The sequence below is a fragment of the Desulfogranum japonicum DSM 18378 genome, from assembly GCF_000429945.1.
GTDB classification, from domain to species: domain Bacteria; phylum Desulfobacterota; class Desulfobulbia; order Desulfobulbales; family Desulfobulbaceae; genus Desulfogranum; species Desulfogranum japonicum.
This window is the reverse complement of the sequence record NZ_AUCV01000004.1, coordinates 113,961-171,631: the sequence shown is the minus strand read 5'-3', so window position 1 is coordinate 171,631 and position 57,671 is coordinate 113,961. Positions and strand designations below refer to the sequence as shown.

At 47.7% G+C, this 57,671-nt stretch carries 46 protein-coding genes (2 of these 46 cut by a window edge); 11 read left to right on the top strand and 35 right to left on the bottom strand.

The genetic code is table 11. The features are described from left to right. On the top strand, positions 1-15 hold the final stretch of the coding sequence (locus G493_RS27900; RefSeq protein ID WP_051309027.1) for an SAM hydrolase/SAM-dependent halogenase family protein. 777 nt of this gene lie to the left of the window's left edge; 15 of the gene's 792 nt are visible here — the last part of the coding sequence; the start codon falls outside the window, past its left edge; it ends in the stop codon at positions 13-15. Between the two features lie 248 nt (positions 16-263). Here the strand turns inward: G493_RS27900 and aroA are convergent, their stop codons facing one another. The 5 genes from aroA to G493_RS0105235 are packed head-to-tail and all read right to left on the bottom strand — an operon-like array spanning position 264 to position 4,780. Then, positions 264-1,541, bottom strand: a complete 1,278-nt coding sequence (gene aroA, locus G493_RS0105255) for a 3-phosphoshikimate 1-carboxyvinyltransferase (protein WP_028579536.1) — start codon at positions 1,539-1,541, stop codon at positions 264-266. 26 nt (positions 1,542-1,567) lie between these two features. Further along, entirely contained in the window at positions 1,568-2,401 is an 834-nt protein-coding gene (locus G493_RS0105250; RefSeq protein WP_028579535.1) for a shikimate dehydrogenase, read from the bottom strand. Next, the gene (aroD, locus tag G493_RS27895; RefSeq protein ID WP_035273670.1) at positions 2,398-3,090 is read right to left on the bottom strand and encodes a type I 3-dehydroquinate dehydratase; all 693 of its coding nucleotides are present in this window, start codon (positions 3,088-3,090) and stop codon (positions 2,398-2,400) included. Before aroD ends, G493_RS0105250 begins: the two co-directional genes overlap by 4 nt. Beyond that, positions 3,087-4,016 carry a dihydroorotate dehydrogenase gene (locus G493_RS0105240; RefSeq protein WP_028579534.1) on the bottom strand — a complete coding sequence of 310 codons (930 nt, stop codon included), beginning with the start codon at positions 4,014-4,016 and terminating at the stop codon, positions 3,087-3,089. The genes aroD and G493_RS0105240 overlap by 4 nt, the downstream gene beginning before the upstream one ends. 5 nt (positions 4,017-4,021) lie before the next feature. Next, positions 4,022-4,780 (bottom strand): dihydroorotate dehydrogenase electron transfer subunit, encoded by a 759-nt coding sequence (locus G493_RS0105235; protein ID WP_205623638.1) that lies wholly within the window; start codon positions 4,778-4,780, stop codon positions 4,022-4,024. Between the two features lie 271 nt (positions 4,781-5,051). Here G493_RS0105235 and G493_RS0105230 point away from each other — a divergent pair, with 271 nt between their 5' ends. Continuing rightward, positions 5,052-5,840 carry a prepilin peptidase gene (locus G493_RS0105230; protein WP_028579532.1) on the top strand — a complete coding sequence of 263 codons (789 nt, stop codon included), beginning with the start codon at positions 5,052-5,054 and terminating at the stop codon, positions 5,838-5,840. A gap of 379 nt (positions 5,841-6,219) precedes the next feature. Here G493_RS0105230 and dsrP read toward each other — a convergent pair whose 3' ends face one another. The 26 genes from dsrP to G493_RS0105100 all read right to left on the bottom strand — a co-directional run bounded on the left by dsrP (position 6,220) and on the right by G493_RS0105100 (position 33,728). Beyond that, positions 6,220-7,392, bottom strand: a complete 1,173-nt coding sequence (gene dsrP, locus G493_RS0105225; RefSeq protein ID WP_028579531.1) for a sulfate reduction electron transfer complex DsrMKJOP subunit DsrP — start codon at positions 7,390-7,392, stop codon at positions 6,220-6,222. Positions 7,393-7,399: 7 nt separating this feature from the next. Continuing rightward, positions 7,400-8,236, bottom strand: coding sequence for a sulfate reduction electron transfer complex DsrMKJOP subunit DsrO (gene dsrO / locus G493_RS0105220; RefSeq protein ID WP_028579530.1), 837 nt, complete (start codon positions 8,234-8,236; stop codon positions 7,400-7,402). Positions 8,237-8,258: 22 nt separating this feature from the next. Then, on the bottom strand, positions 8,259-8,630 hold the full coding sequence (gene dsrJ, locus G493_RS0105215) for a sulfate reduction electron transfer complex DsrMKJOP subunit DsrJ (RefSeq protein ID WP_028579529.1): 372 nt from the start codon (positions 8,628-8,630) through the stop codon (positions 8,259-8,261). 28 nt (positions 8,631-8,658) lie between these two features. Beyond that, positions 8,659-10,290 (bottom strand): sulfate reduction electron transfer complex DsrMKJOP subunit DsrK, encoded by a 1,632-nt coding sequence (gene dsrK, locus G493_RS0105210; protein ID WP_028579528.1) that lies wholly within the window; start codon positions 10,288-10,290, stop codon positions 8,659-8,661. A gap of 32 nt (positions 10,291-10,322) precedes the next feature. Further along, on the bottom strand, positions 10,323-11,342 hold the full coding sequence (dsrM, locus tag G493_RS0105205; protein ID WP_028579527.1) for a sulfate reduction electron transfer complex DsrMKJOP subunit DsrM: 1,020 nt from the start codon (positions 11,340-11,342) through the stop codon (positions 10,323-10,325). Positions 11,343-11,611: 269 nt separating this feature from the next. Next, positions 11,612-12,148, bottom strand: a complete 537-nt coding sequence (locus tag G493_RS0105200; protein ID WP_028579526.1) for an RsbRD N-terminal domain-containing protein — start codon at positions 12,146-12,148, stop codon at positions 11,612-11,614. 196 nt (positions 12,149-12,344) lie between these two features. Then, a complete protein-coding gene (locus G493_RS0105195) occupies positions 12,345-14,465 on the bottom strand; it encodes a carboxy terminal-processing peptidase (RefSeq protein ID WP_051309026.1) in 2,121 nt (706 codons plus the stop codon). A gap of 182 nt (positions 14,466-14,647) precedes the next feature. Beyond that, a complete protein-coding gene (gene yedF / locus G493_RS0105190) occupies positions 14,648-15,385 on the bottom strand; it encodes a sulfurtransferase-like selenium metabolism protein YedF (RefSeq protein ID WP_051309025.1) in 738 nt (245 codons plus the stop codon). An 8-nt stretch (positions 15,386-15,393) separates the two neighbouring features. Continuing rightward, positions 15,394-16,320, bottom strand: coding sequence for an MBL fold metallo-hydrolase (locus tag G493_RS0105185; protein WP_028579523.1), 927 nt, complete (start codon positions 16,318-16,320; stop codon positions 15,394-15,396). Positions 16,321-16,344: 24 nt separating this feature from the next. Continuing rightward, the gene (locus G493_RS0105180) at positions 16,345-17,202 is read right to left on the bottom strand and encodes an HDOD domain-containing protein (RefSeq protein ID WP_028579522.1); all 858 of its coding nucleotides are present in this window, start codon (positions 17,200-17,202) and stop codon (positions 16,345-16,347) included. A 423-nt stretch (positions 17,203-17,625) separates the two neighbouring features. Beyond that, on the bottom strand, positions 17,626-17,817 hold the full coding sequence (locus G493_RS32910; RefSeq protein ID WP_084813430.1) for a hypothetical protein: 192 nt from the start codon (positions 17,815-17,817) through the stop codon (positions 17,626-17,628). Next, positions 17,810-18,571: a phosphoribosylformimino-5-aminoimidazole carboxamide ribotide isomerase gene (gene hisA / locus G493_RS0105170; protein WP_028579520.1), complete on the bottom strand. Its 762-nt coding sequence runs from the start codon at positions 18,569-18,571 to the stop codon at positions 17,810-17,812. Before hisA ends, G493_RS32910 begins: the two co-directional genes overlap by 8 nt. 93 nt (positions 18,572-18,664) lie before the next feature. Next, positions 18,665-19,360, bottom strand: a complete 696-nt coding sequence (locus tag G493_RS0105165; RefSeq protein ID WP_028579519.1) for a hypothetical protein — start codon at positions 19,358-19,360, stop codon at positions 18,665-18,667. Between the two features lie 67 nt (positions 19,361-19,427). Continuing rightward, positions 19,428-21,512, bottom strand: coding sequence for an elongation factor G (gene fusA / locus G493_RS0105160; RefSeq protein WP_028579518.1), 2,085 nt, complete (start codon positions 21,510-21,512; stop codon positions 19,428-19,430). Positions 21,513-21,868: 356 nt separating this feature from the next. Further along, positions 21,869-23,056 carry an MFS transporter gene (locus G493_RS0105155; protein WP_028579517.1) on the bottom strand — a complete coding sequence of 396 codons (1,188 nt, stop codon included), beginning with the start codon at positions 23,054-23,056 and terminating at the stop codon, positions 21,869-21,871. Between the two features lie 97 nt (positions 23,057-23,153). Next, positions 23,154-24,044: a lipoyl synthase gene (lipA, locus tag G493_RS0105150; protein ID WP_028579516.1), complete on the bottom strand. Its 891-nt coding sequence runs from the start codon at positions 24,042-24,044 to the stop codon at positions 23,154-23,156. Then, positions 24,041-24,730 carry a lipoyl(octanoyl) transferase LipB gene (gene lipB, locus G493_RS27890; RefSeq protein ID WP_035273663.1) on the bottom strand — a complete coding sequence of 230 codons (690 nt, stop codon included), beginning with the start codon at positions 24,728-24,730 and terminating at the stop codon, positions 24,041-24,043. Before lipB ends, lipA begins: the two co-directional genes overlap by 4 nt. Next, positions 24,730-26,205 (bottom strand): aminomethyl-transferring glycine dehydrogenase subunit GcvPB, encoded by a 1,476-nt coding sequence (gene gcvPB, locus G493_RS0105140; protein ID WP_028579515.1) that lies wholly within the window; start codon positions 26,203-26,205, stop codon positions 24,730-24,732. The genes lipB and gcvPB overlap by 1 nt, the downstream gene beginning before the upstream one ends. Continuing rightward, on the bottom strand, positions 26,202-27,536 hold the full coding sequence (gcvPA, locus tag G493_RS0105135; RefSeq protein WP_028579514.1) for an aminomethyl-transferring glycine dehydrogenase subunit GcvPA: 1,335 nt from the start codon (positions 27,534-27,536) through the stop codon (positions 26,202-26,204). The genes gcvPB and gcvPA overlap by 4 nt, the downstream gene beginning before the upstream one ends. Positions 27,537-27,541: 5 nt before the next feature. After that, positions 27,542-27,937, bottom strand: a complete 396-nt coding sequence (gcvH, locus tag G493_RS0105130) for a glycine cleavage system protein GcvH (protein WP_028579513.1) — start codon at positions 27,935-27,937, stop codon at positions 27,542-27,544. 129 nt (positions 27,938-28,066) lie between these two features. Next, a complete protein-coding gene (locus G493_RS0105125) occupies positions 28,067-29,341 on the bottom strand; it encodes an aminomethyltransferase family protein (RefSeq protein WP_028579512.1) in 1,275 nt (424 codons plus the stop codon). A gap of 24 nt (positions 29,342-29,365) precedes the next feature. Next, a complete protein-coding gene (locus G493_RS0105120; RefSeq protein ID WP_028579511.1) occupies positions 29,366-29,851 on the bottom strand; it encodes an Lrp/AsnC family transcriptional regulator in 486 nt (161 codons plus the stop codon). A gap of 270 nt (positions 29,852-30,121) precedes the next feature. After that, positions 30,122-30,622, bottom strand: a complete 501-nt coding sequence (tpx, locus tag G493_RS0105115) for a thiol peroxidase (RefSeq protein ID WP_028579510.1) — start codon at positions 30,620-30,622, stop codon at positions 30,122-30,124. Positions 30,623-30,904: 282 nt separating this feature from the next. After that, positions 30,905-31,480: a rubrerythrin gene (rbr, locus tag G493_RS0105110; RefSeq protein WP_028579509.1), complete on the bottom strand. Its 576-nt coding sequence runs from the start codon at positions 31,478-31,480 to the stop codon at positions 30,905-30,907. A gap of 636 nt (positions 31,481-32,116) precedes the next feature. Further along, a complete protein-coding gene (locus G493_RS0105105; RefSeq protein ID WP_028579508.1) occupies positions 32,117-32,566 on the bottom strand; it encodes a Fur family transcriptional regulator in 450 nt (149 codons plus the stop codon). A 262-nt stretch (positions 32,567-32,828) separates the two neighbouring features. After that, a complete protein-coding gene (locus G493_RS0105100) occupies positions 32,829-33,728 on the bottom strand; it encodes an ADP-ribosylglycohydrolase family protein (RefSeq protein WP_028579507.1) in 900 nt (299 codons plus the stop codon). 218 nt (positions 33,729-33,946) lie between these two features. Here G493_RS0105100 and G493_RS31825 point away from each other — a divergent pair, with 218 nt between their 5' ends. The 9 genes from G493_RS31825 (at position 33,947) to G493_RS0105040 (ending at position 49,984) form a co-directional block, all read left to right on the top strand. Next, positions 33,947-35,236 (top strand): hypothetical protein, encoded by a 1,290-nt coding sequence (locus tag G493_RS31825; RefSeq protein ID WP_051309024.1) that lies wholly within the window; start codon positions 33,947-33,949, stop codon positions 35,234-35,236. Positions 35,237-35,461: 225 nt separating this feature from the next. Next, positions 35,462-36,583 carry an ABC transporter substrate-binding protein gene (locus tag G493_RS0105085; protein ID WP_051309023.1) on the top strand — a complete coding sequence of 374 codons (1,122 nt, stop codon included), beginning with the start codon at positions 35,462-35,464 and terminating at the stop codon, positions 36,581-36,583. 3 nt (positions 36,584-36,586) lie between these two features. Then, positions 36,587-40,309 (top strand): PAS domain S-box protein, encoded by a 3,723-nt coding sequence (locus tag G493_RS31820; RefSeq protein ID WP_051309022.1) that lies wholly within the window; start codon positions 36,587-36,589, stop codon positions 40,307-40,309. Positions 40,310-40,609: 300 nt separating this feature from the next. Beyond that, on the top strand, positions 40,610-43,120 hold the full coding sequence (locus G493_RS31815; protein ID WP_051309021.1) for a response regulator: 2,511 nt from the start codon (positions 40,610-40,612) through the stop codon (positions 43,118-43,120). A gap of 249 nt (positions 43,121-43,369) precedes the next feature. Then, a complete protein-coding gene (locus G493_RS0105070; RefSeq protein WP_028579505.1) occupies positions 43,370-44,776 on the top strand; it encodes a sigma-54-dependent transcriptional regulator in 1,407 nt (468 codons plus the stop codon). 281 nt (positions 44,777-45,057) lie between these two features. Continuing rightward, the gene (locus tag G493_RS0105060) at positions 45,058-45,444 is read left to right on the top strand and encodes a hypothetical protein (protein WP_028579503.1); all 387 of its coding nucleotides are present in this window, start codon (positions 45,058-45,060) and stop codon (positions 45,442-45,444) included. Positions 45,445-46,033: 589 nt separating this feature from the next. Next, positions 46,034-47,200, top strand: a complete 1,167-nt coding sequence (locus G493_RS0105055; protein WP_161629792.1) for a sigma-70 family RNA polymerase sigma factor — start codon at positions 46,034-46,036, stop codon at positions 47,198-47,200. Between the two features lie 469 nt (positions 47,201-47,669). Then, the gene (locus G493_RS27870; protein ID WP_153306433.1) at positions 47,670-49,160 is read left to right on the top strand and encodes a polysaccharide-degrading enzyme; all 1,491 of its coding nucleotides are present in this window, start codon (positions 47,670-47,672) and stop codon (positions 49,158-49,160) included. A gap of 338 nt (positions 49,161-49,498) precedes the next feature. Continuing rightward, positions 49,499-49,984: a hypothetical protein gene (locus G493_RS0105040; protein ID WP_028579501.1), complete on the top strand. Its 486-nt coding sequence runs from the start codon at positions 49,499-49,501 to the stop codon at positions 49,982-49,984. 7 nt (positions 49,985-49,991) lie between these two features. Here G493_RS0105040 and G493_RS27865 read toward each other — a convergent pair whose 3' ends face one another. The 4 genes from G493_RS27865 to recC form a co-directional block, all read right to left on the bottom strand. Then, positions 49,992-50,909 carry a selenium metabolism-associated LysR family transcriptional regulator gene (locus tag G493_RS27865; protein ID WP_035273658.1) on the bottom strand — a complete coding sequence of 306 codons (918 nt, stop codon included), beginning with the start codon at positions 50,907-50,909 and terminating at the stop codon, positions 49,992-49,994. 140 nt (positions 50,910-51,049) lie between these two features. Further along, complete coding sequence (gene recD, locus G493_RS27860; RefSeq protein WP_051309020.1) at positions 51,050-52,819, bottom strand: exodeoxyribonuclease V subunit alpha; 1,770 nt, start codon at positions 52,817-52,819, stop codon at positions 51,050-51,052. A gap of 66 nt (positions 52,820-52,885) precedes the next feature. Then, positions 52,886-56,476: an exodeoxyribonuclease V subunit beta gene (recB, locus tag G493_RS27855; RefSeq protein WP_205623637.1), complete on the bottom strand. Its 3,591-nt coding sequence runs from the start codon at positions 56,474-56,476 to the stop codon at positions 52,886-52,888. After that, positions 56,400-57,671 carry the 3' portion of an exodeoxyribonuclease V subunit gamma gene (gene recC, locus G493_RS0105020; RefSeq protein WP_028579500.1) on the bottom strand. Its footprint extends 1,923 nt past the window's final position, so 1,272 of the gene's 3,195 nt are visible here — the last part of the coding sequence; its start codon lies beyond the right edge, outside the window; the stop codon is at positions 56,400-56,402. The genes recB and recC overlap by 77 nt, the downstream gene beginning before the upstream one ends.

Genomic DNA, 57,671 nt, shown 5'->3' with positions numbered 1-57,671 from the left:
TTGCGTGCGCTCTAACCGTTCAATAGGAGCCTGTCCATAAATAGTCTTTTTAGAGTCTCGTTCCTTGCTTACCTGTCCTTCAATTTGTGCGCTGTGCTTAAAATTGTATTCTCGAAGGTAAGCGAAGACGCCGATATCAACTCTATGCCTGCGATACAATGTATCGCAGGCATAGAGTCTTCGCTTACCTGAACTTGAGCAAAAAACGTATATATGGGAAGACCCGGACAGGTATTATCTGGATGCAACCATTGTCGTGCAATCTATTTTCCAAGCTGAGCGAATACTTCCCAGAAACGGGGGAAAGATTTTACCACACAATCTTCGCCAGTGATCGTAACCCCAGGGATTCTCAGGCCAGCTACGGCAAAACACATGGCCATACGGTGATCTTCATATGTGTTTATTGAGGCACCATGGAGATTGGAACCGCCAGCCTTTCCGTGGATAATCATTCGATCTTGTTCTTCCTCCACCTCGGCACCCATTTTTCGCAGCTCTGTTACTACAGCAGAGAGACGGTCGCATTCTTTGATTCGCAAGTGGGCAATATTGTTAATGGTGGTGGTTCCCTCAGCAAAGGCCGCAACCACCGCAAGGGTTGGTGCCACATCGGGCATGTCTCCCATATCCACTTCAATTCCCTCCAGGCGCTCAGGCCCTTGAACCGTCACGCCAGTACCCGTCTGTGTCACTTCACAGCCCATTCTGGCAAGTAGAGGTACCAGATTTGCGTCACCTTGCAGAGATGGAACCGGAACATTGGCAACGGTTACCTTGCCACCGGTGACTGCTGCAGCTCCCCAGAAATACGATGCACCGGAGGCGTCACCTTCTACATGATATTCTCTGGCCTGATATTGGCCCTGGGGAATACGGAAATAGGTCAGAGTTGGAGCCGCCTCGACCCTGATGCCAAAGTCAGCCATAACAGCCAGCGTCATGTGCACGTAGGGCTGAGATAGAACGTCTCCTTCTACCTTGAGTTCTGCCGCTGATGCAGCATAAGGAGCAACCAGCAACAGGGAGGAGAGATATTGGCTGGATTTCCCTTCTGGAAGGGTGGTGAAGTTTCCGGTTATACCCTTGGCTTTGATAGTCAAAGGAGGGCAGCCGGTACCAGCATCGCTGTTGATGTCTACATTCCAGCCTTTCAAAGCTTCCATCAGGGGTAAAATGGGACGCTCTGCCATACGTTCGCTCCCCGTAATATGCATTGTACCATGACCAAGGGAGGCCACAGAGGTCAGAAAACGGGTTGCTGTGCCATTATTGCCAAGGAAAATAGGAGAATCAGGAGTGGCAATGGATCCGCCTTGTCCATGGACAAGCCATTGTTCAGGATTATTGTCATCAACCTCTATACCCATCTGATGTAAAGCTTTGATGGTATAGGCCGTATCTTCACTGGCAAGAGGGCCATAGAGGGTTGAAGTACCTTGGGCAAGGGCTGCTGCTATCAAGGCTCTCTGGGTAAGACTTTTTGACCCGGGGACAGTTATGGTATTGTCGATGGTGGTAACGGGTTGAATGCTAATCATGATATGTAAAATCTCTGTGATCTGAATTAAGCGGGTAATGCATCAATAAGAGCCTGTCGCATGAGTTGAACAGGAGGTTTTTGGCCGGTCCACAAGGAAAATTGTTCAACTCCCTGGAACAGGAGCATGGCAAGCCCGTCAATGGTTTTGCATCCTTGCTCCCGTGCATCCTTTAAAAGTTGTGTTTCCAATGGTGCATACACAATGTCCATTACAACTTGAAAATAGCGGAGTTGAGTTGCAGGAAAGGGTGACCGATCAACATTGGGAGTCATGCCCACAGTAGTTGTATTGATAAGGATATCCCCTGTACAGGCAGCCAACGCTTCCTGGGGGATCCATTGGCACTGCAGGGCCTGAGCCAGCTCTTCAGCTTTGGACTGGGTTCGGTTGCAGAGAGTGACTTTGGCGCCGGCACGCAGCAAGCCATAAGCAACAGCCTTGGCAGCACCTCCTGCGCCGAGCACCAGGGCAGAACTTCCCTGAAGGGAAATGTGTTGTTCCAGTGCATGATTGGAGCCGAGCCAGTCTGTGTTGTATGCTTTCACCTTGCCGATACCAGGGATATCTGACGGGGTGAAAACCAGGGTGTTGGCAGCCCCGATTTCTTTAGCTATTTCGTCAACTTCATCTACCAATGGCAGCACAGTCTCTTTGTGTGGAACAGTAATGGAAGCCCCCTTGAATCCGAGATGTCGCATGCCCTGTAAACCGGCCTGGATATCGAGGATATGGAGAGGAACGTAGACCCCATTATAGTTCAGAGCCTGAAAGGCTGTGTTATGCATCACCGGGCTGAGCGAGTGATGTACCGGATTGCCGACAATGGCAAACAAGCGTGTTGAGCCGTTAATGGTCATTGTTTTGTGTTAAATAGGGTGAGGAGAGAGTGAAAATGTTTCAGGCTGAATTGTCCGGGAGCTGTCGACTGTGCTTCATCAAGTGCAAGATACGTCATAAACCCTCCCATGTATATAGTGGCAAAACGACTGATTCTGCCAGCCTCTCCCATGCAGAAAGTGATCAGCGGAAAGTCTAATTCCTGTGCATTATGAATTAAACTGAGTACCCGGGAAACATCGGTTGAGTTATTTGCGGTTGTGATAATCTTACCTATATCAGCACCGCTATTCTGCATTCTGCGTAGTATGTTGACCAGTTCATTCTGACCAGGGGTGCCGGAAAAATTGTGGTGGGAAACAATGGATTTGGTTTTTCCTGCCCGAGCTTTGTTGAGAATTTTTGAACGGAGCACTGCCTCGGTTTCAAGTTCGATATCTATGTAGGCCGCCTCGACGTCTATTGCCTGTTCGAGAAGGGCAAGACGATCCTGTTCTGATCCTCTGTAGGTACCGCCTTCCCACAGTGGGCGGTGGGTGAAAAGAAGTGGTCCTGTAATTTTTTGCTGGCAGGCCTGTATATCTGGATGGGTCATACCATCCAGACGTATTTCAACTACATCATAGTGATCTGTAACCGGTGTAATTTGCTTGGCAATGGCTTCTGCATCGTAACCGGTGAGTGCTACGCAGAGCTTTCCTGGAATCATGTGCTACTCCCCAGTCGAATAGTGCCGATGATACTCCGTACACAGATTTCCTTCTGCTCATAGAGGTATTGATGGAGGCCGGTGATAATTTTTTCCGTGGCCTGTGGATCGTAGAAATTGGCTGTTCCGACTTGAATGGCGGTTGCTCCGGCCAGGAGAAATTCAATGGCATCCTCTGCGGTTTCAATCCCGCCTATACCAACAATGGGAATGGAGACAGCCTGGGCAACCTGCCAGACCATTCGCAGGGCAACAGGTTTGATGGCTGGCCCAGATAATCCTCCGATAACATTGGCCAATTTTGGCCTTCGGCTGGAGGTGTCTATGCCCATACCAATGAGGGTGTTGATTAAGGAAACACTGTCTGCGCCACCTTGTTCAACGGCCTGCGCCATGGATGCGATATCTGTGACATTGGGTGAAAGTTTAATCATGACAGGCAGATCAGTAGCGGTTTTAACCGCAGCAGTAACAGCCTTGGCCATTTCCGGATCAACCCCGAAGGCAACACCTCCTTTTTTGACATTGGGGCAGGAAATGTTCACCTCAAGAGCATGGATACCTTCGTGACCACTGAGTTTTTCTGCCAGATAGGCATATTCGTCCAGAGAGTCACCAAGGATATTGACCACCACTTTGGTTCGCAATGTCTTCAAATATGGGACTTTTTCTGTTAAAAATCGTTCTATACCCACATTTTCAAGGCCAATGGCATTGAGCATCCCGCTGGATGTCTCAACAATGCGTGGGGGAGGATTTCCCGGTCGAGGTTGTATGGAAATACCCTTAACGACAATACCTCCAAGACGATGGAGATTGACCAGGTTTTCAAATTCACGTCCATAGCCAAAAGTTCCTGACGCTGTCATGACAGGGTTGCGAAGGGGGAGTCCACCAATGTTGACTTGCAGATCGGCTTTTGGAATAGTTTTTACAGCGTCCATAACACCTCGTTTGCATCAAATACCGGACCATGCTTGCAAACATGGCGATAACTTTTATCAGGAGCATAGATGGTACAGCCAAGACATGCTCCAAGACCACAGGCCATATGTGTTTCAAGGGATACCTGGCACGGCACATCAGCAGCCTGGCATTGTCTGGCAATTGCAGCCATCAACGGGTGTGGGCCGCAGACATACACTGTACGCACACTGGGCAGAACTTCTTCGAGTAGTTCGCTGACAAAACCGTGGTGTCCCAGGCTGCCATCGTCGGTGGCAGCCTGTACTGTATAACCAAGTTGCTGAAAATCATCTACAAGGGGTGCGAGCTCTACAGAGGTTCTTGCTCCCAGAAGAATCTGGTGATCCTGTCTTGGAGAGCTGACATTCTGCAGTGATTTGGCAAGATAGAGGAGAGGCGCAATGCCCATGCCTCCTCCAAGCAGACAGGCGGGTTCCTGGACAGAAAACTGAAAACCATGTCCCAGAGGACCAATCAGGTCGGTTTGCTCTCCGGGAGAAAGGTTTTGCAGACAACGTGTCCCTTTACCTATCACTTTATAGAGGAGATGGAGCATTCCTCCTGAGGTAACATCATGGATAGAAAATGGACGTCTCAGCAGAGGGTCACTGGTATTCGAACTTTTAATCATGACAAACTGACCTGGTGCGGAAGCCTGGGCAATCTGCGGAGAATGGACAGTTAATCTAAAAATATCGGGTGCAAGCTGTTCATGTGCCTGCACAAGAGCTTTTTCCTGGAAGTTGGGCATGTAACACGCTACAAATAAAAGTAATGGTGGTAATTGTGTCTTGCCAGAAATGAAAAGTCTGCTGCAATTTACGGCATATGAGACGCATAGTCATCTCTTTCGTGTTGAATGATCAACGTGTTACGCATATTGTAAATTGTGGCTGACAAAACAGTTTCGGATGAACACTCGTTAACCTGAAATATGTAATGATAACTCAAGAAAAGGCTGTGTTTCCTGAACACTGGCCTTGTGGTATACGTGAATGGAACTTTTTATTGCAGGTATTGTCGCTGTTTTCGGAGCCGTTATTGGCTCGTTTTTAAATGTAGTAATCCTTCGCCTACCGGAAGAGGGAGCTTCTATTGTTTATCCTGCGTCCCATTGTCCACAGTGTAAAACACCGATACAATGGTACGATAATATTCCCATATTGAGTTACTGCATGCTGCTGGGCAAGTGCAGGAACTGCAGTGAGCGGATATCCATTCAGTATCCACTGGTGGAAGCATGTATGGCACTTTTAGCCGCAGCGACCTTCCTGCAGTTTGGTCTCGGCTTTGACTTTTTCTACTACCTGTTTTTTGTGGCCTGCTTATTGGTTATCATATTTATTGATATCCATCATCAAATAATTCCTGACGTAATCAGCCTGCCTGGCATTGCGATAGGAGTTGCCGGTTCCTTTTTTAGTCAAAATATCACCTGGCAGCAATCTGTTTTTGGGGTTTTATTTGGGGGAGGCATACTCTTTTTAGTCAGCTTTGTGTATTTCAAAATAGCCCGCCAGGATGGCATGGGAGGTGGTGATGTCAAATTGCTTGGTATGCTGGGTGCCTTTTTAGGCTGGCCGAGTCTGTTGTTTATCATTTTTTTCAGTTCACTGACCGGCTCCATTGTCGGGATTGCTGCCATGGTTAAACAAAAAAAAGGAGGAAAAACGCGTATACCATATGGCCCCTTCCTGGCTGTGGCAGGTTATCTCTTTCTTTTCTATCAGGACCGTATTTATCAGATCTGGCAGATGTATCTTCAGGCTTTAGGGAAATATTAGCCTCTGTAAGGCTGCAGTTCTGAGGTGAGTGACTTTTGATGGTATTTCCACAGGCAATTCCCATAGAGGATATTTCGACTATGGGTGACAACTCAACTGTATGCGTAATCGGTTACATGGCGCACGGATGGGGACGCTTACCTCAGCTGAAAAATGACTGTTTGTGATAATTGTCTGCCTGTCTATTGTCTTGATGTTAAGGAGTTGTACGGCTCTTTCCGTGACCCTTAACATGTATTCAAAAAAGTCATGAGAAATGCGGGGTAGCTATGACTTGATGGCTGCAGCCAATGCCATTTGCCACAAATTCAGGGAACAATAAAAAAGGCCCGTGGCTTTCTGCCACGGGCCTTTTACTCTCAAGGGGTGCTATGAAGTTTTACGCTTCTACTTCGTGCTCAACCCCAATTGCTATCTTGTAGAGTATGGTCAGGATAAAGAATCCGGCAGCCCAGATACCGATGGTTATGAACAGCTCATTGGCAGTGGGGTAATACTCAGTAATCTCTTCAAGAGGTGTTGGTACAAAGCCACCCAATACGAAACCAATACCCTTATCCAACCAGAAGGATAAGAAGATAGAGGCGCAACCAATACCGAGCCAGAGGTCGTTGTTGCGTCGTGTCTGTGGGTTACAAATCAGGAAGAACCCGATCACAAAAAGAATCAGGAAGCCCCACATGAAGGGTACCAGGTTGTTATAAACGTGGCCGTGATGCTCCAGCCCGAAGAACAGGTACTGCAGGGTGTGGTAATGACCTGGGATGTTGGAGTAGTAGCCAACAAAAAACTCAAGGCCAACAAAGAACATATTGGCAATTGCAGCATAGATAATAATGGTGACCATTTTATCTATTGCCTGTTTGCCTGCGTCGAAGTTGGCGACACGTTTCAGAATCAGTGCCATGATAACAATCAGAGCAGGTCCGGCAGCAAAAGCAGATGCCAGGAATCGAGGCGCGATGATTGCTGAAAGCCAGAAGTGACGGCCAGGCAGACCACAGTACAGCATGGCTGTTACTGTATGAATAGAAAACGCAAACGGAATGGAAATATACACAAAGAAATAAATCCATTTTGGTGGCGCAACCTGCTTACGTTCAGCTGTAAGGATTACCCAGCCACAGAGAGCATTGAGTAACAGATATCCCCACAGAACGCACATATCCCAGAACAGCATGGAATTTGGTGTTGGGTGTAACAGAACATTCAGGCCACGCAAGGGTTGTCCAAGATCGGCCATGATGAACATCAGACACATCAGCAAGGCAGAAATGGCGAGAAACTCACCTAAAATCGTAATTTTGCCAAATGCCTTGTAATTGTGAATGTAATAGGGGAGGACAAGCATAACACCCCCCGCTGCAACACCGACCAGGAATGTGAACTGGGAAATGTATAATCCCCAGGATACATCGCGGCTCATGCCTGTAAGGCCAAGTCCGTAGAAGTACTGCCGCAGATAACAGATCACGGCAATACCTACGAAGAACCCGAGAAAGGCGAGCCACATCCAATAGTAATTGTTTCCTTTTAACGCTTTTTCAAACATGGCGACCTCACACTATGTAAAAGACAGAAGGATGGGTTCCAAGGCTGGGCCTGCGCTGAATGGTGTAGTTCTCTTTGAGCAACTTTCTGACTTCCGATTCAGGATCATTCAGGTCGCCAAAAACCATAGCACCAGTGTCTCCACAGGCCTCAACACAGGCGGGCTTCTGCCCTACACCGATACGTTCTGCACAGAAGTTGCATTTTTCAACAACACCACGCATACGTGAGGGGAAGTCACGGTTGACTTCTGTTATGAAGTCCCTTGGATTACGCCAGTTGAAACTTCTCATGCCATATGGGCAGGCAGCCATGCAGAAGCGGCAACCAATACAGCGATGGAAATCCATGATGACAATACCGTCTTTATTTTTAAACGTAGCCTTGGTAGGACAAGCGCGTACACAGGGTGGATTGTCACAATGATTACAGAGAACAGGTACCTGATGCTCTTCGGTGGTCTCGTCCTTATAGAGAGTACTCTTCTCAGGAAAAGCGTTTTCATAACCGGTCATCCAGATCCATTTGATCTCATCTTTTTTCTCTGGAAATTCAGGTATGTTGTGGGCCTGAATACAGGCACGTGAGATTCTCTCACCCAGAGCAGGATCTTCCTGGAATTTTTTTACGTCGATGACCATGCCATAACGCTTACCTGTTTTAGGTGCTTCTTGGACGGCATGTTCTTCTTTGGGTGCGGCATGTTCCTCACCATGCCCGCCTGAGGCGTTTGCCACAGAGGGATGCGTTCCGGAGACAAGCCGGTCAACTACTGCGGTTCCTCCAAGACCAGCCAGTGTGGAAATACCGGCAACCTTGAGGAAATCTCTTCTTTTTTTATCCATCAGTATATCTCCTCCTTGCCGATCACTCGACCGGGGCCAAGTGACAGTCCCAGCAATATGGCTTCACAGAAGCATAGTCATGACACTTATCACAGAACTGTTTTTTACTGGTATGGCATTCCATACAGGTCAGCATCAGACTTTTTTTATAGTGCTTGCCATCCACCTCAATAGTGCCGCGATCACCATCACGCAGTACCTCGTCACGCCACTGATTAAGCAGCTGCATGTGACTTGCCCGCATCTCAGCGGTGGGGCGGACACAGGCTTTCGCATCCTGGGGAAGTTTGATTTCGGGAGCTGCACCGGCGTCGCCATGATTGTACCAGATGGGTATGGTCACAAACAGGACGAAAATGATCAGTCCCGGGATGATTTTACTACTATCGTACATAGTTATACCTCCTAGTATATCCGGGATATTAGACCAAAGTCCTCAGACCTTCGTCGAGTTCCTGTCTGTTTTCACCCTCGATAACCAGAGCATTACCGACCAATTCGCTCAGACCTGCTACCTGAACACTGGGTACCCAGTAATCCATCAAGGTTGTCAGTGTGGCTCTATCAATGGCACATACACAGCCAAGAGTATTAACGTCATGTTTTTCCTGAACATACTTGACGGCATTGGCCCTGGGTAGACCGGAACGCATACGCAGTTCCATTATCTCGTCGGTATTGAGAGCTGTACCTGAGCCGCAGCAGAAGGTTTTTTCTCGAATGGTATTTTCAGGCATCTCCCACCACTGCTCAACAACGTTGTCAAGAATATAGCGTGGTTCATCGAGGAGCCCCATAGCCCTTGCAGGGTTACAGGAATCATGGAAAGTTGCTTTCACATGAGCGTTACGGCTCTTGTCAAGTTTGAGTTTGCCGTTTTTGATCAAGTCTGCTGTGAACTCTGAGATGTGTACCATTTTGGTGGATGCTGCATTCTCAAATACCGTGCCAGTGATTGGAGATCTCGGCACTTCAAGAAAATCAGCTGGTCCATTCATGGTATCCATGTACTGGTGCACAACGCGCCACATATGACCGCATTCGCCACCAAGAATCCATTTCACACCAAGACGCTCAGCTTCCGCATACATCTTGGCATTGAGTTTTTTCATCATCTCGTTGGAGGTAAATAATCCAAAGTTACCACCCTCGGATGCATAGGTTGACCAGGTGTAATCCAGTCCGATGGCCTCGAAAAGCAACAGGTATCCCATACAGGTGAAAATACCCGGCTCGGCGAAGACGTCTGCTGAAGGCGTAATGAAAAGAACCTCTGCACCTTTACGGTTGAAGGTGGGGTTGACTTTGACACCTGTCAGGTTCTCAATATCTTCACAGAGAAAATCAACATTACCTTTGAATGCCTGAGGTGTGAGACCCATGTGGTTACCTGTTCTATTTGAGTTAGAAACAGGCTCCATTGCCCAGTTGATACCAATACCAAGCAGATGCAGCAACTCACGAAGCATCATGGTAATTTCTGCAGTATCTATACCATAGGGACAGAATACGGAACAACGACGACATTCCGTACACTGATAGGCGTACATAAACCACTCTTTGATCACACCGTAGGTCATTTCCCGACCACCTGCCAGTTTACCAAGAATTTTTCCAGCTTTGGTAAAGTGCTGACGATAAATGGAGCGGAGAAGCTCGGCTCTCAGTACCGGCATATTTTTTGGGTCGCCGGTTCCCAAGAAGAAGTGGCATTTGTCTGCGCACGCACCACAGCGTACACAGCAGTCCATAAATATTTTTAAACTGCGGAAACGATCCAGTCGGTCCGCAATTCCCTTGATGATGATCTCTTTCCAGTTTTCAGGAAGTTTCCAGTCATCGTCTTCAGGGTTCCATTCGCGTGCGTTGGGAAAGCTTACCCCTTGCTGACTATCCAGATACTTTAATTTTTCCGGTTTGGTCGGGTAAGCATAGTTGCCAGGCTTGAAGACCGCAGGTACATCCATCCAATCTTGTTTTGGAAATGCGCCTGTCATCAGCGAAGGTCCCTCGGCAACGCTTCGTGCCAATTTGTCTACCTTTACTACTGCCATTGCGTTATCCTTATACTCTAGAATTTACGAGCTTACTCGTCGGTTTTCGGCGGCAACTCTTTCTCAACAGGAATGCCCTGCTCAACCATATCTTCGCGGAATTCATCCTCATAAGAAGCATAAGAATGCGGCTTGATGGACGGATTCCATGGGTTGACGTGACGTTTCATCCTTGAATCATTAGCCATGTTTCTGGTCGGGCTCAAAAATACACCGCCCATGTGCATGAGCTTACTCATTGGGAAATAGGCAAGCAGAGTGCAGACGAGGAAAAGATGAGCATAAAAAATTGCGCCAATGTCTGCGCTGATGGTCGGGTGAAAAGTCACCAGGCCCACAGCAAGCTGTTTAATGGCATTGATATCCACATCTGTACGCAGGAAAAAGCGCATCAGAATACCAGTAGTTGCAACACCCAGAATCAGAAACAATGGAAAATAATCGTTTGCCAGGGAAAGGTATCGAACGTGTGGATTGGTCAGACGACGGCCAAACAGGAAAAGCAGTGCCAGGACAATGGTCACATCGGTCATGTACATTGTCGGCGCACCGATCTGTAACAATGAATCAATGGTTTCGGTAAAAGATACCGCAAACGGTACAGGATCCATAAACAGACGCATATGCCTGATGACAATGACCAGGAAGCTGTAATGGAACATGATACCGAACAACCAGAGCCATTTACTTGACTCATAGGTCAGTTTGGGACCATCATAGACCGTTGATTTGGTGTTTCGCCACAGGGAACGGAACAGGAAAATTTCCAGAAACATCCTCGCGACCACCTGGGAGGTGTTCGTGGGAGCTTCCAGCTTATCCTGTTTAATCCAGTCCAGGGAAAAACCCTGACCGCAGGTTGTAGGGATTTTAAAGGGAACAGGAGATCTTGCCCAATAGATTACTCTTAAGCAAAATCCGCCCAGAAACAGCGCCATGGCCGCATACGGGATGACAATACCGAAAAAGTATTGCATTCCTGGTATCTGCACACCAACTAGCGCGATCAGCACCAAGGCAATTACTGCCGCCAGTGGGAAGGCGTACTTCATCGATCACTCCTTCGCATTCAGATTTACAATAACTTACGTTATAGCATGAGCCAGACTGTGAGGTAGCAGGTCACGTACTGCCACCATCTGGCTTGTTACACAACAGGATACTTACAGCAGCTTGAGTTCGTGTCTGTCCGTAAATGGTCCTTTTACTCAATTCTTGCATTATGCTCAAAATTTTATCCTCGAAATATTACTTATATGTCTGCGGAAAAATTTATCGCATGCTTTAAACTTGAGCAAAAATCCTCATGTATGGAAAGGCACTAGTTACTTTCTGATTGTGATTTCTGCTCTTCTTTTAGCAATGCAGAAGGACAGGCTGAATCAGTAAGCAGATAACTGCCGCTTTTCAGTTCACGGATTCGCCCACGATATACTTGTTCGCGACAAGCCGTGTAAATATCAAATGCAATAAGGGCAATGCGGTCTACTTCGCAGTCGAAGTTATCTAGGTCAGCTAAAAGGGATGATGTTTTGCGGTCTGATTTTAAGACCTGCTTGACGACCCATTTCAGTTCCAGTAGCGGCGCTACGGCCTGGCTCGGCGTAATCTCCTGGACTGCGCGGATTCTTACTATCGTATCCAGAGGCTTTTGGTATGCCTCTGGTTCAGCATTGCTGAGGAGTAAGTCGTATATGGAATGCAGTGCGTCACTGGTATTGACGCCAACAGGGTTGGCAAACGGATCTTTGGCTTTTTTGAAAAAACCGGGAGAAGTATAGCTGTTGAGAGTTCTTTCAACCCATAGGGAAAGAATCTCTTTTCTTTTTTCGGTAAAGGCCTCTGTTAATTCCATCATGATCCGTAGCAGGAAGGTCATCTTTTAGGATCGACACTTCCATTTTTTGTGCACTGCATTTATCTTAAAGAATGAACGGATTTGGGAAGAGCTCCCAAATCCAACCGTATCATCAGGCTTATATAATCTATAAAAATGAATGATGATTCATGCACGATCTGCTCTATCATGATTAGAGACTGATTTCAAGGAAAAATTAATGAGCTTCGCTTATGGATTGACTGGTAAGAGCGTTTCCTCCAAGCAGAAAAAGTGATATCTGGACAAAGGGATCATCCTTCATTTCATCACTGAGTGGTATGTCTTCTGGACCATTGTCAGCGGTGTTGTCATCATCAATGAGTCCAGCGTCTCTTGCCTGGCGCTTGGTTTCAGCCAGTTCTTTACGTTCCTTTTGCATGCCTTGGAAAAAAATGGCTACTTCGGTATCTTCTTTTCTCTGTTTGGCCTCGTCAGCCTCCCGTTTTATTTCTTGAAATTTTGAACTGTGTATTACCCAGTCTTCTCCCTGTTTGTGTACTTTTTTCAGGTCAAAGTGAGGTCCTTGCCAGCGGTCGTAACCGACATTCTCAACCTGATCCCACGGAAGAGGATTGTCCATGTATTGTTCACCACTGTCCAGGTAGTCGAGCACAGATGGAACAACAAGATCAGGAGTTACCCCTTTTTCCTGTGTGGAATCACCGTTGATGCGATAGAATTTTTGGATGGTTAATTTCAGGGCACCAAGGTCATCATAACTTTTCATCTGCAGTAACGGGAGGTTGCGGTTCATGTCCAGCATGGCCTGTACAGTCCCTTTGCCGTGGGTGTGTCGTCCACCGATTATCAGAGCCCTGCCGTAATCCTGCAAGGCTGCAGCAAGGATTTCCGAGGCAGAGGCGCTGAACTGGTTAACCAGTACCACGAGTGGCCCAGCATATACTATGGCAGGATCTTCATCTTCCAGTACCCTTATCATGCCCTGGGAATTCTTTACCTGAACCACTGGACCACCTGGCAGAAATAGGCCGGAAATATACACCGCATCTGTCAAGGCTCCTCCGCCGTTGTTACGGAGATCCAAAACGATACCTTGCACATTTTCTGCCATCAGTTTGTGTAATTCCGCCTTGGTATCGTCGGTGGCGTTACGTGCTTTTTCACCATTTGATGCAGCGTTGAAATCCCTGTAAAAGGAGGGGACACGAAGGTATCCTATTTTATTTTTTCCCTCTGTCGTCATTACCGCGGACTTCACGTAGGTCTCCTCGATCTGAACGACGTCCCTGACGATGGGAATATTCTTTTTGCTGCCATCGGGTTTTTGCACACTGAGGATGACTTCTGTCCCTTTGGGGCCGCGTATATAGCTGACCGCATCACGAATTCGCATATCGGAAACTTCAACAGGCTCGCCGTCTTTCTCGCTGACAGCCAGGATGGTGTCTTCGGCCCCGAGTTCTCCCTGGCGTTCGGCAGCACTCCCGGGGATTATCCGTACAACTTTGATCAATCCGTCATCTTCCCGAAGCAGTGCACCGATGCCCTCCAGCGACCCACTCATGTGAATATTGAAATCTTCTTTTGACGTTGGAGGCATATAACTGGTGTGCGGGTCAAATGCCCTGGCAACAGCGTCAAAATACCGGTTATAATGATCCTGCCTGGTTTGGGTGAGTAAACGGTCAAGAGATCTATGAATACGCGTACGAACCTTCTCGGTGGCCTTCTTTACCTGCTCCTGATTTGGGAATGGAACAGGTTTATATGTATCGTTCTCCGCTTGCTCTGAATCCTTGTTGTCCTGCTCATATTGATCGAAATAGGAATCCAGGATCTGCATTTTTACGATCTTGCGCCAGCGACTTTGTAATGCCTGCGCATCGCTGACCCAGGCAATTTTTTCAACATCTCCCTCAAGGTACTCCTCTTTATTGAGATCAATCGGTTGGTCAATCAACTCATCGATGAATCCCTGTACCTGCCTGATGCGGTCATTAAGCAATTCTGCTCCGGCATCGGCAAGAATTATTCTGCCTCGTTTGAGTTCATCGTCAATATGATCGGCAAACGCCTGTAGTTGCTCAATGTCTGATCGGAGGAGAAAACGTTTTCGAGGGTCAAGCTGTCGGATGTAAAGATCAAAGGCTACCCTGGAAAGAGCGTCATCAAACGGTTCATGGGAGAAATGCTGTGCCGGTAATTGATGGCTGAGAATATACGCAATCAGCTGATTGCGGCCTGCATTGAACTCGGCAGGAAAGACCTTTGCCCAACATGGTTGGACGAGGAGAAGACAAACAACAAACAGCAGGTTTGGTAAAGCGCGGCGCATAAAACTCACCTTTGGGGGCGATGACCTGTGCCTAAGGCTGTGCATACAGAATGCCGACAGCTGATTACAGGCTAAAATCGTTTTGGGTTTAGCGTAAAAAAGTAGTTTCGAGAGACAATAAACTGTACCTGTTGCCCCTCTTTTGTTCGTGAAACACTATTATAACCATCAATCCGATAATCTCAATGGGGGCTGATAACCTGATCAGCTTCGGCCATGGCATTCATGATATCATACATATTGGAGATTTGGCCCACTTTGATAGCCGTTTGAAGTCGGTAGAAATCCAGACATGTACCACAGACTAAAATTTCTACACCTTGTTTCTGGAGTGCAAGGAGTGCACCCAGGGCTCCGGATTCTTCAGTCACCAATCGTACTCCACTGTTATAGAATAGTATTTTCTGTGGGAGTGGCGTGACGTCTTTGATGGTTTGGATAAATGTCTGTAACAGCGCCCAGCCAAGTTCCTCGCTGCCTTTACCCATAACATCGGCTGAAATGACATAAATAAGGTGTTTTTGGGGAGGAATGGAACATTGATATGCTGCTGGATCGAAATCATCTTTTTCTGAAGGTTCTCCTGAGTTGTGCACTGTAATTTTATAGTTACCCTCAGGGGTGCTTTCTGCTTCCGCATCGCATCCCCGGCTTTTGGCAAACCGGAGAATGTTATTTTGAGATGCCTCGTTGTCAACCAGAACTTCAACCACAGGCGCTCCGGATTCAAGAGCATCTTTGGTTTGAATAACAGGTTGGGGGCACGGTAGGCCAAGGCAGTCTAGTGTGGTAGGTTTCACGTTGTTCCTTTTGCTGATGTATAATTTTCGATAGCGTTTCGCAGGGACAGGTGTTCGGTGGCAGAGGCTGTCCGTATCTTGCTGATAGAGTATTGCGGCAAAGTGATAATGCAGGGGCATGTTTCCTGCTACTCGAGAATGATTTCTTCTCCTTCCTTGACGAAAAAGGTTTCCATGTTTCCCGTGAGCTCCTGAGTGCAATAGTGATCGGTCATTTCGTCAAGCTGAGTATCGGAACGTTCAGGATCGTGATGAAAAAGAGCGAGTTTTTTTACCTCTGCCCTTTTAGCTGCAGCTATGGCATCTTCAATGGGGGTATGCCCCCAGCCTATTTTGCTCTGCTCGTATTCCTTTTTGGTATATTGGGCGTCGTGAACCAGCAAATCGGCTCCATGAAAGAAATTTTCAAGGACCTGATTCTGTTCTTGAGCCGCCAACTCTCCTTCATGGGCCATAATTTCGTCGTAACTGGGGTCTTCGGGGTCAGTTACGAATAGGTTGCGGAAAGGTTCTGTATCATAGGCTGTGCAGAAGGTTGCCCCCTTGAAACGGAACCTGTATCCCAATGCGGTGATCGGGTGATTGATGATGCAGGTTGACAGCATGATTCCGTCACCAATGTCTATACTGGGGTTTTCCTTGAGTCTTTGGTAACTGATATTTCCGGCAAGCTCTCCCATATTGACAGGAAAGTAGCGATATTTCATCTGCCCACCGACGATTTCTTCCAGCGGTTCGTCTTCATAGGTGACGGGGCCAAAGACTTTAATCGTAGATCCGGGGATGTATGCCGGTACGAAAAAAGGAAATCCCATGATGTGATCCCAGTGAGTGTGGGACAGGTAAATCTCTGTGGAGATAGGGCCTTTGGGAAGGTCATGCTGTAACATGTAATTTGCCAGGTCACGGATACCAGATCCGGCATCAATGATAATGTGGCGGTTTACTTCGGGAAAACGTAACTCTATACAGGCAGTATTTCCGCCATATTTCATGGTTGTAGGACCTGGGCATGGAATGGATCCTCGAACACCCCAGAATTTGACTTGTATCATGTCATCCTCACCTTGTTCATCTATTTAAACCTGGAGAAAAATTTCTGCCTTAGTAATTTCCTGGTCTACCACTTCTGATAATTTATGAATATCGAGCCAGCTCAAGCCTGTCATAGAAAGTAATTCCGGAAGTTTTTCTTCATCCGGAAATCTATTGCCGGCATTGCCGATATCAAACAGGCAGGCGTAAAAATCAGCAAGAGCCACTGTGGAGACCAGGCGTTGATTGTCCGGATGTGCCGAAGTAGGATTATGGTGATAATGGATTGCATCTGTAAGTGCCTGGTTGAGTTTCCATTTTTCAGCAATTAACAGGCCAATATCTTCATGGCTGAGTTCCATCATTTTGAGTTCTAGCTTCACCAGTGGGATCATTTCCAGGCGTGCGGCTCTAATTACCTCCGCATATTCATCACCAAATGGAATTTTACCCAGATCGTGGAGCAGCCCGGCAACAAAATATTCTTCTCGCTCCCCAATGGGTACGTCCTGTTCAGCAGCAAGAAGTTTCGCCATGACACCAACTCCGATGGAATGTGCCCAGAATTGTTTTATGGGGAGTGCCCTGGACTTCTTAGCCTGGCCGACACTACGGATAATGGCAGTGGAAAGAGCAAGGTTTTTAACTGTGTTCAAACCAAGCATGATAATGGCCCTGGTGAGTGAGGTAACCTTATTTACCAGGGAGTAATAGGCTGAATTGATGAGTTTAAGAACCTGGCCGGTAAGAACGGGGTCCAGGGAGATAACCTTGTTGAGGTCATTGGGAGAGGTGTCGGTGCGGCTGCAGATTTCCAATACCTTGCTCACCGTAGTGGAAAGGCTGGGCATTTTCTTTACAACAGACTGGATTTTTTGCAGTTTTTTTTCACGTTCTGTCATAGTAGCACGGTTCGATTTTCACTGGAATCGAATAACTCTTAAGGGGTGTAACGAAGTATAATTGCACAATTGGTCACTGGGAGGCGTGAGAGTGCCCTTCTTCCCCGACTCGGTGTTGTTTCAGAGAATAATGCTTGTAATGTTGATTATATGACTGCGCTTGCTTTTTTTAAATCTAAAATGCCTTGACCTGAAAAATGTCTATTATTAGGCAACCTCCCCGCGAGTTCACTATGATATGTATTGTAAAAGACAGGTGCTCAGGGGTCAAGCTATGAAGGTTGATTGAGAAGTCTCAGCAACAAGGCCCCCGTAATATTAAGCATCTGGTTAAAACGCTACGGGTATGGTGTATACAAATACCTTGTTTCCGCAAAGAAAGCGAAGATTATCCTGAGTGAATACCAGGAAAAGAGGAGGTATTCAGCATTGGTGCTTCTTGAGGAACTCTTCAACCATCTCCTGCATTATTTCAAGTTGATTTTTGCCTGTTTCGTTCACCCTGATCCATACGCAACGATGAAAAGCGCTGTACAGGTTCGGGGGAACAAAGAGTTTGATCTGGCTGAGTTCATCCAGTGAGCAGGGCCCGGTGTTATCCTGTGGATTATTCATTGTGTAATTGCGCGAGTTGTTGATAACGTAGGCCGGAGCCACCAAAAATATCCAGAGCAGAGCCTACAGTGTAATCGATCTGCTCCATTCCTGCTGTACGAATTTTGTTGATATCTGCCATGCTGGAGACACCTCCCGCGTATGTCATGGGAACGGGTGACCCCTGGGCAAGCAGGCCGAGAAGTTTCTCATCTATGCCCATGGATTTTCCTTCTACATCCACGGCATGAATGAGATATTCAGCACAGTATGCACTGAGCATTTCCAGCGTTTGTGAGGATATGGAGAGTTCTGTAAATTGTTGCCACCTGTCAGTGACAACGTAGTAACCATTTTCCCTCCAGCGGCAGCTGAGGTCAAGAACAAGTCTGTTACGGCCGATCTTAGCTACAAGTGCTTTAAGGCGGGTGAAATCAAGCAAACCGTCGTGGAAAACATGGGATGTGACGATGACATGGGACGCACCCCGGTCCAGCCAGAGAGTGGCATTATCAATATTGATTCCTCCGCCGACCTGCAGGCCTCCCGGCCAGGCAGCCAATGCTTCCCTGGCAGCTTGTTCGTTTCCAGGGCCCAACATGATGACATGACCACCGGTGAGGTTGTCACTCTGGTAGAGGCGGGCATAATAGGAGGAAGGTTGACGGGATGTGAAATTAGTAGCCAGGGATTTTCGGGCAGTATCTGATAAGGTACCGCCGACAATCTGTTTTACCTGACCGTCGTGGAGGTCTATACAGGGTCTGAAGCGCATGGCAGAAAAAAGGGGCTTGCCGGATATACCGGACAGCCCCTTGATGAAGTTGTCAGCCGCAAGCCGGAGATATCATTTCCGGATGAGCAGCAGTTATATTTCCTTGACCATCATGGTGGTGGGATCAAGTTTGAGCTCTTTCCCATTTTCCACTTTTTCACCGCTGTTGCGGATGACTTCAAGATTGATGGAGGAATCTGATTCTGGTTTCAGCAGAATGATGGTATCAAACAGATCGTCTATCTCGTGGCAAGGAGCAGGCACTCCTGCAGGTGAAAAACGAGTGTCTTCCCGATGGCTGATGGCTGAAAACCATGCCTGCAGGCTCATGTTTTCCGTGAGATCCTTGATGTCTTCAAGTACCTGACGTTCGGTATTCTCGAAGTCAAATCCATCGATGACTATGCAGTTTGGTACGAATATATTCTGGAGAACAAGATCGTTGAGGCGTTCTTCCAGGCGCGGACGGCTGAAAGAAGACTCGTTGAATGTCATGATCATGCGATGTTGCGCAACCATCTCAATGAGCTCGTGCGGACGATTAACGCTGTGCTCCTGCAGAATGAGCTGCAGTATATCATCATACCAGAGACGGGTTTTATCTATTGTTTCTCCAATGGATACGTGGAGAACATTTTTTCCGCGCAGAATCGCATCAAGCGCGATCTGCACAAGCAGAGCAGTTTTACCGAGACCAGCTCTTGCCATGACCAGGCCCAGCTGATTGCCGGTCCTGCCTATATTAAATGCACGAAGTGGATTTTGGCTTACCAGTGGTTCGTATCCCATTATCTTACCTCATCAGGGTTGTATCGTATTTTGTCTCGTACTTAAGGAGTATACCCAATAATAGGATTTATGCGTCCTTTTTCTGTGCTTCGAACTCTTTTATCAGCTCATCAGCCACGCTTTTCGGTACCTGTTTGTAGGTTGAGAATTCCATGGTGAATTCCGCTTTTCCCTGGGTCAGAGAACGCAGAGTGGTTGAGTAGCCAAACATTTCTGAGAGAGGAACCTCTGATTCGACAACCGTGTAATTCCCTTCTTCGAAAGTACCGATGATGACACCACGGCGCTGATTCAAACTTCCCATGACAGCACCCTGGAATTCGCTAGGGCCTTCGACGGCAACCTTCATGATCGGCTCCATGATAACAGGGCTTGCTTTGGGATAGCCGGCTTTGAAAGCACCTATTGCTGCAAGTTGGAAAGCAACATCAGAGGAGTCAACGGCGTGGAAACTACCATCATTGATGACCGCACGGATACCGGTAATGGGAGAGCCTGTAAGGATGCCTTTGGCCAGGGCTTTCTGGAAACCTTTGTCACAGGAGCTGATAAATTCACGGGGGATTGCTCCACCCACAATCTGGTCGACAAATTCGTATTCGCCCTCTTCAAGAGGTTCAATGTAGCCCGCAACCCGACCAAATTGACCTGAACCACCCGTCTGCTTTTTGTGGGTATAGTCAAAGTCAGCACGCTGGAGAATGGTCTCCCTGTAGGCAACCTGGGGTGCACCAATTTCAACCTCGGCTTTATACTCGCGTTTCATACGCTCAATGTATACCTCGAGATGCAACTCACCCATACCGGAGATGATGGTTTCACCGGTCTCGTGATCCACAAAAGTTTTAAAGGTTGGGTCTTCTTTGGTAAAACGGTTCAAGGCCTTGGACATGTTAATCTGTGCCTTGTTGTCCACAGGGGTAACCGCCAGAGAGATAACCGGTGCTGGTACATGCATGGAGCTCATGGACCAGTTGATTTTGTCGTTGCAGAAGGTATCGCCGGATGCACAGTCAACACCAAAGAGTGCAACAATGTCACCGGAACCTGCGGTTTCGATCTCTTCCATCTCATTGGCGTGCATGCGCACAAGACGCCCGACTTTTACTTTTTTGCCGGTTCTGGTATTGATGATGGTGTCGCCTTTGCTCAGGGTGCCCTGGTAGGTACGAATGTAGGTAAGCTGGCCGTAGCGTCCGTCTTCCAGTTTAAAGGCAAGGGCTACAAGATTATCAGCAGGATCGTTGGTAACTACGATTTCCTCTTCACCCTTATCCAGGTCAAGAGCTGTGTTCTCAACATCGGTGGGGCAAGGCAGATATGAGGTTACCGCATCCAACAGTGGCTGCACACCTTTGTTTTTATAGGCAGAACCAATGAAAACCGGTGTCAGTTCCAGGCTCAATGTGCCTTTGCGAACTGCTTCATGGATCAGAGCTTCATCAATTTCCTCTTCTTCCAGCATGGCTTCCATGAGTTCGTCGGAAAACATGGAAACAGCATCCAGGAGTTCCTCCCGTTTTTCTTCGGCTTCATCACGCAGGTTGTCAGGAATTTCCTCGATACGTATGGAGTCACCCTGTTCGCCGTCAAAGTAGATGGCTTTCATGGTCACAAGGTCAACCATACCTTCCAGGTCGCTCTCAAGGCCGATGGGCAGCTGCAGCATGACGGCATTGAGATCAAGCTTGTCTCGCAGCTGCTGGGTAACACGATAGGGGTTGGCACCTGTACGGTCACATTTGTTGATGAAGGCGATTCGTGGAACTTTGTACCTTGTCATCTGGCGATTAACGGTAATGGACTGTGACTGTACACCGCCAACGGAGCAGAGAATAAGAACCGCACCATCGAGAACGCGCAGAGCACGTTCCACCTCAATGGTGAAGTCAACGTGGCCTGGTGTATCGATGATATTGATCGCGTAGTCCTTCCAGTCGCAGTATGTAGCTGCAGATTGGATGGTGATACCGCGCTCTTTTTCCAGCTCCATGGAATCCATGGTCGCTCCTACGCCGTCTTTGCCACGTACTTCATGGATGGCATGGATACGTTGCGTATAGAAAAGAATACGCTCGGTAAGAGTTGTTTTTCCAGAATCAATGTGGGCACTGATTCCTATGTTACGTACTTTCCCCAAATCTTTTTTCATCACGCGTTCCTCAAGTGCTGCTATCAGGCCGCTTGCACATTCAATGTATAATACCTGTGGAGTAAATAAAAAAGGAGTTACAGTGGCTCTGCAACTCCTTGTTTCGTTCATGGGAAGTGGTTGAACAGGGATAGGAGGACCCCCTGTATCCAGCAATTGTCACCCACTTCGGTTTGGTGCGTCGGTATGCTGAACCTTCAGCTATTTCTAAAAAGTTAGCAACACAATAGATTAAACGCGGACATATAATCTGTCAACACTTTTTTGCTTGGGGGTGTCAAAAAAGTGCTGATAACAAGGAGAAGACTCTCTGTATCCCCGAAAAATCGGCTGATTTGATATGGGATTCCCTTCTATTATTTTTGTGTTTGTTCCTTTGGAAGGGAAAAGATAAACGGCAAAGCCAGCAGGCCAAGTCCTGCGCTCAGGTAATAGGTGTTTCCCAGACCGATGAAATCAGCAATAGCTCCTACCAGAACGACCACCGCAGATCGTGCAAGAAAGGAGATCATCATAAAAAATCCATTCACCGTGGCAGGGTTGTCACCGGCATTTTCCTGGACCAGTGCAAGCATGACCGGTGTTGTGGATAACACGGTAAAGCCTAGTCCTATCAAACACAGAGCCTGCAGCCAGATTGATTTCATCCATAGGAACAGAAACAGGAATGGAGGGGCGAGCAGCAGTGACAGGAGCAGGGTTGTACGTCTGCCGATTTTATCGCTCAGGTGACCGCAGGTCAGGGCACCGACCACGCCAGAGGTTTCATATATCGCAAGGCTGATACCGGCGAGCCAGAGATTGGCTGTATTCTGGTTGATAAATGTAGGCAGGAAGGTCCCTATGGAGGCGTGCATGAATCCTCGAAAAACCAGAATGCCTGTAATGGGTTGCAAAACATGTGAGGCAGAAGCCCATGCCTTGCGGAGGGACGGCGGTTCTTTTGAAACGGTGTGTACAGGAATGTTTTTGAACTGATAGTAAAGAATGAACGAGGTCAGCAATCCTATGACCATAACAGGATACATGTTTTCCAGTCCGACAAGACTCACTGCTGCCACGGCAATCAGGGGCCCCACAGCTCGCGCCAGTTCTCCGCCTGTCATATAAAAGCTCATGCCAAGCCCTTTGCGGGAGCCTGCAAACCTGTAAATGAGAACCGGTGCCGGTACATGGAAGATTGCAGTACTGCAACCAGAAACAAACAGGAGCAGAAGGAGCGAAGCATAACTGCTGGCCATGCCAATCAGGCTCATGCTCAGGGCTGTGAGCCCTGGTGCGATAATAATGAAATACCTGACATTGAGTTTATCCGCCAGGCTCCCGAGGTACGGGTTTGCAAGGGCTGGTATCTGGATGATGGTGGTCAGGAACCCTGCCTGAGTCAGATTGAGAGACAGTTTTTCTATCAACAGCGGCAGCAGGGGGGCAAGGAAACTGGAATACACATCATGGATAAAGTGACTAAACGAGAGCAGCAGGACTTTGGGAAGTTGAAAGGGGGAGGAAACAAGGTCCGGTGATGAGTGCTGTTGTGAGGCCATGGGACTTTTGATGTGGTGAGTTGGAGTGTCTTTGCAGTTTGATAAAGAAGTATTTGTAATATATGAATGTTATGAAATACTTCTTTTTCAAAAAAAGTCACGGGAAATTCGCACCAGTTTGCCGTGCCTGCATATAGAGTGTTTCCGCCTGGTATGAACTGCGGACAAAAGGAGCAGACGCCACAGCAGCAAAGCCTGCTGCGTTGGCTTTGCATTCCAATTCATCAAATTCTTCCGGTGGTACAAAGCGGGCCACCTCAAGGTGGGTATCAGATGGTTGCAGGTATTGGCCTATGGTCAGAATGTCGCACTGCTGTGCTGCCAGGTCTGCGAAAAGCTGTTCAAGTTCCTGTACTGTTTCTCCCAGGCCGACCATAATGCCTGATTTGGTTATCATTTTCGGCTGGATTGTTTTTACATTGCGGAGTAGTTCAAGGGAGCGACGGTAGATTGCCTGGGGACGCACAGTGGGATACAGCCGTTCAACGGTTTCCATGTTGTGGTTGAGGACATCAGGCGCTGCGTCGATAACAGTTTTCAGGGCTTTGAGATCTCCCTGCAGGTCAGGGATTAATACTTCAATCAGGACTTCGGGAACCGCCTTACGGACAGCGGCAATAGTTGCTGCAAAATGGGCTGCGCCACCATCTGGCAGATCGTCACGGGTCACGGAAGTGATCACTGCATAGTGCAGTTGCATGGTGGCAACAGCATGGGCGACACGTTCCGGTTCGCCAGGATCAGGTGGACCTTTGGGCCCATGTTGAACGGCACAAAATCGGCAGTCACGGGTGCAGTGATCGCCTAAAATCATGAAGGTGGCCGTGCCTTTGCCAAAGCATTCAAACTGGTTGGGGCACATGGCCTCCTGGCAGACTGTGGACAGGCCGCTGCATGCTACCAGTTTGCGTATTTTTTCATAACTTCCGCCTGTTGGGAGTCTGCGTTTCAGCCACGCTGGTTTACCGGTTCTTGATGGCCTGGTCATTGTTTACTGTTCCTGAGAAATGTGTCCAGCGTTTTGGCAGAAACTGTGCAAAGTTCCATGTTTAACGCTTCAGTGAAGTTGTTCCGCAGGCTTTCTTTGACTTCAGCCATGTCCAAGGGCGCCCCGGATTCTTTTGCCATGGAGGTCATGGGGGTGTTGTACAGACCGCAGGGATTGATCCAGGAAAAGGGAGACAGGTCGGTGTTTACATTTAGTGCAAGTCCATGAAAACTGACGCCATGGCGAATGGCTATGCCGATACTGCCCATTTTTGCATCTCCTGCCCAGATACCATGATTGCGTTGATCACGGCAGGCGGAAACCCCAAAATCGGCGGTAGTCTGCAACATGACCTCTTCGAGTTTCCAGACATACTCTTTAACTGCCAGGCGGTGTTCCTTCAGGCTGATAATTGGATAAATTACAAGCTGACCCGGACCGTGATAGGTGATATCCCCACCCCGTTCTATATGCACCAGATCAATGGAATGCTTGTGAAGAAATTCCTCGCTGACGCAGAGGTTTTCCCTGTTGCCACGTCTGCCCAGCGTATAGACCGGTGTATGTTCAAGAAGAAGGAAAATATCCTGGCGCAGTTCGTGTCTGCGTAACTGCACCAGATGTTGCTGTAAATTATGGGCCTGGCGGTAGCTTGTGAGACCGAGGTCTATCCACTGTCCAGTCATCAGTCATCGGCCTGCGCTGTTCCAATCAGACATGGACAACGGGCTGCAGTAACCTCGTCCAACCGTTTGACTTTGCATCGGCTGGGGGCATTGTGAAGGAGTTCCGGCTGGTGCTCCGCTTCATGTGCAATGCGTTTCATGGTGGCTATGAACTGATCCAGATCATCCTTACATTCCGTCTCTGTTGGTTCGATCATGATCGCACCTGGTACTACCAGAGGAAAGTAAATGGTGGGAGGATGAAAACCATAGTCAATGAGTCGTTTGGCGATGTCCAGGGTCGATACTTTGTAGTCATGCTGATTTTTGTCAGAAAAGACGCATTCATGCATGCAGGGTGTCTCGTAGGCAAGGTGAAAGGTGTCTTTGAGATGCGCTCTGATATAATTTGCGTTCAGCACAGCCAGCTGGCTCGCCATGTTGAGTCCTTTGGCTCCCATGGACAGGATGTAGCTGTATGCCCGGATCAATACGCCAAAATTTCCGTGAAAACCATGCACCCTGCCAATTGATTGAGACTGGTCAGTCATCAGCCGATACGTATCACCTTCCTTGACCGCCCGTGGCACGGGAAGGAACTGCTCGAGATCTTTTGTCACACAGACCGGACCTGCTCCAGGACCACCACCTCCGTGGGGCGTGGAAAAGGTTTTGTGGAGATTCAGATGCAGCACATCAATACCGCATTTTTTTGCATCCACTACGCCAAGAACTGCATTCATGTTTGCGCCGTCGCCATACACGAGCCCGCCTTTGGCATGGACAATATCCGCAATTTCTCGAATCTGCTGCTCAAAAAGGCCAAGGGTGTTGGGATTGGTGAGCATGATGCCGGCGGTGTCTTCATCCATTAACGCGGCCACATCATTTTTATCCAGCATACCCCGTGCATTGGATTTAACCGGAATGGCCTTGTATCCGCACAGGGCTGCTGAGGCGGGGTTGGTACCGTGGGCCGTATCCGGGATGAGGATTTTGCTGCGTCTGGAATTATGGCTGGTATGATATTTGTGAAAAATCAGCATACCGGTCAGTTCGCCATGTGCTCCGGCTGCAGGTTGTAGAGAAACTGCGTCAAGCCCTGTAATCTCAGCCAGAAAGTGCTGCAGTTCATACATGATCTGCAGCACTCCCTGAATATGCGTATCCCCAAGCATTGGATGTGCTGCTGCAAAGGCAGGTGTGGCTGCATGTTTTTCATTGATCTTGGGGTTATACTTCATGGTACACGACCCCAGTGGGTACATGCCTGTATCCACGCCAAAATTCCATTGGCTCAGTCTGGTATAATGACGAACCACATCAACTTCACTCAGGTCGGGAAAATCAACTTCTGCACCCAGGAGGCTTTCATCCATGGGCGCGGCAGGTACGTCACTGGAAGGGATGGACATGGCGTGACGTCCCGGCTTTCCCTTTTCCCAAAGCAGAGGTTCATCGAGTATCAAACCGCTGGTTCCAGGTGTTTTGTTCATGCCTTGATCTCCTCGATGATGGTATCCATGTCTTGTCTGGAAAGAGTTTCAGTGACACAGAACAGATAGTGGGATTGCAGTTTGGGGTACCATGTACCCAGTTCCAGTCCGGCAACAATGTTTTTCTGCAGCAGACGATCGTACACTGGTCTGAAATCATCTGTGAAATGCACTACAAATTCGTTGAATGTAGGGCCGGAAAAGGTAAGCTGCGCACCTGCTTTGATGAGTTCCTTTTTAAGGTATTCAGACTTGTCATAATTGAGCCGGGCCATTTCCCGCAATCCTGTGCGTCCAAGAGAGGCCATGTAGGCTGCCGCCGTCATGGCGCAGATGCCCTGGTTGGAACAGATGTTGGATGTTGCCTTTTCTCTGCGGATGTGCTGTTCCCTGGTCGCCAGGGTCAGAACAAAGCCCCGTTTACCATCCAGGTCTTTAGTTTCACCCACCAGGCGGCCTGGCAGGTTCCGTACCAGTTTCTGACGGCATCCGAACATGCCAAGCCCCGGACCTCCCAGTGAACGGGGCAATCCAAAACTCTGGCCTTCGCCACAGACGATGTCGACCCCGCATTGACCGGGATTTTTCAGCAGTCCATAGGCAAATGCTTCACTGAAACAGGTGATGCTAAGGGAGCCTGCTGCATGGATCACCTGTGTTGCCTGTTCCAGATCCTCAATCACTCCAAAAAAGTTTGGAGACTGCAGGGCCACGGCTGCCAGGTCATCCATATCTGTAAGACTGCTCAGATCGGTGCGGCCATCTTCAAGGATCGGAAGTTCCACCAGCTCATAGGAAGTGGGTGCCAGATAGGCCTGGGCCACAGCCCTATAGTGGGGATGGATCGCCTGGGAGACTGCAACTTTATTTTTTTTCTTTGCAACACGCAACCCCATGAGCAGGGCTTCGGCAAGGGCAGAGGCGCCATCGTACATGGAGGCGTTGACGGCATCCATTCCCAGCAGTCGTGCGGTCAGAGTCTGGTACTCAAAAATTCCCTGCAACGTTCCCTGCGCCATCTCAGGCTGGTAAGGGGTATAGGCGGTAAGGAATTCAGACCTTCCCATCAGGTGACGTACAGTTTCGGGCATATAGTGATGATAAGAGCCTGCCCCGACAAAAACTTTGGAACGCTCATTAACCTTCATGCCGGCTGCCAGGGCAGCCATGTGGTCATTGAGTTCCCATTCGGTCATTGCCTCCGGCAGATCCCAGCTGGTGTTCATGCGGCAATCTGCAGGTATCGATGCGAAGAGATCTTCCAGGCTGCTGTGCCCGGTTTTCTCCAGCATATCCTGTATTTCTTCCTGGGTGTGGGGCAGGTATCTCATACCGGTTATCCTTTGAGCAGTTCAAGATAAGCAGAGGCAGACAACAGCTCCTGATACTCATCGCTGTTGGCTGGTTTGATTTCAAGTATCCAGTTGGTGTATGGATCCTGGTTGAGCAATTCCGGGGAATCTTCCAGGTCTGTGTTCACTGCAACTACTTCCCCGGACATAGGGAGATACAGCTCTGATACCGCTTTAACCGATTCCAGCGTGCCGCATTCATCGCCTTTTTCAAAGCTGTCACCTACAGCTGGCAGCTCAACAAAGACAATGTCTCCAAGCTGATCCTGGGCATAGTCCGTCACACCTATACGGATAGTATCTCCAGTTACCTTTGCCCATTCATGTTCATCGGTATAACCGAGATCTTCAGGTAACTGCAGTTCATCTATTTCTTTCATTGATATGCCTCACTGGTTGCAGAACTTGTTTATAGAACGTGTTTTCTTAATGCATGGTTACTACTCGTTGAGAAGTCAAATACGCTTGTAACTTCCCTCTCGTTGTAACCAGGCATGATGCTCGATTGATTATGGCAGCATGGCGGCCATGGGTTTACGCGCGGTTCGATGTGGGCGAACATCGGTTCGTATTTCCACAGGAATCTTTCGCTTGCCGTCAGTCAGAGTAACTTGTGCGCCCGGTTCCATTTGCCGGTTTACGCGAATAAATCCACAACAGAGGCCACGGGGGGCAAAATCCTCGGGCTTACCATCATCCTCTGGTGTTGCCAGGCTGACAATAGTGCCTTGAATCCTGTCTATTGCCATGTCTGTGGCGCAGGTGAGAATGGTCCCGATGTTGTTTCCCTGGTCGTCGACGACATAACTTTTTTCAGTGATCACTATTTTCCGCAGGTCAAATCCCGCAAAAGGGTAGGTCCACATGGATTCGCCAGGATGTAATAACGCCTCTGCTCCAAGAAACTGCTTGCTGAACCCTCCATCGGTATCCGTTGGCAGGGTGAAAAGCCATGGATTGTGCATAAATGGCCAGGCGCCGATGTCCTGGTGCGAAAGCGGCAGAACAGCTCCGGCACGCAATGAATCCCTTGCGGCAAGCCCACAGGCAATCAATCCCTCGTCCTTCCCTGCTGTGAGGATCTGATTCCAGACAGATTGGATATGTTCCGGTGCGACAAAGAGTTCAAAGCCGAATTCTCCTGTATATCCTGTGCGGGAGACCATCAACGGCGTACCGTCCTGCAAATGCACCTGTTCAGCTGAAAGGAGATGAGGATCAAACGTTCCCTTGAAAGAAAAGTAGATCATCTTGTCAAATACAGCTTGCCAGTTAGCCAGCAAGCGGCTGAGAATACGAGTTGATGCCGGGCCCTGGATGTCCATCTTGCCGACTTTGTCGGTCAGGTCGGTTACCGTGACCTCTTCTGTTTTTTTGCTGTGTTGTCTGAGATGTTCTGCTATGGGGGCGCCCATAGCTGCATTGACAACCAGCATATAGGAGTCTGTGGCAAACTGGTAGACAATGGCATCGTCAATCACATGGGCTTGTTCATCAAGAAATAAACCGTAAACGCATCGTCCTGCCACCAGTTCATTTTTTTTAGGACCAATGCAGTTGTCCAGATCCTTGGTAAAACATCTCTGGAGCAGGAGGCGACTGTCTTTGCCATGAATGGTGAGGACAGACATATGCGAGGTGTCAAACAGGCCAGCGGAGGTAATGACTGCCAGGTGTTCTGACTTGGCACCGGAAGGATACCAGAGTGGCATTTCGTATGAACCGAATTCCGCCATGTTGGCACTTTGCCGCATATGCCAACTGTGAAGAGGGGTTTGTTTCATGGTATGCTCCTTGTAAGGTGCCGTTTATGGATTTCCCTGACAGGATAGTGTTGAGCGGGGATGGCCGTTGTTGTCCAGAGGGACTTTCAGGTTAAAACTTTTATAGACCACAAAGGTTTCCACTGATCGGACATTGTCAATGGTGGCAACTTCCTCTGTAAAGAATTCGAGCAAACCAAAGTCATTGTCAAGCATGACGGTTACGATAAGATCAAACCGGCCTGTGACCACACAGACAGAGATTACACCTCGAAGCTTGCTGAATTCCTCTCCTTTTTTAACCAGGTCCATATCTTTGACCTGTACGCCTACCATAACGATCTGCTGATCAGGAAGCGCCTGGGGATTCACCAGGCCGCTGATGGAGAGAATTCCTTCATCTATAAGCTTTTTTACCCTGGAGCGAACAGTTCCCTCGGATAAAGAAAGTTTATCTGCGATTTGTTTATAGGGAGTTCTGCCGTTTTTCAGGAGATTAATAATGGCTATATTGACGGCATCTATGTTCATTGCTTCAGCTCCATGTGATATCTTGCTATTATTAATCATAGCTCCAAATGCTGAAGTGCTCAACTGAAAAGATTATTTTTGTTGATTCCGTAAAAAAGCTAGGGGTAATTTGCGTATTGCGAAAGGTCGCCTGCCAGGGAAAAGAGGAAATGTATTGAAATTACAAGGAGTCTTCATGGCAAGAAAAAAGGGGCAGGAATGAACCTGCCCCTTTGCTGGTGATCAATATGTGAATTGTACCAGTATTGGAATCAACTATGTCACGCTGGATCAACCAAGGGCGGCAAGAGCATCGTCATAATCAGGTTCGTCTGTAATTTCAGGAACCTGCTGGGTATAGACAACCTTTCCAGCACTATCAATAATTACAATGGCCCTGGACAGTAACCCAACAAGAGGGCCGGTGGAAATAGTGACCCCATAATCTTTACCGAACTCAGGAGAACGGAAAACGCTCACCGGAATGACATCTTTCAGACCGTCGGTTTCGCAAAAACGTTGATGGGCAAAAGGGAGATCTGCGGAAACGCAGAGAACAACAGTATCATCCTTTTGAGAGGCTACCTCATTAAATTTACGAACCGAGGATGCACAAACAGGGGTGTCGATGCTGGGAAATATATTGAGGACGATCTGTTTACCAGCATACTCTGCCAAGGTTGCTTCGGAGAGGTCGGTCTTTACCAGGGTAAATGCAGGTGCTGCATCTCCTGTAGCCGGTAACGTTCCAACGGTTTCAATTGCATTCCCCTTGAGTGTGATTTGGGCCATGATATATCTCCTTACATTATAGTTTGGTTACGCCCTTCGACGCACTGTTTCCTCTGCTAATAATGCTGTTTCGTGTGCAGAGATCGCTATGGGCTGAGAAGAATAACTTGTTGCATATGATAATCATTCTTCTTTACCTGTAAAGCATGGAAAAAATATTTTTACAGTCAGGTAACGCTTTGAGATATTTTGGAAAATTTAAAGAAAAATCGCAGCCGCCGGCCTCGGGGCTAACTGTTAAAGAGCGGCGGCTGCAGAGAGTAACAGGCTGTTGATTTCCTGTTACCAGTTTTCGCCAAGCAGCTCAAAATGCGCTTTGGGGTGATCGCATGCCGGGCAACGGTCAGGAGCGCTGTTTCCCTCATGGAGATACCCGCAGTTTCTGCAACGCCAGGTAACTTTTTCTTCACGGGTAAAGACTTTATTGGTTTCAATATTTGCTTTCAGATCTCTGTAGCGTTTCTCATGCTGTTTTTCTGCAACGGCAATGGCTTCAAAAACATCGGCAATTTCCTGGAAACCTTCTGCCCTTGCAGTTACTGCAAATTCAGGGTACATGACGGTGTGCTCATGATGTTCTCCCTGCGCTGCTTCTTCAAGGTTTTCCAGGGTGGTGCCGATAACGCCTGCCGGAAAGGACCCTGTGATTTCCACTTCACCGCCTTCAAGCATTTTGAACAACCGTTTGGCATGTTCTTTTTCTTGATTTGCTGTTTCTTCGAATATATCGGAAATCTGTACATAACCGTCTTTTTTTGCCTGTGCAGCAAAGTAGGTATAACGGTTACGTGCCTGTGATTCTCCGGAAAAAGCTGTTACAATGTTTTTTTCTGTTTGTGTGCCTTTCAGTGAAGCCATGTCAGTCTCCTTTCTAGGTGTCTTTAAAAAATCTGTCAGCTCAAGGCTGTCAGTTTTGTATGCCTTATAGTGTTTCATGACAGATCAACATGTGGGCTTGATCTGTTTGCGAGTTTTGCGCGTAAGCATACTATAAAGAGAATGGTTTGCAAATAATAATTATTATTAAATGTGGATTTTGCCAAAAAGATAATCTGGCGGGTATTCTATGTCGTGACTGAATTTCTACGAAAACGTTTAGGGTCGCGGAAAATAATAAATATCCAAAAATTGCGTAGGATATCGGTTTGGTAACGTCATCGCGTCAATGGTTCCATACTGGCGGTATTGAGCCATTTACGCGACGACGTTACCGAGTTGAGAGACAAACAAGACTGGATAATTTATTTTTTCTGTGACCCTTACTTTCAAAGTGTAATTGGTCTGTTCTATAAATTCAAACCTAACTGACCGTGGAGGGTAATTTCTTCTCTTGATGAGAAATTGATAACCGTTGTTCAGAGATCAAAATATTGGAATGAGGACAATTTTTCTCCCTTGGCCAACGTATGCTGGAGGCATTACCCTGTGTATATCTGGGCTAAGGTTGTTTGCATGCAATCACTTGTTGCTGGTTGGACAATGATAGGAATGGAACTATTCACTGTTATGTTTACTGCACTCAGGGCAGATACCATGGATCACAGCGTTTTTTCTCCTTATTTGGCCTAATTCGGCTACAGTTCCTGGAGCCGGCATGGTGTCAAAATCCGGCCAGAAGAAGTCTTTTACCTGGCCACAGTCATCACAGATAAAGTGGTGATGGAGTGTCGTCGCTATTTCATATCTGGCATGACTTTCTTTGGTCTCTATCCGCCGGATCAGATTATGTTTTTCATAGGTTGTCAGAGTTCGATATACAGTATCCAGGGAAAGGGTTGGCAATGACTCTGCCAGTCTGCTGTGAAGGATTTCCGCAGTGGGATGGTCATCGGCCAGGAGGAGTTGGTGAAAGATTTCCAGGCGCTGATGCGTCACCTTGAGGTTCAGGTTTCTGCAGGTGGTTTCAAATTTTTTGAGCTGTTGTTGTATATCCTTACAGTGCATACATTACCCAGTGGTGATGGAGAATATGAATTGTGATTGATAATCTTTATCGCAGGAAGCGTCAAGCAATCTCTCTATCATATTCTGTATATCTTTCTGTGTTCCCATGTTCGTCACAAGGCAACCTCTGGGTAAGGGACGTCTTGGGTGTCCATGCAAGAGGTTTTTTAACGGCCGACAGCTCAGCAACGACTCCGGAGCACACGTAAAAGATTACCACTGGTATATGGCTGATCCCGGAGTCTGCGCTGATATTTGATTTCTATTTCAATAGACTCTGGATGGCAGTTCCATGGTTGAGTCCTTCTAGCCAGGGTTGGGGGACACTGTCAGGGCCAAGATGTGCGGCAAGCATCATGGCCGCAACCATTCCGCGTGCTGACGAATCCCCTCCTGCCATGACGTTGGAGACAAGCGCTTCTTTCAGGTTGTGCGGGTAGCGGGCAACCAGGTGAATAGCACCTGGGAGAGCAGACGCGATTCCGCACATCTGGCCGAAATTTTGAATTACCTCGAGTGAATCTTTGTCTGCGGAATCCAGTGCTGAACGAATGCGTATATCCAGATCAAGATCTGCAACACCCTGTTCAAGTGCCTCTTCCATTGCCTGCAGTGGGGCTGTCCCCTGGAGAATTACATACATCGAGCGAGCAAGAAATTCTGCACCGGCCAGAGTGGCTGGGTGATTATGGGTCATGGAGGTCTGCTCTTTGGTGTATTTTAACAGGAGTTCGCTATTGTCTCCATACCAGAGAAGCAATGGGGCCATCCGGGCAGGCCCACCAAGGTCTGTGGAGGTGGAACCGCATTCTCCAGGTCCTTTCCCCTTGTTCAGATTGTCCAGCGTAGCTTTGGTTGCTTTGTCCACATAGCCATTATATGAGTCGGTAAACAATTTTTTCCAGGATGCCGCAAAATTCTGCAATACAAATCCGTCATTTTCAGCAAGGGACTCCAGCAATACAAGGCTCTGATCCCCGTAATGGGTGAAGTCACCTTTTTTTTTGCCAGCATGGAAGGAGTTGGGCAGGGGGGCATGGAAGGTGTCAAGAGTACCAAACGTCTGTGCAATGAGTTTGGTGTCATATATCCAATGAGCCCCAAGGGCTAGCGAATCGGCTGCAAAGGAAGCGAGAACGGCAGCTTTGGTGTTTTCTCTCATGATGATCTCCTATTGCGGAACTGTGGGGTTGATTGCAACAGCAGGTAGAATAAGAAAAGTACACACACTGATATGAATCAATGTGGAAACTGTCAAATGGTAATTTCCCGTGACCTTAACCTCATGATGGACCTGGTAAAGAAAATGCGTGGAGAAGCCGAGAAGAATGATGGAGTCTAAAATTCTTAATCTTTATATCTAAAGGAGGTTTTCTTACCATGAAAATAGCTGCGACTATGGTCAGCATGGATGCAGCGAGAAACTACACGGAAGTAGATCAGTACAACACAGGCTGGCAACAGGGAAATATCACCCCTGTTTCTTTTTCTCAAACCTCATTGAGCTCTTCAGGAGCTACCTTTCAGCAACGGCTTTTTACCCTTCTTCAGTCTTCCAGCAGCAGTAGTCAATCTGGAACCTGTTCCATCACCTCTGGAGAAAATATCACTGATGATATTTCTACACCAGCATCTGCTGTTTCTGAGCATGCCCAGGGCTATGCATTGTCGGCAATGGTGCAACAGGTCACAGGTGCCTCGGTACAGGTAAATCAGGTTCAAAACGTTCAGGACGCCTCTTCCGGAATTACCGGGAATACCTTTGTTAACCAGGCCAGTTTTTATGCCTCGGCTGTGCACGTTGAACAGGAATCGGTCAGTTTTCATGCTCAGGGAGCTGTGCAGACAGACAACGGTGAGACGATTTCCTTCTCCATGGGAGTACAGATGCAGCGACAGGAAATTGCCATACAATGGGCTGGATTGTCCCAAACTATTCAGGGCATAGATCCCATAGTGCTCAATTTTGAAGATGACGTATCTTTGTGTGATCAGACCTATTTTTCTTTTGATCTTGATGGGGATGGCACGTGTGAGGAAATTCCGGGACTTGGGAGTGGCAGTGGTTTCCTCGCCCTTGACAGGGATCACGATGGGCTGATTAGTAATGGCCTGGAGCTTTTTGGTCCCTCAACGGGGAGTGGGTTCGCGGAATTGGCGGAACTGGATGATGATGGAAACGGTTGGATTGATGAAAATGACGCTATATTTGATCATTTAAAGGTCTGGTTCGCAGCCGGTGGGGAAGAGGAACGGTTGGTAAGCTTGAGGGAAGCGGGAGTGGGTGCTATTTCCGTAGCCAATGTCGGCACCCAATTCACCCTGGAAGACGAAAATGGGCAAGTGCAGGGTATTGTCCGGGCCAATGGGCTGTTTCTTATGGAAAATGGAGAGCCGAGATCCCTCCAGGAAATTGATCTTGTACCGAGGCAAGACCAGGAATTGGGGCAGACAGCAAGGCAAGATCAGGAATTCGGGCAAACAGTAGAAGCTCCGGAGGGTGATGAACCTGTTTTCGCAGCAGTGGAAAGGCTGCGAGAAATTATTTTTTGGCAACGGTTTCGTTTGCAGATGATGCTGGCGAATAAGCGGTTGGGAACTCCGGTGGATGAATTGGTGGAGAGACTGAAGTTCCTTTCTGCAGATTATAAAGGTAACAGCTTGTCATAATACAATCCATTTTGCTTCCATAAGCAGCAGGGTACCAGGGGTACCGGATATGTCACTGTGGCTATTTTCTGCACAGATCCGGTACCCGGTATATAAAGGCCGCTGCACTTATCAGGGAACATTTTTGTTTCCCCGTCATTCTGTGGTATTCTACAGGTGTCTAGAGAAAAAATGCTATGCACGTAATGTGATGAATTATTTTCCGGGGCCTGCCAGATGCAAAGGATGCAAAAGTTTAATTGTCTGATCATGTTGTCTTTGTGCTCTTTTTTTTCTGTATTTCTTGTTGGGTGCCATCCCCCTGAACCGATTAAGATAGGATTTATCGGTGGGACCACGGGACGGGTTGCCGACCTCGGTATTTCGGGGCGCGACGCGATACAATTGGCAGTGGAGGAAGTAAATTTGGAGGGGGGAATCAACGGGCGCACCCTTCAGCTCATTATAAAAAATGATCAACAAAACGAGGAAAAGGCCAGGCAGGCAGTGGCCGAGCTCATTGAAGAACAGGTTGAGGTTGTTGTCGGGCCCATGACCAGTGATATGGCCATGGTTATTGTTCCGGAGTTGAACAGAGCGAAAATAGTCTGCGTTTCCCCGACTGTCAGTACAGAGAAGCTTTCCGGGAAGAATGATTATTTTTTCAGGGTTACTGCAACAACAAAAAACAATGCTTCGCAGAGCGGAGCCTATCATGCCCGGACAGGGAAAATACATCGTCTGGCCGTGCTCTATGATCTGAACAATCAGGCATATAGCACAAACTGGCTGAAATATTTCAGACAAGAGTTTGAACAAAAAGACAGGCAAATTATTATATCTCTGGGCTTTGATGCCACTGCCGGAGATGTTTTCAGTGAGGCGGTTAACCAGGTTTTGGCAGTGAATCCCGAGGGGATACTGGTTATCGGCAATTCAATGGATTCTGCCTTGATTTGTCAGCAGATTCGAAAGGCAAACACGCATGTCTACATTACCCTGGCTGACTGGGGAGCAACTGAGCGTCTTCTTGAACTTGGTGGAAAATCAGTGGAAGGAGCTACTGCCATTCAAGTTTTTGACAGGGCCGATCCAAGCAGTTATTTTCAACAATTCAGGGAAACGTATCTGGAACGGTTTCAGGAAGAACCTGGGTTTGGCGGTGTATTGGCATATGACGCGGCAAAGGTTGTTGTCCATGCGTTGAAAATCCGCAAAAAGGGACAAAGCCTGAAAGAGGCCATTGATCAGATGGCTGAGATTCAGGGCTTGCAGATGCCTATCAGTTTTGATGAATATGGAGAAAGAAAAAAAAGTAACTCGAGAATGAGTATAATATCGGGCAGTCATTTTGTTGTGCTGGAGTAAACCATGGCGCAAGGCACCTCAATCCACCTTTACACCGCCCAGCGTTTTGCCATGGTTACCCTGGTGCCGGTTGTTATCATTACCGGCCTGGTCTGGTTTGGCCTTTCCCCCATTATTCGTGACAGTATATCCAATCAGAATCAATCATTAGCCCGCACCGTGGCCGGACAAATTTCCGCCCACCTCACCGGTGCAGAACGTCAACTTGGTGCTTTGGCGGGCATAATAGGGAGCAAAGACGTCGACCTTTACCCTGATTGGGAAATAACATCGTTTCTTGATTTCAACTGCGGCAATGGTGAGTTGTTTGAAACCATATATATAATCAAAGCCGAAGAAACACGTATTCTCAACGTTGGCCTGGTCAGTTATCGTCGTTACCAGCGCAATGATTACCTCGGTATTGATATTTCAAACCGTGATTTCTATAAAGAAAAGCTTCGTCCCGGCCAGTTTCTCTGGTCTGAACCATTTCTTTCCACCGTGAGCGGCAGGCAGGCCATTGCCCTGATCATTGCTCTGTCTGACAGACTGCTTATCGGTGAGGTTACCCTGGAACACCTTTCATCGTTTACCAGTAATGTTCCCCTTGAAGCACAGTTTGAGATACTGGTCTGGGACAGAAAACAGCGTATTGTAGCGGACTCCCGGCTGAATCTGGCCGGGCAGCATTTGACCGGGCCGTTATCTTTTTCTTCTGATACGGAGCAGGAAGAAAGGTTGCAGTCCTTTTATCTGGCCGGAGAACATTTTGTCGGCTCCACCATGCCCATCGTCAAACTGGGGTGGACAGTTCAGGTGGCACAGCCTTTTGCCCTTGCTTACCAACCCATACAGATGACTTTGTTCATCATCGGGGCAGGATTACTGATAAGTCTGGTTTTTATTACCTTTATCTCCCTGCTCCAGGGCGAACACCGTGCTGCCCAGATCGGTCACTACATCGACTATGCTCAGGCGGTCGCCGATGGGGAATATGATAAAGAATGGCCTGCATTCAAAATCAGAGAGTATCAAATACTCGCACTGCGTCTCCAGGAGATGGCTGAAGAGATTCAACGGCGCGAGCAGGAATTGATAGCCAGTGAAAACCACATGCGTATTACCCTGGATGCCATTGCCGATGCCGTCATAACTACGGATGAATATGGAACCATAACACGACTCAATCCGGCTGCTGAACGCCTCACAGGGTGGAGTAAGATTGTGGCTTTTGGACATCCTTTGATGGATGTTTTTCAGGTTGTTGACCCTGTGGAACGAGCAAGTGTAGCTGATCCGGTTGACGTGGTACTGGCCACAAAAAACACCTATGATCGCGCAGAGTCCAACATACTGATCAATAGAGATGGTTATGAGTATCTTATCATAGATAACGCTTCTCCGATTTTGAATGTATCTGGGAACATTGTTGGTGTGGTCCTTGTGTTTCGTGACGTCACTGAGGCGCATACCCAGGAATTGATTATACGGGAAAACGAGAGTCGACTGCGACAACTGACCGATAATATTCCAGGAGCTGTCATACAAATCAGAACTACACAGGATCACATTTATCAAAATGAATTTCTGAGTGCCAAGACAAGTGAAATTTTTGGCCTGGACCCTGATGCAGAAAATTTACAGGAACAGTTTTATGCCTGTATTCCTGACAATGAAAAAGAGCATTACAGGCAATCCATGTATGAGGCCATCGATCAGGTTGCTCCCTGGAATTATGAAGGGCATTTTCTTCGCCCTGACGGAGAAATGATCTGGTTCAGTGCCCAGGCAAATCCTAAGTCCGATGGAGAAACCATCGTGTATTACGGAGTGTTGACTGACATTACCGAGCGAAAAAGGCTGGAAAGTTCTCTTCGCCTCACCCAGTTCTGCTTTGATAGAGCCTCTTTTGGTATTTTTTACGCAAAGCCGGGTGGTCAGATAACAAGTGCAAATGAAATGGCCTGTTCTCAACTCGGTTATAGTGAGACCGAGTTGACTCAGATGACGGTATTTGACATAGATCCGGGATATTCCGGGGAAATGATTACTGAGATATTCCGCCAGCTTCGTATCACTCCACATTATAGACTCGAAACGTGGCATCGGCATAAGAGTGGTCGTTTATACCCTGTGGAGATATTCGTCAATTATATCTCCTTTGAAGACCAGGAATTGGCTGTCTGCTTTGTCACAGATATTTCAGAACGAAAAAAATGGCAACAGGATCTCCAGGAAAGTGAACGGAGGTTTCGAAGTCTGTTCAACGATGCGCCCATGATGTATGTGATAACCGATGTTCAGGACAAATTGATGATCGTTGATGTGAATGATACATTTCTCAACCGACTTGGATATGATCGTGACAGTGTTTTGAACACCCCCTTGACCAACTATTACAGTCCAACTTCACAGAAAGAGATGTTAAAGAGTTCGTTGCCTGTGGAGCGTGAACTGGTGACAAGGGATAATGAAGTGGTTGCTGTGATAGCTGATGCTATCTCTGAATATGATACGGAAGGACAGCTCAGCGGTATACGGATTATGTTTCTCGATAATACGGAACGAAAAAAAGCTGAGCGTGAGGTCAATAAACTGCGGACTTTTCTTACCAATGTGTATAACTCCTTGCCCATGGTGTTTGTTGGAGTAGACCGGGATTTGCGGGTAACCCAGTGGAATAGAGTAGCTGAAGAATATACCGGAATCACTTTGGCAGATGCAGCCTTGGAGCGATTGGTTGATGTTTTTCCGAGACTGGCTGATCAGGAAAACAATATTAAGAGATCCATTGCAACAGGTCAACCTGTCATAACTGCGAAAGTTCCAGTCACCAAAAACGGGAAACATTTGTATGAGGATATAATTGTTTACCCTATTATGGGTGGAAAGGAAGGCGCTGTCATTCGTATAGAGGATTCGACCAAACGCGTGCATATGGAAGAGGTAATGATCCAGAGTGAGAAAATGCTCTCCATCGGAGGACTTGCCGCTGGTATGGCCCATGAGATCAATAATCCCCTGGCCGGATTGCTTCAGAATACGCAGGTGCTGGAAAACAGGTTGTATGGTGATATCCCTGCCAATACAAAAACAGCCCTGGAAGTTGGGCTTGATCTCACTGTGCTGCGAAGGTACATGGATGCCAGAAAGATGCCACGCTTGCTCGGGCACATACAGGACGCCGGTACGCGAATTGCCTCCATCGTCAGCAATATGCTCAGTTTTGCACGGAAAAGTGAAGATGTTTTCAGCCGCCATGAAGTTACCGGAATGCTTGATCAGTCCATTGAACTGGCCAGAACAGATTATGACATGAAAAAGGAATATGACTTCCGTTCCATTGAGATCATACGGAAGTATGACAATGAAATTGTCGTTTCCTGCGATGGCAGCAAAGTACAGCAGGTCTTTCTCAATATCCTGAAAAATGGTGCCGAGGCAATGTCCGAAGGGCCAAAGACAGTACCTCCCAAATTTATCCTTCGAGTATACGAAGAGGGGGAATGGGCAACCATTGAAATAGAGGATAATGGCCCTGGTATGGATGAGGCCACAAGAAAACGGGTGTTTGAACCGTTTTTTACAACCAAAGAGGTGGGAAAAGGAACCGGATTGGGGTTGTCCGTTTCCTATTATATCATTACAGAAAACCACGGAGGTAAAATGCATGTTCGGTCGATTTCAGGTCAGGGAACTACCTTCGTGATTCAGTTGCCTAAAGACAGGCTGAGTGTCAGTTAGCCTGCATTTCTCATGATTTTTTTGATTAAGTGCTTAACTGACTAAAATGAAAGCGTTTGCTGAACATCCCAGGAAAACAGCATGTTTTTCAGGGAGATTCAAAAAAGTCCCCCATGGGGCGAGCAGATTTTACAGTACCTGCTTTGTCACCGAACATTTGCAGTAGTTCACTATAGCTGCATGTCCGGTGCCTTGCATCTACTGCAAAATATACTCGTGAGAAATCCGGGCTAGTGCCTGTCCAGCAATAGTCTTTTTGCCCAGTTTTTGCGTTATGCTTAAACTTGAACAATAATCCTCATGTATGGACACACACCAGCTATCAATGAACTTGCAGAGAATCAGGAATATATGAATGCTTCACGTATTTTGATTATTGATGATGAGCAGGCGATCCTTGATTCGTTTCAGGAATATCTGGAAGATTATGGGTATGAAATACTCACAGCCCACAATGGCCGTCAGGGGCTGGAGCTTGCACACAGTGAGCAACCGGATCTTATCCTGGTGGATCTTCGCATGCCCAAGGTGGGAGGGCTTGAAGTGCTGGCGCAAGTATCATCCTTTTCTCCGATGACTCCTATGATTGTGGTATCCGGAACAGGTAGTGTGGGGGATGCCGCCGAAGCTCTGCACAATGGTGCCTGGGACTATCTGCTTAAACCCGTTGAAGATTTGTCCCTGCTCTTGCATGCTGTGGAAACTGCACTTGAAAAGTCTCGTCTGCAAAAAGAGAACCTGGAATATAAAGAATATCTGGAAAAACTGGTTGAAGAGCGAACTGCTGAGTTAAAGCAGGCGAATGTTCACCTTGAGCAGTTCAATCAACGTTTGCGTGATATTGTCGAGACCATCAGGGCCCTCTCTTCTTGCAATGAAATACAGGCATTTGGTGAATTACTGCTGAAAGAATTCAGCATGCATATGCAGGCAGCCGATGGCTCCCTGTATCTCAGGGAGACGAATGGATTCCGTCTTATCCATACTTTGGAGGGGGGAGATGCTGCCCGTTTTATTCCTTTTCCTTTAGCTGAACAGTCTGTTTTTTCCAGGGCCTTTGAAGAAAACAGGCCTTTTCTGCAGAAAAACATCGGTCAGGATACTTCCGTTTTTCCCCATGGCTTAAAGGGAGGGGAAAGTGAATGTGCGTTGGTTTTTCCGCTGCCCGACGAAGAAAAGGGGATTGCAGCCATTATAATGTTTAATAATCGTTCTGGTTCTGCATTTGGAGAGCAGGATATCGAAATCGGCAATATTCTAGTTTCATACAGCAGTAAAGCACTGGGAGCGGTAAAGGCCAATGAGCAGTTGGCAGAAAATGAAAAACGATTACGTCAGATACTTGATATTCTTCCTGTGGGTATATTTATTGTTGATGTGGAGACAGAGACCATTCAATACACGAACCCATATGCAGCCTCTCTTCTTGGCAAACAGTCAACAGGTATTGTGGGGCATACCTATACAGATGTCCTACAGGCCCAGAGGGTGTCTGGTAGTTCGGAGAAGAGTGATCCAGCGGAACAACTCCTGTTACATGTCAATGGCAGAGAAGTGGTCGTATTGCGGGAAGTTTCTCTTGCTAAAATCGAGGGCCGCGAATCATATATTGAATGCATAATAGATATCAGTGAGCAAATCAAAGCGGAAGAAGAGAAAGAAGCTCTGCAGAAGCAGTTGCTGCATGCAGATAAGATGGAAGCCCTTGGCACGCTTGCAGGTGGTGTGGCCCATGACTTCAACAATATTCTCAGCGCGGTTATAGGATTTGCGGACCTGGGGTTACTTGAATTACATGATCAGGCGACCTCGATTTATGGAAAGCTGGAGTCCATTAAGGCCGCTGCGCAACGGGCCAAAGATTTGGTTGAACAGATTCGGGCTTTCAGCCGAATGCAGCAACAAATGCAGATACCCATGAACATTGTGCCTGTGGTGCGTGAAGTAACGCAATTACTCAAATCATCATTGCCGGCAGATATCTCTATAAAGACCAACCTGAAGACCAGAAGATCAATTGTTGGTGATCCGACACAGATCCACCAAATTATAATGAATCTCTGTACCAACTCTTATCATGCCATGCAGACCTCTGGAGGGGTGTTGTCCATTACCGTGGAAGAGATTGAAATAGAAAAGCAACAACTCAGCATGCTTCCTAACCTGGAGCAGGGGGGGTACATCCGTATGAGTATTGCCGATACAGGTACAGGTATTGATCCGGAAATTGTCGGCAGGATTTTTGAGCCTTATTTCACAACAAAAGAAAAAATAAAAGGTACCGGGCTGGGACTTGCCATTGTTCACAGTATCGTTCGGCAGCATAAGGGAGAAATCACTGTTGACAGTACTCCGGGTGAAGGAACTGTTTTTCACGTGTATTTGCCTGTAAGCGAGGCTGCCGTCACTGAAGTTGCGCAAAGCGGACAAAAGATTCCTTCTGGTACCGAGCATGTACTTGTGGTAGATGATGAAGAAACCCTGGTGCAAATTACCACGGAACTGTTATATCATCTGGGATATAAAGTTACGGGGGTTGTTGAAAGTGTGAAGGCCCTCGAACTGTTTAAACAGGATCCTGATCGATTTGATATTGTTTTAAGTGATTACGATATGCCGGACTTAAAGGGGATGCAGCTGGCCCTGGAAATTCACAATCTCAGACCGGAATTGCCAATAATGCTGTGTAGTGGTTACACTGATAAAATAGACCCGGCAAGGGCTACAGCTTTAGGGATTAGAAAAATTTTAAATAAACCGCTTTCTCTAGATACGTTAGGGTACGCGATACGGGAAGTTCTTGACAGCTGATTCCGTTCACCCCAGGCAAGACTACTCTGCTGCAATTATCTGCATCAGGTTGCATTGTATGTAATCACTTGCTTTCATTTACAATTTTCTCTTTTGGCGCGCTTCGAGCAGTGGCGTTCGATCAACATTTCTTGCAGGTCAAGAAAAACAGGCATTGCTCCATTGATATGCTATGCCGCAGTGGACTACTGCGTAAAAAGAGCGTGTTTATGGAGATGATTTCCGATTTTATACAATAAGGCACAACACGTGGCAAAAAATATACTCATTATTGATGATGACCAGACTCTTTGTTCAATGATCTCCGGACTACTGGATACATCGGGCTACACCACGCAATACGTTCACTGTCTTGATGATGGGTATGACAAAGCGGTTAACGGTAATTTCGACATTATTTTGCTTGATGTTCAACTTCCCGACGGTGACGGTCTGGAAGATATGCCACGTTTTGCTGCCGTTTCATCACATCCGGAAATAATTATCATGACCGGGGACGCCGATTCAGACGGTGCTCGTAAAGCTATTGAATCCGGAGCATGGGATTATCTGGAGAAAGTGAACATCATCAGGGAAATCATGCTGCCCGTAACCAGGGCTTTGCAGTACAGGGAAGAAAAAAACAAAATTGCTACCACGCCTGTCATTCTGCAGCGTAAGCATATCATTGGTGACAGTGATGCCATCACTAAAAGTCTGGAGCAGGTAGCTTTTGCCTCGGGCAGTGATGCTGCTGTACTCATAACCGGTGAAACCGGTACGGGAAAAGAGGTGTTTGCCCATGCCATCCATGACAATTCAAAAAGACGGGATCATAACTTTATTGTAGTGGATTGTGCGGCGCTGCCCTCAACCCTGATTGAGAGCACCCTGTTCGGGCATGCCAAGGGGGCATTTACCGGTGCGGAGAAGGAGAGTAAAGGGCTGATTGTCCATGCCGATGGAGGCACTCTGTTTTTAGATGAAATAGGAGAGTTGCCATTGGACATACAGAAAAAATTTCTCAGGGTGCTCCAGGAACAGCGCTACAGACCAGTGGGGAGTACAATGGAAATATCCTCGAATTTCCGCGTCATTGCCGCTACCAACAGAAATCTCGAAACCATGGTGGATAAAGGGGAGTTTAGAGAAGACCTGCTGTTCAGGCTCAGATCTTTTTTTATAGAACTTCCACCCCTTAGAGAACGGAAAGGAGATGTGCCTCAGCTGACGAAATACATTCTGGAAAAACTGTGGAAGCGTCAGCACCTGGCGCCCCAGGCCATAAGCGGTGAATGTCTGGACTATCTGGAATTGTACGACTGGCCGGGCAATGTGCGTGAATTGCAGCAGACACTGGAAGAAGTTGTTGCCCGATCCCAGGGCCATCAAACTCTTTTTGCCTTTCACCTCCCTGGGCGAATTCGTATCAAGGCGGCCCAATCTAGCTTAAACGCTGAACATATTCCCGCCTCTGGAAGCAAAAAGCTTTTTGCCACAAGGCCGCAGAAATGGAAACAGTATAAGGAGGATATGGAATCTCAATACATCAAGCAGCTCATGGCCTATTGTGAAGGTGATGTTAAATCAGCATGCGAAGTCTCGGGAATATCCCGGGCAAGATTATATGAGCTGTTGAGAAAAGAGACAGCCGGTCCGGAAAAACAGACAGTCTGATTTTTCAGACTGTTGCTTGTGTTCAGGAGTTTTTCTTTGTTTGGGTCGCAATGTGCTTTAATAGCATTGTTTTTTTATCTTTTTTGCCGTCGAGCTTACCAGCTCGACACGTTCCGCTTTTTGAGAAACAAAATTTTCCTGAGGCCGTGATTGTCTGGCCATTTTCTTCATAAGGTGTTTTTTTTATAGAGATTTTATTTTTTTTATAGGTTCGCTCTTCTAATTGGCACATTTTCTGTAAGGAAAGGTGCAGTTGTTGGATTTAAGGTATGGATAGAAGTATGAACCTCTTCTTTTACAGTATAACAAACAGCGTGCAAAGCAGCCGTGTGCTTCTTGAACTGCAGCGTAAGATTACAAACTGTAGTATCAGGGAAATGCCTGCAGGAACAGGGTTTATCGCTCCTCTTTCATTAGCTTTACGCAGTGGTGATGTCGTAATCCTGCACGTGCTGAATATCAGGGAACTTCAGTTTCTCATGGGACTGAAGGACGACTTTGAATGCTTCCGGAAGATTATCTGTCTGGAAGACAGCGATCCTGATAATGTGCTGTTGTCCTTTTGCCGTCAATTCAGTCCCAGGCATATTGCCTATGGGAACAATGCGGTCCAGGAGACCGTAGCTGTGGTTGAAAAAATGTTTGCCGGTAGTTCGAAAATCAACTGAGTTGACGGCAAATATCTGACGTGTCCTGAAACTGGGAAATGTCAGAAACAAAAAAATATGTTGTACTGTAGAAAGCAGAGTCAGTTGTAAGCGGATGCCGTCACAGGGTCTCCACCCCCCACCCACCCACCTCCACCCAAACCCCGGAGTTTTCCTGTGACGGTTGAGGCTTCTGTCTCTTCTCGCTCCTTTTGGTGACCCAGTCCTCACCACTTCCTCTTGTAAGAAATAACGTCACTGCTCACAGTATACCTGATCTGTCCACGACCAGCCTGGCTTACGTATGACCTTCACTGCATCAGTCTGTTTGCGAAAACTGCAGGTACCTTTAACCAGTTACACATGCGGGATGCTTTCACCTGTATTCATTGTTCATGCTTTCAGTGCATGGTGCATCATCAGCAATCTTTAGATGTGACTCGAGTGCCTTTTTCTGAAGAAAAATGCGATTCTCACTTTTCTTGCTTCATTGTTTAGACATCCCCTGTGCTATACTGAATGAGAGGCCGAGTTGGTGGCTGCACCGCTCAACAGTCATATACCTCAAAGATAGGATCCGATGAGAGAACATGTAGCAAAGCAGAATATCGTGGATATACTAGTGGTGGAACAATCAGGAACATCTTTTCTTGAACAGGTTCAGGAACTCGGCTTGAGCGCCGATCTGGAAAAAAAGTGCATGGACGCCGAATTGTTCCTGAAAACTGAAGATACATATGGAAAACATCTGTACCTTACAGGGGAAAATGAAAAAGAGCTTGCAACTGAAGTATTGCTCATGCGGCACAGATTCACCGAGCTGGTGGCCTCAAATGTGGTTTTCCGCCAGGCAGCATTGACAATCATTCAAAATATTTATCTCTGCAAAGAAAGAAAAATTTTCTTCAGTACCTCCCGTGGCTCGACGGAACAGGAGCGCCAGGAGGCTCTCAGGCTATTCAGCCAGCCTTTACATCAGGTTTCGATTCCTCTGGAAAAGACGCTTCAGCATCTCATTCTTGCAAGAATATGGGCCCGGATCCTTTACAAAGCTGATCATGAATGCCTGCAATCTGCTGCCTTCAAAGAACTTGAAAGAGTAGTAATGGCGTTGAATACCCTGAGAAACATTTACATGTTATTGACTATACGACTGGTTTCAAAAATAACCTCGCGTATTAATTCCACCTATAGTCAGTCCATAACCAGCGAAGATGCCTCCCAAATTGGCACTTTTGGAGTTGCCAGGGCCGCTTATCGTTATCATCCTTCCTTTGGTGTTCGTTTTTCCACGTATGCTTCACGCTGGATACTCAAAGAAATTCAAAGGCAGGCCCTCCACAGCCGGCTGATTCGCATTTCAACATCCCTGGTAGAAAAAATTTCCAGGGCAAACAGGTCTGGTGACGGCCAGCAAGAGAAAGAAGCCCTGCATACCTTGGCAAGAGCCACTGTGGCACTTGGTGACCACCCAGACTTTCTCGATCAGTATACATCGGATGATCCAGCCCACTCGACTGAGCAGAAACAGATGAGTGAAAAAATGTATGCTGCCATCGATATGGTGCTGACCCCAAAATCAGCGGATATCATCAAACGAAGATATGGAATAGGTCCATATCATGGCCAGCCCCAGTCCATTATCCAGATCAGTGATGTCTATGGCGTGACCAGGGGGAGTATTTATCAACTGGAAAAAAAAGCTCTTGCCACATTGGCTGTACAGCTGTCCGATGGAAAGATGAAGACGAAAAAAAACAGATCTGCTGTGGCTTAGCCTGCATCCCCTTTATTTGCAGATCTTCTGACTGATTGCAGTTGCATGATTTTTTCCTGCCCCTTACGTATGGTCCGATGCAATCACCCTGCTTGCGAAAATTACAGGCATCTGTAACCCGTCACACAATGCAGCGGAATTTCAAGCTGACCTATCTCGCCAAAATGGATTTGTCCAATCTTATGTATTCAGCGGGTTCAACGATTGCTCCCAACATGAAGTTGTTGGCAAACAAATTCAGTTGCACTTGGTTGGTCGTGTGTAAGCTGTTCCGATGGTGTGTATGACACAACCTTCTGTCCGGGGTCATGTAAAAAAGTATGGCTGCATTTCGTTAATACTCATAAAATGATGAGAAATGAGGGCTTGTATTGTTTGTAGCCCTGAATTTGAGTAAAGTCCTGATTACAATTCAGATACCGGCTATATATCCCCTTTCGCATCCATTGTTTTAGACGAGATGGTTACTATGTTTTTTTTACGAAATTGTTTTGTATCACTGTGTATAGTACTTCTTTATTCAAGTCTCCCATGCCTGGCAACGGAGTATAATGTCGGCCCTGACAAAGAATATACCACAATAGGTTCCGTACCATGGGAAAGCTTGAATCCTGGAGATCACGTATACATTCACTGGCGAAGCACAAGTTATAACGAAAAATGGGTGATCGGCAGAAGTGGAACAGCCAGTGCGCCTATCGTGGTCAGCGGTGTGGCAGGTCAGGACGGTCAGCTGCCGGTCATTGACGGGCGTAATGCCACCACCAGACAGTCGCTTGATTTTTGGAATGAAAAACGTGGTCTGATCAAGATCGGGGGCTCAAACATTCCTTCAGAACCAATTCCTTCGTATATCATTGTTGAAAATTTGGATCTGCGGTCTGCACGGCCTCCCTATACTTTTACAAATGCCTCCGGTGGCCAGGAAACATATGCGAATAATGCTGCTTCGTTTTATGTTGAAATCGGACAGCATATTACCATCAGGAACTGTCTGATACATGATTCCGGTAATGGTATTTTTGTCGGGGCCAATAATTGGAACACGCAAGATATCCTCATTCAGGGAAATGCCATTTATGATAATGGGATAGAAGGCAGCTATTATGAACATAATACATACACAGAAGCGCTTCGAATTACGTATCAGTACAATTTTATGGGAGCATTGAGATCCGGTGCAGGGGGGAATAACCTCAAAGATCGTTCCGCCGGGTTGGTTGTACGTTATAACTGGATAGAGAACGGTAACAGACAATTGGATCTGGTGGATGCCGGACATCCTGATACGTTGACCGATGAATCTGTCTATAGGAAAACATATGTATATGGCAATATCCTGAAAGAGGCGGACAATGAGGGGAATAGTCAGATTATTCATTATGGTGGCGACAGTAATGATACCAGCCGCTATAGAAAGGGTACCCTGTATCTTTACAATAATACGGTGATTACCACCAGGTCCGGCAATACGACTTTGCTCAGGCTCTCCACCGATGACGAGTTCGCCGATGTGTATAATAATATCCTCTATCCAACGGCAGATGGTTCCCGTTTTGCCCTGGCGGAGAGCTCTGGACAGATCAAGATCAGTCATAACTGGTTAAAAGACAATTGGCGTGTCTCCCACTCCAGTTTTGGAGGAACGCTTACAGATCTGCAAACGAGTGTTGTTGGGGTGAGTCCCGGTTTTATTGATTTTACGAAGGGAGATTATCATCTGCTCTCTACCTCACCTTGCAGGAACGCAGGCAAAGCATTGGATACGGATGTACAGGCTCTTCATCCGGTGTCAAAGCAGTACAGATATCACAGGGGGGCCGTAACTCGGGGCAATGACGGCATTCTGGATATCGGGGCTTTTGAGTACTCTGACTCAACACCGGGAGATGACAGTGACCAGGGAAACAGCGGTTATGGTGGTGCCGGAATCATGTTACTGCTTCTGGATTCAGAGTAGCTTGACATTGTGCCTGGGGTAACGTAGAAATATTGACTGCTAACCCATAACAGAGAAGATAACTCGTGCCTGCCTGTAATTGGTCTTTTTCGAGACTCATTTCCTGTTTATCTACATGTGAACAAAAATAGCCGGTTACTGGGAGGCACCAAATACACAGCCAAGCAGGAAATATAACTGTGTGATCCTGACTGTCCCATTCGGATGCCTACCAGTTTGAGGTCTCAACGGGATATTTTTCTGTGGCTGACGAGCCGGTTGCGAATGAATATAAAAGCTTTCGATGTAATGTCTGCAAGCTTGCGACTGGGTACAAAGATAGAAGAATTGAGATGTATATGAGTAATACGGATTTCAAGCTAATGCTTATTGGTTTTGTAGTGTTGCTGTGTTTCTTTCTGCTTTTCAGGCGCTCCATACTGCATGCGCTGCAATTAGAGGGGAAATTTGCAAATATTTTTTATATGACTGTTGTCTTGATCATATCTGCTTTTTTTTCAGGATATGCCCCTGCATTGGCAGATCTTATGAAGGATGAGGTTGATCAGGACCAGATCAAAAGCACCGTAACTCAGGAACTGCAGCAGGATGGATTCGGTGAATCCGAACATGTCACCCTCATTGTTCCCAAGCGCCTTGCCAGGAAATCAGAGAATGCGATTATTGTTTTTCATACATTAAACGGCAGGGATCTGCGAACCTGTATGCAAGTCATGAATGACGGTAATATATATACTGTGCAGGAGGTTGAAACAGAAGAAAACAGCTCTCGATCACAAGGAATTCCCAGCCGCAGTGATCATCTCTGGCTTAATCTTGAATAGGGCGGGATCATTCCCGGTGAAAATCGGTTCTGTCATCCGCCTGCTGCAAAATGTATTCAACAAACACGGCAGCTACAGGGGAAAGTTCCCTGTTACGTCGCTGAATAAGGTAAAATGGGCGTTGCATCTGCATCCCTTTCAGAGGGCGGCCAACCAGGCTGTTATGGCGAATATCTTCCAGAATAGCCCGTAGGGAAAGTATAGAGATACCTATGCCTGCTTTAATGGCCTGCTTTACTGCGGCGGTTGTCCCGATTACCGCGACCTCCTGCAGGCTGTTTTCTCTGTATCCCTGCTGTTCCAGAATACCGGCGATGACCTTGCGTGTGCCGGAACCATGTTCTCTGAAAATGAATGGTTCCTGGAGGAGGTCGTCAATGGTCAGCTCTTCTTTTTTTGCAAGTGGGTGATCTGGCCGCATAACCACAGTCAATTCATCTGCAAATACCTCGGTCCATGCAAGGGAACGTTCGTTCCAGGTAGCTCCGATAATGCCAAGATCATATTCTCCTGCAATAACTTTTTGAGCTATGGTACGGGAGTTGTCAATATTAATGTTGGCTTTTATTTCGGGGTGGGATTCAATGAACCGTCCCAGTAGATGCGGCAGGATGTATGTACCAGGAATGGTGCTTGACCCAATGAGAATGCGGCCAATCAGATTGCCGCTGAATACCTCTATGGCCTGCATGGATTCTTCCTGGAGGCGGATAATCTTCAAGGCGTAATTATAGAGTAATTGCCCCACAGGAGTCGCTTCAACCTTGCGGCCAAGGCGATCGATCAATCGTTGGTCAACCTGTTGCTCCAGGCTTCGAATATGCTCGCTGACTGTAGGTTGAGAAATCATGGCCCACTGTGCGGCTTTGGTAAAACTTTTATATTCAACAACCTTGCAAAAAACTTCAAGTTTCCTGATATCCATTCTATCGTCCTTGCTCGGTAATATAGGAAAGCACCCGGTTCAGGGTAAAAGAGGGGTAACATATCGTATCGTTTTTTTCGATTTCTACAATTACAATATCTTACAGGAAAAGTCTGTTGTTTTTCAGCGTATTGGCAAAGTTATCTGGATATAAACGCGGCGTTCTCGCTGTGCAATGCCATGGCAAGGCCAGAGAAACGATGTACGGACCTCTTTATTCCCCATGCAAATATTTTATTTTCCCCAAGGATTGAAAGATGTTTTTTTGCCCTGGTTATGCCGGTGTAAAGCAACTCTCTGCCAAGAAGAGGCGTTTCCCGCGAGGGCAGGACAAAAAGGACATGCTCATATTCGGATCCCTGGGATTTGTGTACAGTAATGGCATATGCCTGCTCATATGCCGGTATCTGCTGCAGGGGGTAGTTGAGAAAGGTGTTGTCTGGTCCCTGAAACCATGCATGCAATCTTCCCTGGGCATTCTGCCAGAGAACACCGGCGTCGCCATTGAAGATGTTGAGAGCGTAATCGTTTTTCTGGATCAATATGGGCATACCGTGAAAGGGGCTGTCGAGCTGTTTGATCAGACCTTTATTCAAGAGATGCAGGCTCACCAGGTGGTTGCATCCCTGTACCCCGTTTTCTCCTCGCTGCAGTGCGCAGAGAATACGGGAACGCTCCAGTCTTTGTAGTGCTTCTTGCGGGGTTTTGCAGGCAAAGAGAGGCACAAAGTGACTGTCTGCAAAAGCAGTAAAGTCCTTTTCTGCATTGCCGGGAGATAGTGCGGCAATGTGATGAAGATCACCGGTACCGGCCAGGAGGCAGGTTTTGGCCGTGTCTGCGTTTCCTGCCAGCACCGATGCTGCCAATGTGCCGATTCCTGAATGGGCATCAAAGCGATAACTATGTTGTAATTCTATAACGGCATCCCGCATCCCGTTGTCTCGTTTTACCGCCGATGAACAGCTGTTCAAGCTACAGATGTCTGCAAAGAGATTGCCGGCTTCCACAGAAGCAAGCTGGTGCCTGTCCCCTAATAACACGACACGGCAATGATCGGGAAGCGCCTCAAGCAGGGCTGCCATCAGAGGAACATCTATCATTGAGGCTTCATCCACCATGAGCAGGTCAATATGAAGCTGGTTGTGACGGTTATGGAGAAATTTTCCATCCATGGGAATGACCCGTAACAGACGGTGAATGGTATGGGTCTCTTCTGGAATATAGGGTTGGAATTCGCTGCTGAGTTGTGTTCTTGCCTCAATGATGGCTTCTTTAAGGCGCGCGGCTGCTTTACCCGTGGGGGCGGCCAGGCATACCCGCAGCGGTTTTTCTGCGGTAGCACCTATGGCCGCCAGTATACGGGCTGCGGTGAATGTTTTACCGGTACCTGGGCCACCAGATACAATCAGGAGCTGGTTTCGTACCCCCCTTGCCGCGGCCTGTTGTTGTAAATCGGGATGATTTCCTTCTGTATGCTTGGGAAAAAGAGCATGGAGCACCTCCGCAATTTTTACAGAATCTCCCCCTGTGAAGTGGGCGGCACGGTTCAGCAGTCCCCGGGCAATTGTCTGTTCATATACATAAAAGCGGAAAAGGTAGAGGTTATTGTTTCGGTCAAGCAGCAAAGGGGCAACTTCACCAGGGGGGGCTGCTACGCCGCTGCTGAGAAGTACCTGTTGGAGGACTGTAGTGTCCATGTGCTCGAGGCCAAGGGCAGCCATCTGGTCAGCAAGTACCTGGAGCGGCATACAGACGTGGCCTGCGGCAATCCCCCGGGATACAAGAGCTCCGGCCAGGGCAACACTGTCCTGTTCATTTCCCCGGGCAAGTTTTTGAATGAATACCCCTGCCTGGACATCGATCAGGCGCAGGTGGCCTTGTCTGTGGAGTTCAGATAAAGAAAATTTCATAGCCGGACGTACTCATGATGTTTGCAGGTTGCATAAAATATTCCCATTTTTTTTAAGAGCCGGGAACTAACTGTGGGAGAGATCAGGCGATTCGCTGAAACAGCTGTCCAACGCCTGGATCAATCCTGCATCGGGTTGGGTAAAAAAGATGCCGGGAGAGTCTTGCCGGGTAGCATCCATCCCTCTGAGAAAAAGATAATATACTCCCCCGAAGTGTTCCTGATAGGAGTAGTCGGAAAGGCGGAGCCGCAGGTAGCGGTGCAGGGCAACGGTGTAAATGAGGTATTGGAGATCATATCTATGTTGTTCTATGGCCTGTTGTAATGCTGGCTGGGAATAGTCTTCCAGATCGCAGCCCAGGTAATTGGATTTGTAGTCAGCTATAAAATACCGGTTATTATAGGTGAAAATCAGATCAATGAATCCTTTCATCAGGGCGGTAATCTCAACGCTGCCAATGGAGAGCGCAGGAAGATTCCACTGGTTCAGAATATGGTTGAACTGCTGGAGAGACATGGCATCCACAGGGAAAAGGAAGCCCATCTCGGCTATCTGCTGCTCGTTTGTCAACTTTTTTAAAGGACAGCTATTGGGGAGTGGCGCTGCAACAACCTGTTTGAGCCATGTTGCAGTGAGCTCCTGCCATTCCTCGTCAATGCCTGCTTTGCGTAATTCAGCCGCAATTATCTCATTCCAGGTTGTCGTTGTTGCAGAAAAATCAATCTGTTCCAGTATGTTATGGAGGCAGGTGCCTGCAAAGGCCCCCTTGGGAAAGGAAAAAGGAGAATGGATGATCTCCGGTTCGGTAACTTCGGCAGGTCTGCTGCCTGTTGGTTTCCGTAATTCATGGTCATCCAGTTGAGCTGTCAATCTGGAGTAACTGGTGGTTTCCGTACTCAATGTTATGCGGCCTGTGAAGTCGGCTGCGCGCAGCTCATTCCCGGTATTCTCCTGTTCTATTGCAAGAGCTGGGGCACTCTTCCATCCAGGTTTTACAGCAAGCAGTTGTTCCTGCTGGTTGAAAAGGGGATTCATCGTCAACTGCAGTTGATCAATGTCCTGGAGCGCCTGTTCCGGTAAATTTGGGAGCAGGGAAAACAACGGTGCGTTTGCATAGCCGAGAGCCCAACCGGCACAAATAAAGCAGGCGTAACGGGCTCTTGTTACCGCAACATAGAGCAGTCGTCTCTGTTCGGCCAGTTCTTCCTCCCTTGCCAGGCGGATGTGTTCCCGATCTGTTGCCAGCAGGTCCACTGTTGCAGTAAAGGTCTCACGATCATGGAAAAGCAGCGGTCCCTTGGGTGAAAATGAGTGTTCCCGCCAGAGAAAGGGGAAAAAAACAATGGGATATTCCAATCCCTTGGATTTATGAATGGTGACGATCTGTACCAGCCGTTCATCATCTTCAAGGCGAATCTGTTGATTTTCAACAGTGGAGTCAGGCCGATGCCGTTGCTCGGCAAACCAGCGCATCAAACTGCTTTTACCATGGGCAGTTGCCGGGGATGTCTGTAGTAACTCGGCCAGATGCATGAAGTTGGTCATTAGTCTGGAACCATCCAGGCGGGCTGTTATACGCTGTACGACATCCTCACTGCTGATCAGGTACTGAAACATGGCCATGATCCCCTGCTGATCCCAGATCCTGCGGTATGTGAGGAGGCGATGAAGTATAGTGTTCCATTCAAAGGCATCCCCATTTACTGTTTGAATGGCTGTCGCGTTCATGCCAAACAGGTCTGTTGCCAGAGCAGCCCTGACACCGGGGCGATCAGAGGGATCAATGATGGCAGAAAGAACCGTAGCGAGCTGGTCAGCCTCTCTGGTGAGGAAGACAGATTCCTGGCTGAAAGCCACACTTGTGATGGAGAGACGAGACAAGGCCTGCTGAATGAGTTGGGCCTGACTGTGAGTCCGCACCAGCACGGCTATGTCACCGGCAGAAACGGGCTCTGTATTGATCAATGCTTCGCCAGCCAGTCCCTGGGCAAGGAGTGTGGCAATGCTGTTGGCAGTAGCTTCAGCCGAAAGTTGATCTCCGGTGGCCTTGTTGAAAGATTTTTTCAGATCTGCAGCCCCAGGTGTCGGATGGAGGAGCAACATGTTCAGGGGTACAACCTTATTCCCTGAGATGGTCAGGCGTTGTTCCTGGTTTTCCGGGGCGGGTTCCACGGTGGTAAACGGGATGTCTGTGCTCAGGAATGGGTCAGGGCGGGAAAACAGGCTGTTTACTGCACGCACCATGGGACCGCAGGAACGATAATTGGTAACCATGGTGAACCTGTTTTGTGCAATGGTCGCTCGTCGAGCCTGCACATAGGTAAAAATATCTGCTCCCCGAAAGGAATAAATGGCTTGTTTTGGGTCTCCTATGAGGCAAAGCCATTGATGTTCTACGCACTGGTGAATCTGAGAAAATATACGGTATTGCAGGGGATCCGTATCTTGAAATTCATCGACCAGGATTGCCGGGTATCTGGTTGCAGCCTGCAGGGCGAATTGGTCGCCCAAGGTTTTGTGGTGAAGAGCACGGTGAACTTTGACAAGCAGGTCATCGAAAAAGAGATATCCCTGCTGCGTTTTTCGTTTTTCCAGCTCATCGTGCAGATAGGTCCTTGCCTGCACGATGGTATCCGCATAGCAAAGTTGTTCGTACCGTTCATGGAGATCAGAGAATTCTTCAAAAAAAAGAAAAAAATCGTGTTCTGGCGGGCTGGTGCATTTTTTCTTTACCGAAGCCGCTACAACACTCTGTTTCAGCAGATGCAGAATGCCAGGGATGAGGAGGGGCATTACAGGTTCTTCTGCCAGGGCGTCCATGGCTTGAAGAAGCTCTGGAACCTTGTCCTTGAGGCGGTAAGTTTTTTCAGAGCGAGTGAGGTCTGTATTGTTTTCCACAATGGAGCAGACGTCATCACGATGCTCTTGCCACATGGAGCAGAGTTTCGGAAATAGGATGTGGAGTTCCTGCCTGAGCCGGGTAAGAGCCGCAACAATATCATCAGGTATAAGCTGGACTCCATGGGTCGCCAGTGTCATGCTGACAGTGTTCAACAGCTCTTCCGGTGATGTCCAATGGCTTGTGAACCAGGTTGTCATGTTGCGATCCGCAGGGTAGAGATGCAGCCGCCAGAAGTCCTCCATGATTCGCACGCGAAGGGGAAGCTCCTGTTCAATGAATTCCGCCTGAAACGGCGTTCCTGTTTCAAAGGCATTATCCTGGAGAAGCCTCTGGCAAAATCCGTGGATGGTAAAGATGGCCCCCTCATCCATGCGCACCAGTGCGTCCGTGAGCAGCTGCCTGGCTTGGGATTCTGGCAACCCTGCAAGCAGGTCCATTAATTGCGGTTCAGCAGCCTGCTCGCCATTCAATGCGTCCAGAGCGTCTCTGATGCGTTGACGAATTCGGCTGCGTAGTTCTTCTGTGGCAGCCCTGGTAAAGGTGACAACCAGAATCTGATCCACCGGGAGCTGTTTCTCAAGCAGTAAACGCAGGTAGAGAAGGGTCAAGGTATAGGTTTTGCCCGTACCTGCACTTGCTTCAATCAGGCAAGTTTGTTCCAGGGGAAGGGTATAGGGGTCAAGCTTCTGCATCATCACACCTGTGAGCAAGGATAGGCTCAAAAAGAGTTGCCAGATCAAGGGATTCCCGTTCAAGGACAGGTAATGTCTCCGGGCCGAAGATAAGCAGGTAAGCCTCATCTTCACCTTCTCCTCTGGAATAGTATCCTCCCTGCCATTTTTTCAACATCTCGGTTTCTCTTTTTCCCGGCTTTGCCTGCATCCCTGCAAGGCTGCTTTCAGGGAAAAAGGGAAGGGGACGTTGTTGTCCAGCCTGAAACAGGTCCAGCAGGTGCCGGAGATGTCGGGATGCATCTTCTGCGGGACCCAGGCAGAAGAATTCATCACGGCAATAGTGGATGCTGGTTTCGGGGCATTCACTCTGGTCCAGGTGGCAAAGGAAAAGATGATAGATCCATAGTTCCATCAGGGTGGCTGCTTTTAACCGACCGCTTTCCCAGGTGATCCGGCCCTTTGGATAAAGATTCCTGAGCCATCCGGTAATATGATAGGGGCCGATGTGGGTATCAATTTCCAATGGTGAGCTGGGGGAGGCTGTCAGTTCGGCAACGGTTGCGGCAAATGCAAGGCTTTCCTCCATGATATGTTCTAACTGTATCTCACCATATGATCCCTGTGGAAGGAAACCGGAATCCTTCATACGGGTTTGAACCTGAACTGAAGGCGTGTTGTTCAGCAGCTCGGTGACCAGTGCATTACGGAATATGTATTGATCAAGGTTGTTCAGCAGAAATGGTTCAGATTCCTCTATGAGGATGTGTTGCTCCCGCGTCCGCATGCCCAATTGCTGTTCAAGAAAATAGCGGCAGGGGTGCTTCCAGAAGAGAATCAGTTTGTTTAGATCAATCGATACAGAGGTGACCTTATCGTTGCTGGTTAAAGAGTCCGTAATAAATTGTGCCGACGAGTCTTTCCTGTAAGCCGGTAACCAGGTGCTGGCGTAACTCTGCATGGGAGAGTCGGTAGTAAAGCAATGCCTGCTGAATGGCTGAAGGGGATGTTTCCTGGTAATAGCGCTACTTGCCGGGCTGTCGTCGGAGCTCTGAAAACTGTGGTTTATATAATCTTGTAATTCACAGACAACCGTTGCCGGGGGCGCTTCACTGTTATCCTGCTGGCTGCGGCCGATCCAGGAAATGGAGAGGCAATCACGGGCGGAAAGCAGACTTTCAAGAAACAGGTAGCGGTCATCGTTTCGCCGGTTGCGGTCACCGGGACGGGGCTTTTGTTGCAGCAGATTGAATGAGATCGTCGGTTGGCTGCGGGGAAA

Excerpts from the sequence above, each read along its gene's own strand:
- aroA (WP_028579536.1), bottom strand. The coding sequence starts at position 1,541 with ATGATTAGCATTCAACCCGTTACCACCATCGACAATACCATAACTGTC.
- G493_RS0105250 (WP_028579535.1), bottom strand. The coding sequence starts at position 2,401 with ATGACCATTAACGGCTCAACACGCTTGTTTGCCATTGTCGGCAATCCG.
- aroD (WP_035273670.1), bottom strand. The coding sequence starts at position 3,090 with ATGATTCCAGGAAAGCTCTGCGTAGCACTCACCGGTTACGATGCAGAA.
- G493_RS0105230 (WP_028579532.1), top strand. The coding sequence starts at position 5,052 with ATGGAACTTTTTATTGCAGGTATTGTCGCTGTTTTCGGAGCCGTTATT.
- dsrP (WP_028579531.1), bottom strand. The coding sequence starts at position 7,392 with ATGTTTGAAAAAGCGTTAAAAGGAAACAATTACTATTGGATGTGGCTC.
- dsrO (WP_028579530.1), bottom strand. The coding sequence starts at position 8,236 with ATGGATAAAAAAAGAAGAGATTTCCTCAAGGTTGCCGGTATTTCCACA.
- dsrJ (WP_028579529.1), bottom strand. The coding sequence starts at position 8,630 with ATGTACGATAGTAGTAAAATCATCCCGGGACTGATCATTTTCGTCCTG.
- dsrK (WP_028579528.1), bottom strand. The coding sequence starts at position 10,290 with ATGGCAGTAGTAAAGGTAGACAAATTGGCACGAAGCGTTGCCGAGGGA.
- dsrM (WP_028579527.1), bottom strand. The coding sequence starts at position 11,342 with ATGAAGTACGCCTTCCCACTGGCGGCAGTAATTGCCTTGGTGCTGATC.
- G493_RS0105200 (WP_028579526.1), bottom strand. The coding sequence starts at position 12,148 with ATGATGGAATTAACAGAGGCCTTTACCGAAAAAAGAAAAGAGATTCTT.
- G493_RS0105195 (WP_051309026.1), bottom strand. The coding sequence starts at position 14,465 with ATGCGCCGCGCTTTACCAAACCTGCTGTTTGTTGTTTGTCTTCTCCTC.
- yedF (WP_051309025.1), bottom strand. The coding sequence starts at position 15,385 with ATGCCCCTGCATTATCACTTTGCCGCAATACTCTATCAGCAAGATACG.
- G493_RS0105185 (WP_028579523.1), bottom strand. The coding sequence starts at position 16,320 with ATGATACAAGTCAAATTCTGGGGTGTTCGAGGATCCATTCCATGCCCA.
- G493_RS0105180 (WP_028579522.1), bottom strand. The coding sequence starts at position 17,202 with ATGACAGAACGTGAAAAAAAACTGCAAAAAATCCAGTCTGTTGTAAAG.
- G493_RS32910 (WP_084813430.1), bottom strand. The coding sequence starts at position 17,817 with ATGAATAATCCACAGGATAACACCGGGCCCTGCTCACTGGATGAACTC.
- hisA (WP_028579520.1), bottom strand. The coding sequence starts at position 18,571 with ATGCGCTTCAGACCCTGTATAGACCTCCACGACGGTCAGGTAAAACAG.
- G493_RS0105165 (WP_028579519.1), bottom strand. The coding sequence starts at position 19,360 with ATGGGATACGAACCACTGGTAAGCCAAAATCCACTTCGTGCATTTAAT.
- fusA (WP_028579518.1), bottom strand. The coding sequence starts at position 21,512 with ATGAAAAAAGATTTGGGGAAAGTACGTAACATAGGAATCAGTGCCCAC.
- G493_RS0105155 (WP_028579517.1), bottom strand. The coding sequence starts at position 23,056 with ATGGCCTCACAACAGCACTCATCACCGGACCTTGTTTCCTCCCCCTTT.
- lipA (WP_028579516.1), bottom strand. The coding sequence starts at position 24,044 with ATGACCAGGCCATCAAGAACCGGTAAACCAGCGTGGCTGAAACGCAGA.
- lipB (WP_035273663.1), bottom strand. The coding sequence starts at position 24,730 with ATGACTGGACAGTGGATAGACCTCGGTCTCACAAGCTACCGCCAGGCC.
- gcvPB (WP_028579515.1), bottom strand. The coding sequence starts at position 26,205 with ATGAACAAAACACCTGGAACCAGCGGTTTGATACTCGATGAACCTCTG.
- gcvPA (WP_028579514.1), bottom strand. The coding sequence starts at position 27,536 with ATGAGATACCTGCCCCACACCCAGGAAGAAATACAGGATATGCTGGAG.
- gcvH (WP_028579513.1), bottom strand. The coding sequence starts at position 27,937 with ATGAAAGAAATAGATGAACTGCAGTTACCTGAAGATCTCGGTTATACC.
- G493_RS0105125 (WP_028579512.1), bottom strand. The coding sequence starts at position 29,341 with ATGAAACAAACCCCTCTTCACAGTTGGCATATGCGGCAAAGTGCCAAC.
- G493_RS0105120 (WP_028579511.1), bottom strand. The coding sequence starts at position 29,851 with ATGAACATAGATGCCGTCAATATAGCCATTATTAATCTCCTGAAAAAC.
- tpx (WP_028579510.1), bottom strand. The coding sequence starts at position 30,622 with ATGGCCCAAATCACACTCAAGGGGAATGCAATTGAAACCGTTGGAACG.
- rbr (WP_028579509.1), bottom strand. The coding sequence starts at position 31,480 with ATGGCTTCACTGAAAGGCACACAAACAGAAAAAAACATTGTAACAGCT.
- G493_RS0105105 (WP_028579508.1), bottom strand. The coding sequence starts at position 32,566 with ATGCACTGTAAGGATATACAACAACAGCTCAAAAAATTTGAAACCACC.
- G493_RS0105100 (WP_028579507.1), bottom strand. The coding sequence starts at position 33,728 with ATGAGAGAAAACACCAAAGCTGCCGTTCTCGCTTCCTTTGCAGCCGAT.
- G493_RS31825 (WP_051309024.1), top strand. The coding sequence starts at position 33,947 with ATGAAAATAGCTGCGACTATGGTCAGCATGGATGCAGCGAGAAACTAC.
- G493_RS0105085 (WP_051309023.1), top strand. The coding sequence starts at position 35,462 with ATGCAAAAGTTTAATTGTCTGATCATGTTGTCTTTGTGCTCTTTTTTT.
- G493_RS31820 (WP_051309022.1), top strand. The coding sequence starts at position 36,587 with ATGGCGCAAGGCACCTCAATCCACCTTTACACCGCCCAGCGTTTTGCC.
- G493_RS31815 (WP_051309021.1), top strand. The coding sequence starts at position 40,610 with ATGTATGGACACACACCAGCTATCAATGAACTTGCAGAGAATCAGGAA.
- G493_RS0105060 (WP_028579503.1), top strand. The coding sequence starts at position 45,058 with ATGAACCTCTTCTTTTACAGTATAACAAACAGCGTGCAAAGCAGCCGT.
- G493_RS27870 (WP_153306433.1), top strand. The coding sequence starts at position 47,670 with ATGTTTTTTTTACGAAATTGTTTTGTATCACTGTGTATAGTACTTCTT.
- G493_RS0105040 (WP_028579501.1), top strand. The coding sequence starts at position 49,499 with ATGAGTAATACGGATTTCAAGCTAATGCTTATTGGTTTTGTAGTGTTG.
- G493_RS27865 (WP_035273658.1), bottom strand. The coding sequence starts at position 50,909 with ATGGATATCAGGAAACTTGAAGTTTTTTGCAAGGTTGTTGAATATAAA.
- recD (WP_051309020.1), bottom strand. The coding sequence starts at position 52,819 with ATGAAATTTTCTTTATCTGAACTCCACAGACAAGGCCACCTGCGCCTG.